The sequence below is a fragment of the Aminobacter aganoensis genome, assembly GCF_014206975.1.
Lineage (GTDB): Bacteria > Pseudomonadota > Alphaproteobacteria > Rhizobiales > Rhizobiaceae > Aminobacter > Aminobacter aganoensis.
Map to the genome: position 1 here is coordinate 502013 of NZ_JACHOU010000002.1, position 56369 is coordinate 558381.

At 64.8% G+C, this 56369-nt stretch carries 51 protein-coding genes and 1 tRNA gene (2 of these 52 running past the window's edge); 21 read left to right on the top strand and 31 right to left on the bottom strand.

The window, feature by feature from the left end:
* The 4 genes from GGR00_RS06530 to GGR00_RS06545 form a co-directional block, all read right to left on the bottom strand.
* A protein-coding gene (locus tag GGR00_RS06530; protein WP_184698673.1) for a glycogen/starch/alpha-glucan phosphorylase crosses the window boundary here: on the bottom strand, positions 1 to 1482 show its 5' portion. The gene continues 987 nt to the left of window position 1, outside the view; only the first 1482 of its 2469 coding nucleotides appear in the window; it begins with the start codon at positions 1480 to 1482; its stop codon lies off the left edge, out of view.
* Between the two features lie 158 nt (positions 1483 to 1640).
* Entirely contained in the window at positions 1641 to 2423 is a 783-nt protein-coding gene (locus GGR00_RS06535; protein ID WP_055978347.1) for an ATP-binding cassette domain-containing protein, read from the bottom strand.
* On the bottom strand, positions 2423 to 3505 hold the full coding sequence (locus GGR00_RS06540) for an ABC transporter permease (protein ID WP_055978346.1): 1083 nt from the start codon (positions 3503 to 3505) through the stop codon (positions 2423 to 2425). The genes GGR00_RS06535 and GGR00_RS06540 overlap by 1 nt, the downstream gene beginning before the upstream one ends.
* A 102-nt stretch (positions 3506 to 3607) precedes the next feature.
* Positions 3608 to 4639 carry a sugar ABC transporter substrate-binding protein gene (locus tag GGR00_RS06545; protein ID WP_184117345.1) on the bottom strand — a complete coding sequence of 344 codons (1032 nt, stop codon included), beginning with the start codon at positions 4637 to 4639 and terminating at the stop codon, positions 3608 to 3610.
* Positions 4640 to 4852: 213 nt separating this feature from the next.
* On the opposite strand from GGR00_RS06545, the gene GGR00_RS06550 reads away from it, so the two are divergent.
* The 4 genes from GGR00_RS06550 to GGR00_RS06565 all read left to right on the top strand — a co-directional run bounded on the left by GGR00_RS06550 (position 4853) and on the right by GGR00_RS06565 (position 8825).
* Positions 4853 to 6079 (top strand): ROK family protein, encoded by a 1227-nt coding sequence (locus GGR00_RS06550; RefSeq protein ID WP_184698675.1) that lies wholly within the window; start codon positions 4853 to 4855, stop codon positions 6077 to 6079.
* A 2-nt stretch (positions 6080 to 6081) separates the two neighbouring features.
* On the top strand, positions 6082 to 6528 hold the full coding sequence (locus GGR00_RS06555; RefSeq protein WP_184698677.1) for an RbsD/FucU domain-containing protein: 447 nt from the start codon (positions 6082 to 6084) through the stop codon (positions 6526 to 6528).
* Positions 6525 to 7448 carry a carbohydrate kinase family protein gene (locus tag GGR00_RS06560; protein ID WP_184698679.1) on the top strand — a complete coding sequence of 308 codons (924 nt, stop codon included), beginning with the start codon at positions 6525 to 6527 and terminating at the stop codon, positions 7446 to 7448. Before GGR00_RS06555 ends, GGR00_RS06560 begins: the two co-directional genes overlap by 4 nt.
* A 234-nt stretch (positions 7449 to 7682) precedes the next feature.
* Entirely contained in the window at positions 7683 to 8825 is a 1143-nt protein-coding gene (locus tag GGR00_RS06565) for a DegT/DnrJ/EryC1/StrS family aminotransferase (RefSeq protein WP_184698681.1), read from the top strand.
* 15 nt (positions 8826 to 8840) lie between these two features.
* On the opposite strand, the gene cysQ is transcribed toward GGR00_RS06565, so the two are convergent.
* The 3 genes from cysQ to cysD are packed head-to-tail and all read right to left on the bottom strand — an operon-like array spanning position 8841 to position 12491.
* Positions 8841 to 9695: a 3'(2'),5'-bisphosphate nucleotidase CysQ gene (cysQ, locus tag GGR00_RS06570; RefSeq protein ID WP_156381309.1), complete on the bottom strand. Its 855-nt coding sequence runs from the start codon at positions 9693 to 9695 to the stop codon at positions 8841 to 8843.
* The gene (gene cysN / locus GGR00_RS06575) at positions 9646 to 11583 is read right to left on the bottom strand and encodes a sulfate adenylyltransferase subunit CysN (protein ID WP_184698683.1); all 1938 of its coding nucleotides are present in this window, start codon (positions 11581 to 11583) and stop codon (positions 9646 to 9648) included. The genes cysQ and cysN overlap by 50 nt, the downstream gene beginning before the upstream one ends.
* A 2-nt stretch (positions 11584 to 11585) precedes the next feature.
* A complete protein-coding gene (gene cysD, locus GGR00_RS06580) occupies positions 11586 to 12491 on the bottom strand; it encodes a sulfate adenylyltransferase subunit CysD (protein WP_055978340.1) in 906 nt (301 codons plus the stop codon).
* A gap of 273 nt (positions 12492 to 12764) precedes the next feature.
* Between cysD and GGR00_RS06585 the strand changes: the two genes are divergently transcribed.
* A complete protein-coding gene (locus GGR00_RS06585; protein ID WP_184698685.1) occupies positions 12765 to 14216 on the top strand; it encodes a DUF2793 domain-containing protein in 1452 nt (483 codons plus the stop codon).
* 9 nt (positions 14217 to 14225) lie between these two features.
* Here the strand turns inward: GGR00_RS06585 and GGR00_RS06590 are convergent, their stop codons facing one another.
* The gene (locus tag GGR00_RS06590; RefSeq protein WP_184698687.1) at positions 14226 to 15233 is read right to left on the bottom strand and encodes an NAD-dependent epimerase; all 1008 of its coding nucleotides are present in this window, start codon (positions 15231 to 15233) and stop codon (positions 14226 to 14228) included.
* Positions 15234 to 15317: 84 nt separating this feature from the next.
* A complete protein-coding gene (locus GGR00_RS06595; protein WP_184698688.1) occupies positions 15318 to 15914 on the bottom strand; it encodes a biotin transporter BioY in 597 nt (198 codons plus the stop codon).
* Between the two features lie 123 nt (positions 15915 to 16037).
* On the opposite strand from GGR00_RS06595, the gene GGR00_RS06600 reads away from it, so the two are divergent.
* The gene (locus tag GGR00_RS06600; RefSeq protein WP_055978336.1) at positions 16038 to 16946 is read left to right on the top strand and encodes an MBL fold metallo-hydrolase; all 909 of its coding nucleotides are present in this window, start codon (positions 16038 to 16040) and stop codon (positions 16944 to 16946) included.
* A 2-nt stretch (positions 16947 to 16948) separates the two neighbouring features.
* Here GGR00_RS06600 and GGR00_RS06605 read toward each other — a convergent pair whose 3' ends face one another.
* Both GGR00_RS06605 and GGR00_RS06610 read right to left on the bottom strand, forming a co-directional pair.
* The gene (locus GGR00_RS06605) at positions 16949 to 17767 is read right to left on the bottom strand and encodes a DUF1499 domain-containing protein (RefSeq protein WP_055978335.1); all 819 of its coding nucleotides are present in this window, start codon (positions 17765 to 17767) and stop codon (positions 16949 to 16951) included.
* Between the two features lie 136 nt (positions 17768 to 17903).
* Complete coding sequence (locus GGR00_RS06610) at positions 17904 to 19541, bottom strand: fatty-acid--CoA ligase (protein WP_184698690.1); 1638 nt, start codon at positions 19539 to 19541, stop codon at positions 17904 to 17906.
* 169 nt (positions 19542 to 19710) lie between these two features.
* Here GGR00_RS06610 and GGR00_RS06615 point away from each other — a divergent pair, with 169 nt between their 5' ends.
* Together GGR00_RS06615 and GGR00_RS06620 are read left to right on the top strand one after the other, a co-directional pair.
* Positions 19711 to 20421, top strand: a complete 711-nt coding sequence (locus GGR00_RS06615; RefSeq protein ID WP_184698692.1) for a prolipoprotein diacylglyceryl transferase — start codon at positions 19711 to 19713, stop codon at positions 20419 to 20421.
* Between the two features lie 131 nt (positions 20422 to 20552).
* A complete protein-coding gene (locus GGR00_RS06620) occupies positions 20553 to 21506 on the top strand; it encodes a nucleotidyltransferase family protein (RefSeq protein WP_184698694.1) in 954 nt (317 codons plus the stop codon).
* Between the two features lie 58 nt (positions 21507 to 21564).
* On the opposite strand, the gene ppdK is transcribed toward GGR00_RS06620, so the two are convergent.
* Positions 21565 to 24231 (bottom strand): pyruvate, phosphate dikinase, encoded by a 2667-nt coding sequence (gene ppdK / locus GGR00_RS06625; RefSeq protein WP_055978332.1) that lies wholly within the window; start codon positions 24229 to 24231, stop codon positions 21565 to 21567.
* Positions 24232 to 24436: 205 nt separating this feature from the next.
* Between ppdK and GGR00_RS06630 the strand changes: the two genes are divergently transcribed.
* From GGR00_RS06630 to GGR00_RS06640, 3 genes are all read left to right on the top strand, one after another.
* Entirely contained in the window at positions 24437 to 24772 is a 336-nt protein-coding gene (locus tag GGR00_RS06630; RefSeq protein WP_055978331.1) for a VOC family protein, read from the top strand.
* Between the two features lie 119 nt (positions 24773 to 24891).
* Positions 24892 to 24966, top strand: a tRNA-Gln gene (locus tag GGR00_RS06635).
* A gap of 98 nt (positions 24967 to 25064) precedes the next feature.
* Complete coding sequence (locus GGR00_RS06640; RefSeq protein WP_184698696.1) at positions 25065 to 25463, top strand: VOC family protein; 399 nt, start codon at positions 25065 to 25067, stop codon at positions 25461 to 25463.
* Positions 25464 to 25558: 95 nt separating this feature from the next.
* Here GGR00_RS06640 and GGR00_RS06645 read toward each other — a convergent pair whose 3' ends face one another.
* Together GGR00_RS06645 and GGR00_RS06650 are read right to left on the bottom strand one after the other, a co-directional pair.
* The gene (locus GGR00_RS06645) at positions 25559 to 28642 is read right to left on the bottom strand and encodes an efflux RND transporter permease subunit (protein ID WP_184698698.1); all 3084 of its coding nucleotides are present in this window, start codon (positions 28640 to 28642) and stop codon (positions 25559 to 25561) included.
* Positions 28639 to 29823 carry an efflux RND transporter periplasmic adaptor subunit gene (locus GGR00_RS06650; protein WP_184698700.1) on the bottom strand — a complete coding sequence of 395 codons (1185 nt, stop codon included), beginning with the start codon at positions 29821 to 29823 and terminating at the stop codon, positions 28639 to 28641. Before GGR00_RS06650 ends, GGR00_RS06645 begins: the two co-directional genes overlap by 4 nt.
* A 153-nt stretch (positions 29824 to 29976) precedes the next feature.
* Here GGR00_RS06650 and GGR00_RS06655 point away from each other — a divergent pair, with 153 nt between their 5' ends.
* Positions 29977 to 30516, top strand: coding sequence for a TetR/AcrR family transcriptional regulator (locus tag GGR00_RS06655; protein WP_055978327.1), 540 nt, complete (start codon positions 29977 to 29979; stop codon positions 30514 to 30516).
* An 82-nt stretch (positions 30517 to 30598) separates the two neighbouring features.
* On the opposite strand, the gene smc is transcribed toward GGR00_RS06655, so the two are convergent.
* The 3 genes from smc to GGR00_RS06670 all read right to left on the bottom strand — a co-directional run bounded on the left by smc (position 30599) and on the right by GGR00_RS06670 (position 35502).
* Positions 30599 to 34057, bottom strand: a complete 3459-nt coding sequence (smc, locus tag GGR00_RS06660) for a chromosome segregation protein SMC (protein ID WP_184698702.1) — start codon at positions 34055 to 34057, stop codon at positions 30599 to 30601.
* A 60-nt stretch (positions 34058 to 34117) separates the two neighbouring features.
* Positions 34118 to 34861, bottom strand: coding sequence for a DsbA family protein (locus tag GGR00_RS06665; RefSeq protein WP_184698704.1), 744 nt, complete (start codon positions 34859 to 34861; stop codon positions 34118 to 34120).
* A 143-nt stretch (positions 34862 to 35004) separates the two neighbouring features.
* Positions 35005 to 35502, bottom strand: coding sequence for a DUF721 domain-containing protein (locus tag GGR00_RS06670; protein ID WP_184698706.1), 498 nt, complete (start codon positions 35500 to 35502; stop codon positions 35005 to 35007).
* Positions 35503 to 35559: 57 nt separating this feature from the next.
* Between GGR00_RS06670 and mutY the strand changes: the two genes are divergently transcribed.
* Together mutY and GGR00_RS06680 are read left to right on the top strand one after the other, a co-directional pair.
* Positions 35560 to 36672: an A/G-specific adenine glycosylase gene (gene mutY / locus GGR00_RS06675; protein WP_184698708.1), complete on the top strand. Its 1113-nt coding sequence runs from the start codon at positions 35560 to 35562 to the stop codon at positions 36670 to 36672.
* A gap of 7 nt (positions 36673 to 36679) precedes the next feature.
* A complete protein-coding gene (locus tag GGR00_RS06680) occupies positions 36680 to 37291 on the top strand; it encodes an HAD family hydrolase (RefSeq protein ID WP_184698710.1) in 612 nt (203 codons plus the stop codon).
* A gap of 147 nt (positions 37292 to 37438) precedes the next feature.
* On the opposite strand, the gene GGR00_RS06685 is transcribed toward GGR00_RS06680, so the two are convergent.
* Positions 37439 to 38572, bottom strand: a complete 1134-nt coding sequence (locus GGR00_RS06685) for a site-specific DNA-methyltransferase (protein WP_055978321.1) — start codon at positions 38570 to 38572, stop codon at positions 37439 to 37441.
* Positions 38573 to 38744: 172 nt separating this feature from the next.
* On the opposite strand from GGR00_RS06685, the gene GGR00_RS06690 reads away from it, so the two are divergent.
* The gene (locus GGR00_RS06690) at positions 38745 to 39434 is read left to right on the top strand and encodes an HAD family hydrolase (protein WP_184698712.1); all 690 of its coding nucleotides are present in this window, start codon (positions 38745 to 38747) and stop codon (positions 39432 to 39434) included.
* A gap of 64 nt (positions 39435 to 39498) precedes the next feature.
* Here GGR00_RS06690 and GGR00_RS06695 read toward each other — a convergent pair whose 3' ends face one another.
* Positions 39499 to 40092, bottom strand: coding sequence for a hypothetical protein (locus GGR00_RS06695; RefSeq protein WP_184698714.1), 594 nt, complete (start codon positions 40090 to 40092; stop codon positions 39499 to 39501).
* Between the two features lie 128 nt (positions 40093 to 40220).
* On the opposite strand from GGR00_RS06695, the gene thrC reads away from it, so the two are divergent.
* From thrC to GGR00_RS06715, 4 genes are read left to right on the top strand one after another with little or no spacing between them, the layout of a single operon-like run.
* Complete coding sequence (thrC, locus tag GGR00_RS06700; protein ID WP_055978319.1) at positions 40221 to 41618, top strand: threonine synthase; 1398 nt, start codon at positions 40221 to 40223, stop codon at positions 41616 to 41618.
* 14 nt (positions 41619 to 41632) lie between these two features.
* Positions 41633 to 42925 carry a M16 family metallopeptidase gene (locus tag GGR00_RS06705; RefSeq protein WP_055978318.1) on the top strand — a complete coding sequence of 431 codons (1293 nt, stop codon included), beginning with the start codon at positions 41633 to 41635 and terminating at the stop codon, positions 42923 to 42925.
* 15 nt (positions 42926 to 42940) lie between these two features.
* On the top strand, positions 42941 to 43537 hold the full coding sequence (locus GGR00_RS06710; RefSeq protein WP_055978317.1) for a GNAT family N-acetyltransferase: 597 nt from the start codon (positions 42941 to 42943) through the stop codon (positions 43535 to 43537).
* Between the two features lie 50 nt (positions 43538 to 43587).
* The gene (locus GGR00_RS06715; RefSeq protein WP_184698962.1) at positions 43588 to 46428 is read left to right on the top strand and encodes an EAL domain-containing protein; all 2841 of its coding nucleotides are present in this window, start codon (positions 43588 to 43590) and stop codon (positions 46426 to 46428) included.
* On the opposite strand, the gene GGR00_RS06720 is transcribed toward GGR00_RS06715, so the two are convergent.
* Positions 46419 to 47027: a YqgE/AlgH family protein gene (locus GGR00_RS06720; protein WP_055978316.1), complete on the bottom strand. Its 609-nt coding sequence runs from the start codon at positions 47025 to 47027 to the stop codon at positions 46419 to 46421. The genes GGR00_RS06715 and GGR00_RS06720 overlap by 10 nt on opposite strands.
* A gap of 139 nt (positions 47028 to 47166) precedes the next feature.
* Between GGR00_RS06720 and GGR00_RS06725 the strand changes: the two genes are divergently transcribed.
* Positions 47167 to 47982: a protein-disulfide reductase DsbD domain-containing protein gene (locus GGR00_RS06725; RefSeq protein ID WP_377863271.1), complete on the top strand. Its 816-nt coding sequence runs from the start codon at positions 47167 to 47169 to the stop codon at positions 47980 to 47982.
* Positions 47983 to 48081: 99 nt separating this feature from the next.
* Positions 48082 to 48567, top strand: coding sequence for a peroxiredoxin (locus tag GGR00_RS06730; RefSeq protein WP_184698718.1), 486 nt, complete (start codon positions 48082 to 48084; stop codon positions 48565 to 48567).
* A gap of 62 nt (positions 48568 to 48629) precedes the next feature.
* On the opposite strand, the gene rnhA is transcribed toward GGR00_RS06730, so the two are convergent.
* The 11 genes from rnhA to ctaD all read right to left on the bottom strand — a co-directional run.
* Positions 48630 to 49082 (bottom strand): ribonuclease HI, encoded by a 453-nt coding sequence (gene rnhA, locus GGR00_RS06735; protein ID WP_184698720.1) that lies wholly within the window; start codon positions 49080 to 49082, stop codon positions 48630 to 48632.
* Positions 49079 to 50041: a homoserine kinase gene (locus GGR00_RS06740; RefSeq protein ID WP_184698722.1), complete on the bottom strand. Its 963-nt coding sequence runs from the start codon at positions 50039 to 50041 to the stop codon at positions 49079 to 49081. The genes rnhA and GGR00_RS06740 overlap by 4 nt, the downstream gene beginning before the upstream one ends.
* Positions 50041 to 51051: a 4-hydroxy-3-methylbut-2-enyl diphosphate reductase gene (ispH, locus tag GGR00_RS06745; protein WP_055978312.1), complete on the bottom strand. Its 1011-nt coding sequence runs from the start codon at positions 51049 to 51051 to the stop codon at positions 50041 to 50043. The genes GGR00_RS06740 and ispH overlap by 1 nt, the downstream gene beginning before the upstream one ends.
* A gap of 70 nt (positions 51052 to 51121) precedes the next feature.
* Positions 51122 to 51877: an SURF1 family protein gene (locus GGR00_RS06750; protein ID WP_184698724.1), complete on the bottom strand. Its 756-nt coding sequence runs from the start codon at positions 51875 to 51877 to the stop codon at positions 51122 to 51124.
* Positions 51874 to 52260 (bottom strand): DUF983 domain-containing protein, encoded by a 387-nt coding sequence (locus GGR00_RS06755; protein WP_184698726.1) that lies wholly within the window; start codon positions 52258 to 52260, stop codon positions 51874 to 51876. The genes GGR00_RS06750 and GGR00_RS06755 overlap by 4 nt, the downstream gene beginning before the upstream one ends.
* Entirely contained in the window at positions 52257 to 52748 is a 492-nt protein-coding gene (locus GGR00_RS06760) for a L,D-transpeptidase family protein (RefSeq protein ID WP_184698964.1), read from the bottom strand. Before GGR00_RS06760 ends, GGR00_RS06755 begins: the two co-directional genes overlap by 4 nt.
* Before the next feature lie 82 nt (positions 52749 to 52830).
* A complete protein-coding gene (locus GGR00_RS06765) occupies positions 52831 to 53715 on the bottom strand; it encodes a cytochrome c oxidase subunit 3 (protein ID WP_055978308.1) in 885 nt (294 codons plus the stop codon).
* 1 nt (position 53716) lies between these two features.
* A complete protein-coding gene (locus GGR00_RS06770; protein ID WP_246441290.1) occupies positions 53717 to 54349 on the bottom strand; it encodes a cytochrome c oxidase assembly protein in 633 nt (210 codons plus the stop codon).
* 8 nt (positions 54350 to 54357) lie between these two features.
* Positions 54358 to 54516, bottom strand: coding sequence for a hypothetical protein (locus GGR00_RS06775; RefSeq protein WP_055978450.1), 159 nt, complete (start codon positions 54514 to 54516; stop codon positions 54358 to 54360).
* Entirely contained in the window at positions 54516 to 55457 is a 942-nt protein-coding gene (locus tag GGR00_RS06780) for a heme o synthase (RefSeq protein WP_055978307.1), read from the bottom strand. Before GGR00_RS06780 ends, GGR00_RS06775 begins: the two co-directional genes overlap by 1 nt.
* Before the next feature lie 75 nt (positions 55458 to 55532).
* Positions 55533 to 56369, bottom strand: the 3' portion of a protein-coding gene (ctaD, locus tag GGR00_RS06785) for a cytochrome c oxidase subunit I (RefSeq protein WP_055978306.1). It continues 813 nt past the right edge of the window; 837 of the gene's 1650 nt are visible here — the last part of the coding sequence; its start codon lies beyond the right edge, outside the window — the gene reads right to left on this strand; the stop codon is at positions 55533 to 55535.

Below are 56369 nucleotides of genomic sequence, written 5' to 3' on the forward strand. Positions count from 1 at the left end.
CCCGGTCAGCCCGGGATTGCACTGGATCAGCCAGCGGCGCGGCGTGATGCCGTTGGTCTTGTTGTTGATGCGCTTGGGATAGAGGCCGTGCAGGTCGGCGAACACCGTTTCCTTCATCAGCTCGGTGTGCAGCGCCGACACGCCGTTGACGCTGTGCGAGCCGGCAAAGGCGAGGTTGCCCATGCGGACGCGACGCTCGCCGTTCTCCTGGATCAGCGAGATACGGCTGATCTGCTCACCGCTGAAGCGGCCGGTCGCCCTGGCTTCCAGCAGGACCTCGGCGTTGATCGCATAGACGATCTGCATGTGACGCGGGAGGAGCCGCTCGAACAGCGGCACCGGCCAGCTTTCGAGCGCTTCCGGCAAAAGCGTGTGGTTGGTGTAGGCGAAGGTCCGCTTGGTGATGTCCCAGGACGTGTCGAAGTCCATGCCATGCACGTCCATCAAGAGACGCATCAGTTCGGGCACGGCGACGGCGGGATGGGTGTCGTTGAGGTGGATCGCCGCCTTGTCGGGCAATGACTTCAGATCGCCATACTTGCTGATGTGGCGCTGCAGGATGTCCTGCAGCGAGGCGGTCGAGAAGAAATACTCCTGCCGCAGCCGCAGTTCCTGGCCGGCCTTGTGCGAATCCGCGGGATAGAGCACGCGCGACAGCGCATCGGCCTTGTTGCTTTCGGCCAGCGCGCCGATGTGGTCGCCGGCATTGAACTTGTCGAGCAGGATCGGGTCGAGCGGCATGCCCGACCACAGCCGCAGCGTGTTGACACGCGCGCCGCGCCAGCCGACGACAGGCGTGTCGTAGGCAACGGCCAGGACGCGATCGGTGGGTTTCCAGACGTGGCGCTCGAGCCTGCCGTCCGGTGCGGTGACCTGCTCGACCGAACCGCCGAAACCGACCTCGAAGGCGCGTTCGCGACGCTCGAACTCCCAAGAATTGCCGTGTTCGAGCCAGGTTTCAGGCAGTTCGACCTGCCAGCCATCGTGGATTTCCTGGCGGAACATGCCGTTGGCGTAACGAATGCCGTAACCATGGGCCGGAATGTCGACGGTCGCCATGCTTTCCATGAAGCAGGCGGCGAGCCGGCCAAGGCCGCCATTGCCGAGTGCCGCATCAGGCTCGAGCTTGGCGATGACGTCGAACTCGACGCCGAGCGAGGCAAGCGCCTGGCGCATTGCGTCCATCAGGCCAAGATTGGAAAATGCATCGCGCATCAGGCGGCCGATCAGGAACTCCAGCGAGAGGTAATAGACCCGTTTGGCGCTCTGGTCGTAGGCCTCCTTGGTGGAAGAGATCCACTCGTCGACGATGCGGTCGCGCACGACCTTGATCGAAGCGGTCAGCCAGTCATAGTCGGTCGCGACCGTGGCATCCTTACCGAGCCGGTACTTCAGCGCGCTCAGGATTTCGGCAGCCAATGCCTCGGGGCTCGTGTCGCCAAGCGGCGGCTGAGGAATCTTCGTGGTCACTGCGCGGGTCATCTCGCCTCTCGCATATTGTTCGGCCACCCTTGACTTGCCTCGCCTGCCGACACCTGACCTCCCGCATTCATTTTAGCCATCCCGAATGCGATCTCAATCGATTTAAATCTCCGCGTCAATATCTCGCGGCGCGGAGATCTGAGGTTGTACCCGGCCGGTCAGGCGGCGATTGCTGCCTCCGGCGGTGCCTTGGCTCCGGTCATGAAGGCCACGGCATCCGACATGGTGTATTCCTTCGGATCGATGACCGTCAGCCGGCGCCCGAGGCGATGGATGTGGATGCGGTCGGCAACCTCAAAGACATGCGGCATGTTGTGCGAAATCAGCACGATCGGCAGGCCGCGCCGCTTCACGTCGAGGATCAGTTCGAGCACGCGGCGACTTTCCTTGACGCCGAGCGCCGCCGTCGGCTCGTCCATGATGACGACCTTGGAGCCGAACGCCGCGGCTCGTGCCACCGCCACGCCCTGGCGCTGGCCGCCGGAGAGCGTCTCGACCGCCTGGCTGATGTTCTGGATGGTCATCAGGCCAAGCTCGGTCAGCTTTTCGCGCGCCCGCTTTTCCATCGCGCCCCGGTCGAGCATGCGGAACCAGTTGCCGAGAATGCCTGGCTTTCGGATTTCGCGACCGAGGAACATGTTGTCGGCGATCGACAGCGCCGGCGACAAAGCGAGATTCTGGTAGACCGTCTCGATGCCGGCGTCTCGCGCCTCCATCGGCGACTTGAAGTTCACCGGCTTGCCTTCCAGCAGTATCTCGCCCTCGTCGGGCGTGACGGCGCCGGAGATCGCCTTGATGAGCGACGACTTGCCGGCGCCATTGTCGCCGATGACGGCGAGAACTTCGCCGGGATAGAGGTCGAAGTCGGCATTGTTGAGGGCGGTGACGCGGCCGTAGCGCTTGACCAGCCCGCGGGCGGTGAGAAGAGGTTCGGTAGCCATCAGCCTGCAACCTTTCTGATCCACTGGTCGATCGCGACCGCGATGATGATGAGGGTGCCGATCAGCAGATAGGTCCACTGCGGGTCGGTGCCGATGAGGCGAAGGCCGAGCTGGAAGACGCCGACGATCAGCGCGCCGAACAGCATGCCGAGGATCGATCCGCGCCCGCCGAACAGCGAGATGCCGCCGATCACCACCGCGGTGATGGATTCGATGTTGGCGAACTGGCCTGCCGTCGGCGACACGGAGCCGATGCGGCCGATCAGCATCCAGCCGCCGAGGGCACAGATCAGACCGGAGATGACGTAGACCGAGATGAGGACCCTGTTGACCCGCACGCCGGAAAGCTGGGCGGCTTCGGGATCATCGCCGATGGCGTAGACATGCCGCCCCCAGGCGGTGTGGTTCAGGATGTACCAGAGGACAGCCACCAGCAGCACCATGGCGACAACGCCATAGGTGAACACGGCATTGCCGAGGCGGAAATTCGCACCGAAGAACTGGAGGATCGGCGCCTGGGTCTCGATATCCTGGGCGCGGATCGTCTCGTTGGCCGAGTAGAGGAAGTTCGTCGCCAGAACGATTTGCCAGGTGCCGAGCGTGACGATGAACGGCGGCAGCTTCATGTAGGAGACGAGCGCGCCGTTGATCCAGCCGCACAGCGCGCCGACGGCGAAGCCGCACAGGATCGCCAGCGACGGCGGCAGGCCGTAGCGGAAGGTGAACTGGCCCATCACCACCGACGACAGCACCATGATGGCGCCGACGGACAGGTCGATGCCGGCGGTCAGGATAACCAGCGTCTGGGCGGCGCCGATGATGCCGGTGATCGCCACCTGCTGCAGGATCAGCGTCATCGAGAAGGCCGAGAAGAACTTGCCGCCGATGATCAGGCCGAAAAGCACGATCGAGGCCACGAGCACGATGAGCGGCACCGCGGCCGGATTGGAATGCAGGAAATGCTGGATCTTCTCGATCGGCGAACGCGTATGCGTGTCGAAGCTGGCCACTGACGTGTCGCTGCCCGAGAGAACCTTCTCGAACTCTTGCGGCCGCCTGGCATCTGCCGAAGCGTCAGTCATGTCGATTTCCTCCGATGAGGGATTTCATATCCCCCTTGTAGGAAGGGCGACCAAGGGGCCGCCCTTCGTCTGCAAGGAGTGTCACGCCGTCAGGCGGTCAGATCAACCCCAGCACTTCTCCAGGCCGGTCTTGACGTCGATGGATTCCACGCCGGCGGCCGGCTTGTCGGTTACCAGCGAAACGCCGGTGTCGAAGAAGTCCTTGCCTTCGGTCGGCTTGGGCTTCTCGCCGCTGTCGGCGAACTTCTTGATCGCCTCGATGCCGAGTGCGGCCATCATCAGCGGATATTGCTGCGAGGTCGCGCCGATGACGCCGTCCTGGACGTTCTTGACACCCGGGCAGCCGCCGTCGACCGAGACGATCAGCACGTTCTTCTCCATGCCGACGGCCTTGAGCGCCTCGTAGGCACCGGCAGCGGCAGGCTCGTTGATGGTGTGCACGACATTGATGCCGGGATCCTTCTGGAGAAGGTTTTCCATGGCCTTGCGGCCACCTTCTTCGTTGCCGTTGGTGACGTCGTGACCGACGATGCGCGCGTCGTCTTCGTCGCCGATCTTGTTGGCGTCCTTCACGTCGATGCCGAAGCCCATCATGAAGCCCTGGTCGCGCAGGACGTCGACGGTCGGCTGCGAGGGGGTCAGGTCGAGGAAGGCAACCTTGGCGTCCTTGGCCTTGTCGCCGAGCGTGGCGGCGGCCCACTGGCCGATCAACTTGCCGGCGAGCAGGTTGTCGGTGGCGAAGGTGGCGTCGGCAGCATCTGCCGGCTCGAGCGGGGTGTCGAGCGCGATGACCAGGATGCCGGCGTCGCGCGCCTTCTTGATCGTCGGCACGATGCCCTTGGTGTCGGACGCGGTGATCAGGATGCCCTTGGCGCCGTCGGCGATGCAGGTCTCGATCGCCGCGACCTGGCTTTCGCTGTCACCGTCGATCTTGCCGGCGTAGCTCTTCAGTGTCACGCCGAGCTCGGTTGCCTTGGCGGTGGCACCTTCCTTCATCTTGACGAAGAAGGGATTGGTGTCGGTCTTGGTGATCAGGCAGGCGCCAACCTCGGCGGCCGAAGCCGGCGCGGCTATGCTTGCGAGCGCGGCAACGGCCGCACCAAAGACAGTCGTCTTCAGAACTGAAAATTTCATCTGGTACTCCTCCAAACCAAACCATGCGAGCCCGATCAGCGGGCTTCGCCCCGGATGCTCGTTCACTCTTCCCAGTCGAGTATCCGGCACCGACGAAACACCAATCGAGATCGGCTGTCAATAATTAAATCACTCTTATTTATTATTGACAGGATTGCAGTCGGCCCGCATTCTGTCCCAAAAGAAAAGTCTGAAATTGACGGGAGGAAGCCGGTGGAGGCCGGAAGTTCGAGGCACGGTTCGCCGGACGCTGCTGAAAGCCAGCAACTGCGCGGCACCAACCAGAGCGGCATGCGCGATCACAATGAACGGCTGGTGCTGTCGCTGGTCAGGCAGAGCGGCGCGCTGGCCAAATCCGACATTGCGCGCATGACCGGCCTGTCGGCGCAGACAGTCTCGGTGATCATGCGCGAATTGGAGGTCGAAGGGCTGCTGCTACGCCAGGAGCCCATCCGCGGCAAGATCGGCCAGCCATCGATCCCGATGGCGCTCAATCCCGAGGGAGCCTTCTTCATCGGCCTCAAGATCGGCCGTCGCAGCGCCGAACTCGTGCTCATCGACTTCCTCGGCAAGACGCGCGCCATGCTGCAGAATTCGTATGGCTACCCCACTCCGCGCGACACGATCGACTTCGTCAGATCGGGCATCGCCCAGATGCGCGCCAGCCTGACGCGGGAACAGGACCAGCGCATCGCCGGGCTCGGCGTCGCCATGCCGTTCGAGCTGTGGAGCTGGGTCGACACGGCGGGTGCGCCGCGCGAGGTCATGGACGAATGGCGCAACCGCGACATCCGCGCCGATCTGCAGACGCTGTTTTCCTTCCCCGTCTACGTGCAGAACGACGCCACCTCCGCCTGCGGCGCCGAACTGGTGTTCGGCGATATCGGCGCCTTGCGCGACTTCGTCTATTTCTACATCGGCGCCTTTGCCGGCGGCGGTGTCGTGCTGAACGGCAGGCTCTACAGCGGCCCGACCGGCAATGCCGGCGCGCTCGGCTCGATGCCGGTGCCAGGCCCGGGCGGGAGGCCGACGCAGCTCATCGACGTCGCCTCGATCGCGGTGCTCGAAAAAGCGCTGAACGCGAAGGGCATCGAGGCGTCCTATCTCTGGACCTCGCCCGAGGAGTGGCGCGACCTCGGCCCTGAACTCGACGGCTGGATAGCGACCGCATCGGACGCGCTGGCCTACGCGATCGTCGCGTCGGCCTCGGTCATCGATTTCGAAAGTGCGGTCATCGACGGCTGGATGCCGCCGGCGATCCGCACCCGCCTGGTGCAGGCGGTGCAGGCGGCAATCGGCAAGATCGACGTCGAAGGCCTGCGCATTCCGTCGGTGCGTGAAGGCACGGTGGGCATCCACGCGCGCGCGCTGGGCGGCGCCAGCCTGCCGCTGTCGGAACGCTTCCTCATCGGCTCGACGGCGCCGTCGCGGGGGGTCTGATCGTGCTCATCGGCATTCCCCCCCTGCTCGGCCCGGACCTGCTGTTCACGCTCCGCGCCATGGGCCATGGCGACGAAATCGCCATCGTCGACGGCAATTATCCCGCGCTTGAGCATGGCCGCCGCGTCATCCGCGCCGACGGCCTCGACCTGATCCCCGTGCTCGACGCCGTGCTTCAGGTGCTGCCCGTCGACGATTTCGTGCCGCAGGCGATCTTCCGCTCCTCGGTCAAGGGCGACCCTGCCCTGCACGACCCCGTGCACGGTGAGATCGAGGCGGTGTGCGCCCATCGCGCGCCCGGCTTTTCGGTCGTGCCGCTCGCCGGCGACGCCTTCTACAGCCGCGTCAAGACGGCCCACACCATCATCGCCACAAGCGAACCAAGGCTTTACGCCAACATCATCGTCCGCAAGGGCGTCATCTACCCGAAGGGAACCGGCAAGCCATGATCCTGTGCTGCGGCGAAGCGCTCATCGACATGCTGCCCCGGCACAGTGCGGCCGGCGAACCGTCCTTCGCACCTTATGCCGGCGGCGCCATCTTCAACTCGGCGATCGCGCTCGGCCGCCTCGGCGTGCCCACCGAATTCTTCTCCGGCCTGTCGTCCGACCTGTTCGGCCAGCAGATTCGCGAGGTGCTTGCGGCAAGCGATGTCGGCTCGCGCTATGCCAACCTGTCGGGCCGCCCGACGACGCTGGCCTTCGTCCGGCTCGACAACGGCCATGCCACCTACACCTTTTACGACGAAAACACCGCCGGGCGGATGCTGACCGAGGCCAACCTGCCCACGCTCGGCGACGACATCGACGCCCTGCTGTTCGGGGCGATCAGCCTGATCCCGGAACCCTGCGGCTCAGCCTACGAAGCGCTGATGAAGCGCGAGCACAAGAACCGGGTGACGATGCTGGACCCGAACATCCGGCCGGGCTTCATCCAGGACAAGCAGGCGCATCTCGAACGGATGCGGCGGATGCTCGGCATGGCCGACATCGTCAAGCTTTCGGACGAGGACCTGGCCTGGTTCGGCGAAACCGGCAGCCATGACGAGATCGCCGCCAACTGGCTGCTCAAGGGTCCAAAGCTGGTGATCGTCACCAAGGGCAGCAAGGGCGCCACCGCCTACAGCGCCCGGCACACGGTCTCGGTGACGCCCGAAAAGGTGACCGTGGTCGACACGGTCGGCGCCGGCGACACGTTCAACGCGGGTGTCCTTGCCGCCCTGCATGAACAGGGCGCCCTGACTAAAGGTGCCGTCGCCGCCCTTTCGGAATCAGCCATCGAAGCAGCACTTTCGCTCGGGGCACGGGCAGCGGCGGTGACCGTGTCGCGGGCCGGCGCAAACCCGCCATGGCGGCGCGAACTGGCCTGAAACGGACGTTTTCCGGCGATTTAGCCGATCACTTTATGTTTCGCATCGCCAAGCCGGCTCAACGGCCGGCGCGCAAAACCCCATGTTTTCCGCCGATTTGGGCGCGAAATCGCTGCAACCGAAAGTAACAAGAACCGGAGCCGCGCCAAGGATGCCGCAGGGGGCTCGGCTGTTTCGGACTCAGCAACTCTGCTATCAGCGGCCCGAAGAAACGATTGGGTTTTTGGGGCCATCATGCAGTTCATCGATCTCGGCGCGCAGCGCGAACGAATCCGCGACCGTCTGAAGGCGGCTATCGACAAGGTTGTCGATGACGGCCGCTACATTCTCGGCCCTGAAGTCACCGAATTCGAGAACCAGCTGGCAAAGTATGTCGGCGTCAAGCATGTCATCGCCTGCGCCAACGGCACCGATGCGTTGCTTCTGCCGCTGCTCGCCTCCGGCATCGGCCCGGGCGATGCCGTCTTCGTGCCGAGCTTCACCTTTGCCGCGACCGCCGAGGTGGTGGCCCTTGCCAAGGCCGAGCCGGTCTTCGTCGACATCGAACCCGACACCTACAACATCTCGATCGAGAGCCTGGAAGCCGCGATCGCCATGATCAAGGCGGAAGGCCGCCTCAAGCCGAAGGCGATCATCCCGGTCGACCTGTTCGGCATCGCCGCCGACTATGCGGCGATCGACGCCATCGCCAAGCGCGAGAACCTCCTCGTCATCGAGGACGCCGCCCAGTCGATCGGCGGCTCGCAGGACGGCAAGATGTGCGGCGCCTACGGCCATGTCGCTTCCACCAGCTTCTATCCGGCCAAGCCGCTCGGCTGCTACGGCGACGGCGGTGCGATGTTCACCAACGACGACGAATTCGCCGCGCGCCTGCGTTCCTTCGCCTTCCACGGCAAGGGCGAGACCCAGTACGACAACATCCATGTCGGCCTGAACTCACGTCTCGACACGCTGCAGGCGGCGATCCTGATCGAGAAGCTCGCCATCCTCGAGGACGAGATGCAGGCACGCGCCCGTATCGCCCAGCGCTACGCCGACGGCCTCGGCGACGTGGTGAAGGCCTCGCGCGCGCCGGCCGGCGGTCGTTCCGCCTGGGCACAATATGCCATCGAGACCGCCGACCGCGATGGCCTCAAGGCCCACCTGCAGGCCGAGGGCATCCCTTCGGTCATCTACTACGTGAAGCCGCTGCATGTGCAGGTGGCCTACAGCCACTATCCGCGCACGCCGGGTGGCCTGCCGGTGTCCGATGCAGTCCCGGGCACTATCCTGTGCCTGCCGATGCATCCCTATCTCAGCGAGGCCGACCAGGACCGGATCATCACCACGATCCGCAACTACGTCGGCTCCAACTCGGCCAAGATCGCGGCCGAGTAAGACGCCGCTTCCCGATCAGAACTTGAAGGCCGGATCGACGATCCGGCCCGTCGAGACGAAGTGCGGGTTGGCGAAGTCGTCCTCGCCGGCCTGGTTGCGCTTGCCATAGACGAGCGGTTCGCCGTCGAGCGTGTGGGTGATCCCGCCGGCCGCGCGCAGCACGGCATCGCCTGCGGCGGTGTCCCATTCCATCGTCCGGCCGAAGCGCGGGTAGATGTCGGCCTCTCCGGCCGCCACCAGGCAGAACTTCAAGGACGAACCGACAGACACGATCTCGGCCGCCGCGACCTTCTTGATGAAGGCATCGGTTTCCGGCGTCCGGTGCGAGCGGCTGGCGACGATGGTCAGCGGCTGGCGGCCCTCGCGCACGTGAACGCGACGGCGCTCCGAGACGGCCTCGCCGTCACGGGCCTCGAAGGCTTCCGCCCTGCCCGGCCGGCCGGAGAAGAAGCGCCCCGTGCAAGGCGCGTAGACGACGCCGATCTCCGGCGCTCCGCCCCGGATCAGCGCGATGTTGACGGTGAAATCGGTATGGCGCCTGACGAATTCCTTGGTGCCGTCGAGCGGGTCGACAAGAAAGAAAACCTGACCGAGCTCTGGCGGGACGATGCCCTCGGCCGTCTCTTCTTCGGCAACGCAAGGGATGTCCGGAAACGCCGAGCGCAGGCCCGCCAGGATCACGCGTTCCGCCGCGCGATCGGCTTGTGTCACCGGCGAGGCGTCGGCCTTTTCCTTCACCGAGATGTCGGAATGGAAGACGTCCATGACCGCCCGCCCGGCATCCAGTGCCAGGCGTTCGATCACTTGCAGGATGGCTTCGTCAGATGCCGCCGCCGTCGTCGTATTGGTGTTCTGCAATGTCTCGCTCATTCAGCCAGGCCTCGACCGCCTCGACCATCTCTTCAGGGGTCTTGCCGAGGGTCTGGAGATGAATCTCAGGATTCTTCGGCGTTTCATAGGGCGAATCGACACCGGTGAAATTCTTGATCGCACCGGCCAGCGCGCGCGCATAGAGACCCTTCGGGTCGCGCTTGGCGCATTCCTCGAACGGCGTATCGACGAACACCTCGACGAACTCGCCCTGTCCCATCAGTTCGCGCGCCATGCGGCGCTCGGCTCGGAAGGGCGAGATGAACGAGACGATGACGATCAGGCCGGCATCGGCCATCAGCTTGGCGACTTCGGCGACGCGGCGGATGTTCTCGACCCGATCCTCGTCGGTGAAGCCGAGATCGCGGTTGAGGCCGTGGCGGACATTGTCGCCATCGAGCACGTAGGTGTGGCGCCCGGTGGCGTGCAGCTTCTTTTCCAGCAGGTTGGCGACCGTCGACTTGCCGGAGCCCGACAGGCCGGTGAACCACAGCACCGCCGGGCGCTGGTTCTTGAGGTCGGCACGCGCCTTGCTCGTCACGTCGAGCGACTGCCAGTGGATGTTCTCCGACCGGCGCAGCGGATGCAGGATCATGCCGGCGCCGACGGTGGCGTTGCTGATCCGGTCGATCAGGATGAAGGCGCCAGTGGTGCGGTTGTCGGCGAAGCTGTCGAAGGCGACAGGCGACTGGGCCGAAATGTTGCAGACGCCGACCTCGTTCATCTCCAGCGACTTCGCCGCCTCATGGGCGAAATCGTTGACGTTGATACGGTACTTGAGATCGGTGACGGTGGCGCTGGCCTGGTCGGTCTCGGTGCGCAGGATGTAGGAGCGCCCGGGAAGCAGTGCCTGCTCGTCGAACCAGACGACATTGGCGGCGAACTGGTCGGCGACATGCGGCCGTGCCGCAGGCGCCACCAGCAGATTGCCGCGGGAAACCTCGACCTCGTCTTCGAGCACGATGGTGACGGCCTGGCCGGCAACCGCCGTGCGCAGGTCGCCGCCCTGGGCGACGATGCGCTTGACCGTGGAGGGTTTTCCCGACTTGGCGACGACGATCTCGTCGCCCTGTGAGACCGAGCCTGAAGCGATGGTGCCGGCGAAGCCACGAAAATCGAGGTTGGGCCGGTTGACATATTGCACCGGGAAGCGGAACGGGCGCTCGGCAGCTTCTTCCTCGACGACCACCGACTCGAGATGCTCGATCAGCGTCGGGCCCGAATACCAGCCCATCTTGTCCGAGCGCCGGGTGACGTTGTCGCCAAAGCGCGCCGACATCGGGATCGGCACTACCGACTTGAAGCCCAGGCTCTCGGCAAAGGCGGCGTATTCGGCCGTGATGCGGTCGAATACCTTCTGGTCGAAGCCGACGAGGTCGATCTTGTTGACCGCGACGACGATGTTCCTGATGCCGAGCAGCGAGGCGATGATCGAGTGGCGCCGCGTCTGGCGCAAGACGCCCTGTCGCGCGTCGACCAGCACGATGGCAAGATCTGCCGTCGAGGCGCCGGTCGCCATGTTGCGCGTGTACTGCTCGTGGCCGGGCGTGTCGGCGACGATGAACTTGCGCTTCGGCGTGGCAAAGAAGCGGTAGGCGACGTCGATGGTGATCCCCTGCTCGCGTTCGGCTTCCAGCCCGTCGACCAGCAGCGCGAAATCGACATCCTCGCCCGTGGTGCCATGCTTGCGGGAATCGCGTTCCAGGGCCGCGAGCTGGTCCTCGAAGATCTGCTTGGTGTCGGACAAAAGCCGGCCGATCAGCGTCGACTTGCCGTCATCGACCGAACCGCAGGTCAGGAAGCGCAGGAGCGACTTCTGCTCCTGGCCGGCGAGATATTCGCGGACGCTTTCTGCAGCCTCGACCTTGTTTGCCAGTGCGTGCCGCATGCTCAGAAATACCCTTCGCGCTTCTTCTTTTCCATCGAGCCGGCTTCGTCGCGGTCGATGAGGCGTCCCTGCCGTTCGGAGGTGCGAGCCGTCAGCATTTCGCTGACGATGCCTTCGAGGCTGTCGGCGTCGGATTCGATCGCACCGGTCAGCGGGTAGCAGCCCAGCGTGCGGAAGCGCACCAGCTTGTTCTCCACCACCTCGCCCGGATGCAGCTTCATGCGGTCGTCGTCGCGCAGGATCAGCATGCCGTCGCGCTCGACCACCGGGCGATGCTTGGCGAAATAGAGCGGTACGATCGGTATGTTTTCCTGCAGGATGTACTGCCAGATATCGAGCTCGGTCCAATTGGACAGCGGGAAGACACGGATCGATTCCCCAGCCGACACGCGGGTGTTGAATATCTTCCACATCTCCGGGCGCTGGTTCTTGGGGTCCCAGGCATGCTGGGCGTTGCGGAACGAGAAGATGCGCTCCTTGGCGCGCGACTTCTCCTCGTCGCGGCGGGCACCGCCGAAGGCCGCGTCGAAGCCGTATTTGTCGAGCGCCTGGCGCAGGCCGACAGTCTTCATCACATGGGTGTGGGTATTCGACCCATGGTCGAACGGATTGATGTTGTCGCGGACACCGTCCGGGTTGACGTGAACCAGGAGATCGAAGCCGAGCTCGCGCGCCATCGTGTCGCGAAACTCGATCATCTCGCGGAACTTCCAGGTCGTGTCGACATGGAGGAACGGAAACGGCGGCTTGGCCGGGTAGAAGGCTTTCATCGCCAGATGCAGCAGGACGGAGGAATCCTTCCCAACGGAATAGAGCATCACGGGCTTGGTAAAAGTGGCTGCGACCTCACGGAAGATGTGGATCGCCTCCGCCTCGAGACGGTCCAGGTGAGTCAGTCTGGCAAGCATTGAAAAGCCTTCGGAAATCGTTCCTTGGCCGCGGCTCTGGAGCCGAAACGACCGATTGGCTGCAGTTTCCCCGCAAACCGGCGGCGTCTCAAGCAGCGCAAGTCCAAATTTCGCGGCCGGCCAAGTCAGTTTTGCCCCCTGCGCCGCAACTTCGGGAATGCCATTCCACCGCATGCCGAAACAGGGCTCGAAGCGTGGATAGACATGTCCGCTTTTCCACCCCCCTTCCGGCCGGCCCTATCATCGCGCAAGAGCCAACGAGAGGAGCCCGCCTTGGAACAAACGACCAACCTGAAAATGCCCTTCATCATGCCGTCCCAGGCACAGAAACATGTCACCCACAACGAGGCGCTGCAGGCGATCGACATCCTCGTGCAACTCTCCGTTCTCGACCGGCATCTGGCAGCGCCGCCTGCCTCGCCTGCCGAGGGCGACCGCTACATCGTCGCGGCTGCGGCAACCGGCGGCTGGGCCGGCAAGGTCGGCCAGATCGCCGGCTGGCAGGACGGCGCCTGGGCCTTCCACAACCCGGTCAGGGGCTGGCTTGCCTGGGTCGCCGACGAACAGCGCATCCTTGCCCATGACGGCACCGGCTGGGTCGACACCGTCGCGCTCGGCATCAACCCGGCGGCCATGGTCGGCATCAACACGACCGCCGACACCACCAATCGGCTCTCGGTGAAGAGCCAGGCGGTGCTGTTCGACAATCTCGGCGCTGGCCAGCAGGTCAAGATCAACAAGGCTGCCGCCGGCGACAATGCCTCGCTGCTGTTTCAGACCGGCTATTCCGGCCGCGCCGAATTCGGCCTCGCCGGCGACGACGACTGGCACCTCAAGGTTTCTCCCGATGGCGGCGCCTGGACGGAGGCGCTGCAGGTCAGCCGTTCGGACGGGCGCGTGCTGTTGCCGGCAGCGTTGCCATTGACCGACCAGAACCAGGCAGTGGCAAGGCGCCATGTCCGCGAACTGCTCGCTGCCAACCGGACCTATTTCGTCCGCACCGACGGCTCGGATGCCAACAACGGGCTGACCAACACCAGCGGCGGCGCCTTCCTGACGATCCAGAAGGGGCTCGACGCCGCGGCGAGCCTCGACATGGCCGGTTTCACGGTCACCATCCAGGTCGCCGACGGCACCTATGCCGGCGCCATCGTCGTTCCGGCGATGACCGGCCAGGCTGGGCCATCGGCGCTCGTCATTGCCGGCAACAACGGGACGCCGGCCAACGTGATCGTCTCGACCACCAGTGCGAATGCCATCAGCGCGCCGTCCGGCACGGCTTGCCTGGTCAAGGACATGGAGATGAGGACGTCGGCCAGCGGCTTCGGCCTCGACGCGGACGGCGGCACGCTCCGGTTCCAGAACGTCCGTTTCGGGGCCTGCGCCCAGGCGCATATCCTGTGCAGGAACAACGGCGCGGCGATCGCTGCCGGCAACTACAGCATTTCAGGCGCATCGCCGATGCATTGGTCGGCGCAGAGCGGCGGGATCATCAACACCGACGGCCGGACCGTGACGCTCTCGGGGACGCCCGCCTTCGCCACCGCCTTTGCCGGCTGCCGGCATGGCACGATCGCTTGCGCGGGCATGGCATTCAGCGGCAGCGCGACCGGCCAGCGCTACAGTGCGGCACTCAACGGCGTCATCGATACCGCCGGCGGCGGAGCGACCTACCTTCCCGGAAGCGTGGCCGGCGCTGCGGCGACCGGAGGCCAATATGCCTGAATGCCCCGGCTATTGGACGCGGTAGTACCGGCCGTACCAATCGACGAAGCGCAGCAGGCCCTCCTCGATCGGCGTGTGCGGAAGCTCGCCGATCAATGCCTCGAGGTCGCTGACGTCGGCCCATGTGCTGAGCACGTCGCCCGGCTGCAGCGGCATGAAGTTCTTCACCGCCTCTCGGCCTGTCGCGCGCTCGAGAATGCGGATCATCTCCATCAGATGTTCCTTGCGGCGGTTGCCGATGTTCATGACGCGATGCGGCGCCCAGCTGCCCGTGGCGCCGCCAGCGGCGATGTCATAGTCGGGATCGGCCTTTGGCGGCAGGTCGATGAGGCGGACGATGCCCTCGACGATGTCGTCGACATAGGTGAAGTCGCGGTACATGTCGCCGTTGTTGTAGATGTCGATGGGTTCGCCCGCGAAGATGGCACGGGTGAACTTGTAATAGGCCATGTCAGGCCGCCCCAAGGGCCCGTAGACGGTGAAGAAGCGCAAGCCGGTGGCGGGCACGCCGAACAGGTGGCTGTAGGTATGCGCCATCAGTTCATTGGCCTTCTTCGTCGCCGCATAGAGGCTGACGGGGTGATCGACGCCGTCGCGCGGCGAATAGGGCTGCTTCTTGTTGCCGCCATACACCGAACTCGACGAGGCGTAGATCAGGTGCTTCGGCTGCGTTGCGCGGCAATTCTCGAGGATGTTGAGAAAGCCGGTGACGTTGGCGTCGACATAGGCTTGCGGATTTTCGAGCGAATAGCGCACCCCGGCCTGTGCGGCGAGGTTGATGACGATCTCCGGACGGCATTCGAAGGCCGATTTCACCGCCGCCGCGTCGGCGAGGTCGGCCCGGATGAAGCGGAAATCGTCGTTCTCGGCCAGGATTTCCAGCCGCGACCGCTTGAGCGAGGTGTCGTAATAGTCGGTGACACTGTCGAAGCCGACAACTTCGTATCCCTCCGCCAGAAGCCGCCTGGCGACGTGGAAGCCGATGAACCCGGCAGTGCCGGTGACAAGAACAGTCATGATCCCAATGCTCTTCAAATGCAAAACGCCCCGGCCTTTCTAGAGCCGGGGCGTTGCTAAGACCAGTATGCAGTCCTTGGCCGGTCAGCCCTTCTTGGGAAGCAGCGCCCAGATCGCCGGAACGGCTGCGGCAGCGAGCGCCACCTTGATCAGGTCGGGCACGATGAACGGCACGACGCCGAACTGCCACGACTTCTCGGCGCCGATCAGCAGCGACAGCCAGGAGAAGCCCATCGCCATCATCACGACTTCGGCGACGAGCATGGCGCCGAGCATCTTGACGATGCTGCGGCCCCAGCCGCGGTCGACGGCCCAGCCGACGATCGCCACCATGGCGACGAAGCCGGCGAGGTAGCCGCCGGTCGAACCGAGCATGTAGGCAAGGCCGAGGCCCTTCTCGGGCGTGCTCTGGAACACCGGGTACCCCATGGCGCCCTGGGCCATGTAGAGCAGGATCGTCGCAAGGCCGAGACGCATTCCGTAGGCTGCGGCGATGCCGAGGACGGCGAGCGTCTGCAGCGACATGTCGACCGGTCCGAGCATGACCTTGGTCTTGGCCGAGGCGATGAGCAGCAGCGAACCGGCAACGGCCAGAAGAAGCTGGGTCGCCAGGCGCATCGCGCCCTTTTCGGGCAATGCCGCGGAGATGAGTGCGGTGGAACTGCTGGATGCAACGGCCATGTAAACCCCTTTGTGCTGTGCGTACCAAAGCACGCTAGACGTGATTTTCCCTATATTGTCTTCCGTGCTACGCGGCAAACGAATTTGCCTCTGGCTCCTCGAACTCACAGATATTGGCCGGCCATGTCCCTCGACCTCGATACACGCTTCGATCCCGCCTACGGCCAGCCGGTCCCGGTCGCCGAGGGCGTCATGCGGATCACCGCCAACAATCCCGGCCCTTTCACCTTCCACGGCACCAACAGCTACATCATCGGCCGCGACACCTTGGCCGTCCTCGATCCCGGGCCGGCCGACGAGGCTCATCTCGAAGCCCTGATCCGCGCCATTGCCGGGCGGCCGGTCAGTCATGTCTTCGTCAGCCACACCCATCGCGACCACTCGCCGCTGGCAGCGCGCCTCAAGGCGCTGACCGGCGCGGTAACTGTTGCCGAAGGCCCACACCGCCCCGCACGGCCGTTGCGGATTGGCGAGATCGCCCCGCTCGACGCCAGCAGCGATACCGACTTCGTGCCCGACCTCGTCATGGCAGACGGCCAGATCGTCGACGGCGACGGCTGGCGCATGCGCACGGTGCTGACGCCCGGCCATGCCGCGAACCACGCCGCCTTCGCGCTCGAGGGCACCGGCGTTCTGTTTTCAGCCGACCACGTCATGGCCTGGTCGACCTCGATCGTCGCCCCGCCCGATGGCGCAATGTCGGACTACATGGCATCGCTCGACAAGCTCATCGCACGCGATGACCGCCTCTATCTGCCCGGCCATGGCGGCCCGGTGGTGGCGCCACAAACCTTCGTGCCCGGGCTGAAGGCGCACCGCAGGATGCGCGAACAGGCCATCCTCGAGCGGCTTGGCGCCGGGGACCGCCTGATCCCCGACATCGTGCGCGCGATCTATCGCGATACCGATCCCCGGCTCTACGGTGCAGCCGGCCTCTCGGTCCTCGCCCATCTCGAAGACCTGGTCGGGCGCGGCCAGGCTACCAGCAGCGAAGCGCCAGCGATCGACAGCGTCTATTCGCCGGTCAGGTGAGGCTATTGCTCGGGTGTTGCGGTGGTTGCCGTGCCGGCCTGGGCGGCGATCTCCTGATCGAGCGCCGTCAGGAATGCGGTGATCCGCTCGGCATTGTCGCCAAGGTCGTGACGGCCGTAGCGTGAGGCGGAACGCATGTCGACGAAGGTCGAATCGCCGTCATCCACCAGCCGAATCGCCACGTCCGACGGCAGGGCCAGAATGAAGGTCCGCGCTACGGCCTCGATGTCGACCTCGCCGATGGCCTGCTCGGCGGCCGGCGGCGGCACCACGACCTCCCAGCCCTGCCGTCCCAGGACCGCCGACACGCTCTCCAGAACCCGGTCGAGCGACAGGTCGTATCGCCGCCCGGCAACCAGCGGATAGGCCTGGGCCTGCAAGGCGCGCTCGCCGGCCGAGGGCAATTCCAGGCTGTTCATCGCAGGCGTCCGCAACGACACCGCCGCCGTCAACGCCGGCGGAACCTCGGTGTCGGTCGAGATGTCGCGCAGCATCGGCAAGGTGGCGATCTGGTAGGCGACGAAGCCGAACGGCGCGAGAACGACGAGCCCGAGCAAGGCACCGGCTGTCAGGTCGTGACCGCCGCGATCGCCAAACTTCCACAGCCGCGAAAAGGCAAAGCCTGACAGCAGCAACGCGAAGGCGGCGAGCAGGGCAACGATGCCGAGCACCCAGAAGAACGCGGTCGTCTCGATCAGGCCACGGCGGTGGCCGAGCACGGCGGTGATCAGCAGCACCGTTGAAAAGGACGCCATGCCGCGCGACAGTCCGGCCGAGCGCGTGGTGCGCTGCTCATGATATCTCGACTGGAACTCGACCATGGAACCCCGTACCCGTCTGCAATGTCACAGCGCCGCCGTCCCCACGGCGAAAATGCTGCTGCTGCAAACTAGAGGGTTTCATGCGGCGGTTGAAGCGGAAAGGCGACGCCTGCCGCCGTCCCGCACATGAACCTGCTCAACCGGCGGCGTCGGATGGCAGCCGATAGTCCCTGAACCTCTCGCGCAACGCCATCTTCTGGATCTTGCCGGTAGCCGTGTGCGGGATCTCGTCGACGAAGGCGACATCGTCGGGCATCCACCACTTGGCGACCTTGCCATCGAGGAAGGCCAAGATGTCGGCCTTCTCGGGCTCCCTGCCCGGCTTGCGCACGACAACCATCAAAGGGCGCTCGTCCCAGCGCGAATGCCTGACTCCGATCACCGCCGCTTCCTGGACATCGGGATGCGCGACGGCGAGATTTTCCAGCTCGATCGAGGAAATCCACTCGCCGCCCGACTTGATCACGTCCTTGGAGCGATCGGTGATCTGCATGTAGCCGTTGACGTCGATATGCGCGACGTCGCCGGTGTCGAACCAGTCGTCGGCATCGAATTGCTCGGCGCTGGCGCCACCGAAATACGCCCCCGAGACGGCCGGTCCGCGCACCTTCAGCCTGCCAAACGTCTTGCCGTCCCAGGGCAGTTCGTTGTCGTCGTCGTCAGTGATCTTCATCTCGACGCCGAAAGGCGTGTAACCCTGCTTCTGCTGGAGGTTCAGCCTGTCATTGCCTTCGAGATCGTCATATTCCGGCTTGATCGTGCACAAGGTGCCGAGCGGCGACATCTCGGTCATGCCCCAGGCATGGATCACCTCGACGCCGTAGTTGCGCTCGAACTTTTCGGTGACCATGCGTGGGCAGGCCGAACCGCCGATCACCACCTTGTTGAGATGCGGCAATTTCTTGCCGGTCTCCTCGAGATGCTGCAGCAGCATCAGCCAGACGGTCGGCACGGCAGCGGTGAATGTCACGCGTTCGGTGTCGAGCATCTCGTAGATCGAGGCGCCGTCCATCTTGCCGCCCGGCATGACGAATTTCGCGCCGACCATCGGCGTGCTCTGGGCGAGGCCCCAGGCATTGGCATGAAACATCGGCACGACCGGCATGACCACGTCGCGGACCGAGATGCCCATGGCATCCGGCATCACCGCGATCATGGCGTGGAGCACGTTGGAGCGATGGCTGTAGACGACGCCCTTGGGATCGCCTGTCGTGCCCGAGGTGTAGCACATGCCGGCTGCGGCATGCTCGTCGAGCGCCTTCCAGGCATAGTCGCCGTCGGCCTCGGCCAGCCACTCCTCATAGGCCGTGACATTCGGCAACGCCGTCTGCGGCAGGTGGGCGGCGTCGGTCAGGACGATGATGCGCTTGAGCGAGGGCACCTGCGGCGCGACCTTCTCCACCAGCGGCAGGAAAGTCAGGTCGACGAACAGCGCCTGGTCCTGAGCATGGTTCATGATCCAGACCAGTTGCTCGGGAAACAGGCGCGGGTTGAGCGTGTGGTAGACCCCGCCCATGCCCATGATGCCGTACCACGCTTCCATGTGCCGCGCCGAGTTCCAGGCCAGCGTGGCGATACGCTCGCCCGTCTTGTAGCCGTCGCGCTCCAGCCGTTGCGCAACCTTCAGCGACCGCGTGCGCAACTCGGCATAGTTGGTGCGGACGATGGGCCCCTCGATCGACCGCGACACGATCTCCCGGTGCGGGTGCTGCCGGGCGGCATGGTCGATGATCTTGTGGCACAGCAGCGGCCATTCCTGCATCAGTCCAAGCATGCGGATCCTCCCAGATCGTCTGCTGCCATTCTGGTCGCAATGGCGCGATTGTCCAGCCTGCCCTCCGGCATGCCAAGCCGGCAAAACGCCGGCGGCCATATTGCGGCCACGGTCCCGGTTAACCTTTGTTACCGGCTGGTGTGGTGGGTAGAGTAATGTGAGGGATCACATGGATACGCAGCCGCGCGCGGAGGATGAAGTCCTGCCGCAGACCGATACCCAATCTGGAGAAATCGGCACGGTCGAGCAGGCCGATACGGATGCCAGCGAGCAACTGGCCGGCGACGAGACGGCGGCAGCCGTCGAAGGCGGCGAAGTTGACGCTGATTCCGCGATCGAAACCAGCGAACCGGTCATGGAAGCAACAGGACCGCTCGAGCTGTCGGCGGAAGAGACCCCCGGCATGATCGAACCCGAGACGTTCGACGACGAGCAATCGTCCGAGCTGGCGACGGCCGAGGCTGAGGAGCCGGTGGCAGAGAGTTCCGCCGCACCGGAAACCGTCATGCTGTCGCCGGAAGACCTCGCGCTCGAACCCGTCGGCGCTGCCGACGCGGCGAGTGAACAAGCAGTTGCCGAAGAGGTGGTGGTTGCCGCCACCGGTGTGACGGAGGAAGAATTCACGCAACTCGTCGACGACGCGCTCGAAGCTGTCGGCGGCATCCTGCTGTTCAAGATGCACATCGACGACGACGGCGAAGACAAGCATGTCGCGGCCGCCTCGATCGGCGACGGCGCGCGCCGCCAGTTCCTGCTGCTTTCGCTGCCCGTCAGCGGCGGCAAGCTGAAGGTCGAATCGGCATCGCGCAGCAACAGCCCGCTGGCAAAGCTGGCCGAAGCCTATGTCGGCGTGGTCGAGGCCTTCCGCGCCGCAGCTTGAAGAGACCGGCTTGGCAGCGCCGAGCGGATTGCCGATCCAATATACCCTACACAAATTGCTGAAGTAGGGTATTAGCTATACCCTACGCAAGGTATCGCTGCACATACCAGGATCTCCTCGAAGCGCATCGAATGCGCGACGTGAGGGCTATCGCTGGCTCTCCCTTCCTCAAGGAGCTTCCGCAAGGCAAATACTGGTACGCGCGGCAAAGAATTGGTGACAAGCCCGTCGATCGCTACATTGGCCCGGACAGTGACGACATGCGCCAGCTCATCGCACGCCTGCGGGAAGATATCCAAGACGACAAGAGCCTTGAACGGCACTCCGCCTTGCTGGTGGCGCAACTGCGCGCAGCCGGGCTTGCGGCGGTCGACCGCCAAACTGGAAGCATCCTGAGCGCGATGGCGAGAGTTGGCGTGTTCCGGTTGGGGGGAACACTGGTTGGAACACACGCGTTCCGACTTTACGGCGCCGAACTGGGATTTGCCTTTTCAGGCACACTCGCAGTTACACAGGACGTCGATATTGCCGCATTCGAAAACCTCAAGCTGGCAATTGACGATCAGGTCGATCCATCGCTGGCTGAAACGTTCAAAACCCTGTCTTTGGAACCCGCACCCGGGCTCGACCCTAAAGGAAGGTCTACGAGATGGCGGTTGAAAGGCGGCGGAGCGATGGTCGACTTTCTTGCTCCTCGCATGCAGAGCAAAAGCGAAGTCGTCAAGCTCGAACCTCTGAACGTCTACGCTCAGACGCTTCCGTTCCTGAGCTACCTGATCGCAGAGCCGATACCAGCTGTCGCGCTATACCGAAGTGGCGTGTTGGTTCAGGTCCCGAAACCTGAACGCTATGCAGTGCACAAGCTGATCGTGGCCCAACGCCGAACCGGGCTAGGCGTGGCCAAGATTGCGAAAGACCTAGCTCAAGCCGAGACGCTGATCCGGGTCTTGGTCGAAGATCGTCCTCAGGAACTGGCGATCGCATACGAGATCGCCCTGAACAACGGAGCGAAGTGGCGCGAAGCTATCGCGTCATCGCTCAAGCAACGGCCAGAAATCAACCGCCTGCTTGACGAAATCTCCTGACGCAGCCGGTCATACCCAATTTGCGAATTGGGTATGACTCGCTCACGCGATCGCGCTGCTACCTTTGCGCCTTCACCGCGGCCTGCGCTGCGGCCAGCCGTGCGATCGGCACGCGGAAGGGCGAGCACGAGACATAGTCCAGCCCGACGCTTTCGCAGAACCTGATCGAGGCCGGGTCGCCGCCATGCTCGCCGCAGATGCCGAGCTTGATCTCGGGCCGCGTCGCCCTGCCCTTCTCGGCAGCGATCTTGACCAGTTCGCCGACGCCATCGATGTCGAGCGAGACGAACGGGTCCTGCTCGATGATGCCCTTCTGGCGGTAGGTCTCGAGGAACGAGGCCGCGTCGTCGCGCGAAATGCCGAAGGTCGTCTGCGTCAGGTCGTTGGTGCCGAAGGAGAAGAACTCGGCGGCTTCCGCGATCACATGGGCGCGGATGGCCGCACGCGGCAGCTCGATCATCGTGCCGACGAGATAGTCGATGTTGACGCCCGATTCCTGCATGACGCTCTTGGCGACCGCATCGATGCGCGCCTTGACGTAGTCGAGTTCCTTCATCAGTCCGACCAGCGGCACCATGATCTCCGGCACGACGGGGCTGCCCGTCTTCTTGCCTGCCTCGACTGCCGCCTCGAAGATGGCGCGGGCCTGCATCTCGGCAATCTCGGGATAGGAGACGGCAAGACGGCAGCCGCGGTGGCCCAGCATCGGGTTGAACTCGTGCAGCGCCTCGGTGCGCTGGCGCAGCTTGTCCGCCGACACGTTCATCGCTTCGGCGACTTCGGCGATTTCGTCCTCCGTCTTGGGCAGGAACTCGTGCAGCGGCGGATCGAGCAGGCGGATCGTCACCGGCAGGCCGGCCATGATCTCGAACAGCTCGATGAAGTCCGAGCGCTGCATCGGCAGCAGCTTGGCAAGCGCGGTGCGCCTGTCCTTCTCGCTGTCGGCAAGGATCATCTCGCGCATCGCGACGATGCGGTCGCCGTCGAAGAACATGTGCTCGGTGCGGCACAGGCCGATGCCCTCGGCGCCGAAGGAGCGCGCCATGCGCGCGTCGGCCGGCGTCTCGGCGTTGGTGCGCACCTTCATTCGCCGCGCCGCATCGGCCCATTCCATGATCGCGGCGAAGTCGCCCGACAGCTCCGGCTGCAGCATCGGCACCGAGCCCTTCAGCACCTGGCCGTTGGAGCCGTCGATGGTGATGATGTCGCCCTTGCGGAAGGTACGCCCCATCGCGATCAGCGTGCCGGCGCGATAGTCGACCCGCAGCGAGCCGGCGCCCGACACGCAAGGCTTGCCCATGCCGCGGGCAACCACCGCCGCGTGGCTGGTCATGCCGCCACGCGTCGTCAGGATGCCTTCGGAGGCATGCATGCCGTGGATGTCCTCTGGGCTCGTCTCGATGCGCACGAGGATGACCTTGCGCCCGGCAGACTTCAGCTCCTCGGCCTCGTCTGACGAGAACACGATCTCGCCGGTGGCCGCACCTGGCGACGCCGGCAACCCGACGGCGATGACCTCGCGCTGCGCCTTGGGGTCGATCGTCGGGTGCAGCAACTGGTCCAGCGACGACGGATCGATCCGGCCGATCGCCTCCTCCCTGGTGATCAGGCCTTCGCCGGCCATCTCGGCGGCGATCTTCAGCGCCGCCTTGGCGGTGCGCTTGCCCGAACGGGTCTGCAGCATCCACAGCTTGCCGCGCTCGATGGTGAACTCGAGGTCCTGCATGTCGCGATAGTGCTGTTCGAGGCGATTGGAGATCGCCACGAACGAGTTGAACGCTTCCGGCATCAGCTTCTGCAGCGACGGCTTGTCGGAGCCGGCGGCGATGCGCGCCGCCTCGGTGATGTTCTGCGGCGTGCGGATGCCGGCCACCACGTCCTCGCCCTGCGCGTTCACCAGGAACTCGCCATAGAGCATCTTCTCGCCGGTCGAGGGGTTGCGGGTGAAGGCAACGCCGGTGGCCGAGGTGTCGCCCATGTTGCCGAACACCATGGCCTGGACGTTGACCGCCGTGCCCCAGCTCTCGGGAATGTCGTGCAGGCGGCGATAGGTGATGGCGCGATGGTTCATCCAGCTCTGGAACACCGCGCCGATGGCACCCCACAGCTGCTCGTGCGGGTCCTGCGGGAAGGAGCGGCCGAGCTCTTCCTCGACCTTGGCCTTGTAGAGCACGATGACGTCCTGCCACTGCGCCGCCGTGAACTCGGTGTCGAGCTCGTAGCCGAGGCGCCCCTTTTCATCCTCGAGCAGTTCCTCGAAGACCTCGTGGTCGAGGCCGAGCACCACGTCGGAATACATGGTGATGAAGCGGCGGTAGCTGTCATAGGCAAAGCGCGCATCGCCGGCGTCCGCTGCCAGAGCCTCGACGGTGACGTCGTTGAGGCCGAGGTTGAGCACGGTGTCCATCATGCCCGGCATCGAGGCGCGGGCGCCGGAGCGCACCGAGACGAGCAGCAGGCTTTCGGGATCGCCGAAGCGCCGGCCGGTGATCGCACCGATATGGTCGAGCGCCGTGCGGACATCCGCCTCCAGCGTCTCTGGATAGCTGCGGCCATTGGCATAAAACCAGTTGCAGGCGGCCGTGGTGATGGTGAAGCCGGGCGGTACCGGCAGGCCGAGACTGCACATCTCGGCGAGATTCGCCCCCTTGCCGCCGAGCAGGTCGCGATCGCTCGAACGCCCCTCCGCCGCACCGTCGCCAAACCTGTAAACCCACTTGGTCATGCCTTCTCCTCGCCGACTGAGTGTGGAACAGGGCGGTGGCCGCCGCCCGCTTCTGGGCGAGCGATATGATGCTGCGCTGCGAAAGGCAAGGCGGAGTTCCGCCACCGGATGTCCTACAATCGATTAATGGAGCGACGGATGGGAAAGCTTGCGGCAGCCATCTACCTCATATAGAACATATAGAGAACAATTCCTGGAGACGACAATGCGAAAGACCGGCAAACTCGACTACATCGAAATGGCGGCGGTCGGCGGCACGCTCGACCATGTGAAATCCTTCTACAGCGCGGCCTTCGGCTGGACCTTCACCGACTACGGCCCGGACTATGCTGCCTTCGCCGAGGGCCTCGACGGCGGGTTCCAGGCCGAAGTGCCGGCCAAGCCGCTGCCGATTCTCTATTCCGAGGCGCTGGAAGAGACGCTTGCGGCGGTCGAAGACGCCGGCGGCACGATCGTCAAGCCGATCTTCTCGTTCCCCGGAGGACGGCGGTTCCACTTCACCGATCCCGCGGGCAACGAGCTCGCCGTGTGGGGCGAATAACCCGCACATCCGCAGAGGAAAAGCGGCGAAGGCGCGATTGTGCTTTTGCCGCGCACTGAATATAAGGCGGCGGTCGATTGACTCGCCTGCGGCTCGAGAATTGTCAGCCTGCGGCCTGTTGGGGCGTCGCCAAGCGGTAAGGCATCGGTTTTTGGTACCGACATTCCCAGGTTCGAATCCTGGCGCCCCAGCCATCTGTCCTGAAGTCTGATTCCCGGCCAGCGGCATGAATCTTGTGCCAATCCGTGCGCGGCGTTACATCCCTGGATGTGTTCAGGACAAGGAGGCAACGATGACAGAGATTGCCGTCAACATCCGCTACATGGTCGACGACGTCGACGCTGCCGTGGCATGGTACACCAAGCATCTGAACTTCTCGCCCCTCTCCAACTTTGCTCCAGCCTTCGCCGACGTCAGGCGGGGCCCGCTGCGACTACTGCTCAGCGGCCCGACCAGCTCGGCAGGAAGGCCCATGCCCGATGGCGAGCAACCGGTCTCTGGCGGCTGGAATCGCATCCAGCTGGTTTTCGACGACCTGCCCGGCGAGGTCGAGCGGCTGCGGGCAGCAGGCATCACCTTCCGCAATGACATTGTCTCCGGCCCCGGTGGGCTGCAGATCCTGCTCGTGGACCCCTCGGGCAACCTGGTCGAGCTGTTCCAGCCGGCGCAACGCGGACCAGCAGCGAAGTAGCTCTGACAGCACCTCGAGCACGGCGCGCGCCAATCCGGGCACCAAACGAAAAAGGCCCCGGATCGCTCCAGGGCCTTTTTTCATCTTCATCGGTCTCAGTGATGGGCCGGTTCGGCCATCTGCTTGGCATCGGGCAGCTCGGCGTGTGCTGCCAGGTCCTTGCGCGAGATGAAGGTGTAGAACATCGGCACCACGAACAGCGTGAACACGGTACCGACGAGCACGCCCGAGAAGATCACCAGGCCCATCGAATAGCGCGCTGCAGCGCCCGCACCCGAGGCAACGATCAGCGGCACGACGCCCAGCGCCATCGCAGCGGTGGTCATCAGGATCGGCCGCAGGCGAACCTTGGCCGAGGCGATGATGGCTTCGCTGCGCGACAGGCCGTGCTCCTCACGTTGCTGGTTGGCGAATTCGACCAGCAGGATGCCGTGCTTGGTGATCAGGCCTATCAGCGTGATCAGGCCGACCTGGGTGTAGATGTTCAGCGTACCCAAGCCGAGATTGAGCGGCACGATGGCGCCGAAGATCGACAGCGGCACCGACATCATGATGATGAACGGATCGCGGAAGCTTTCGAACTGTGCCGCCAGCACCAGATAGATCACGACGATGGCAAGCGCAAAAGCGATCAGGATGGTGCTGCCCTGCTCGCTTTCCAGGCGCGACTGGCCGGAATAGTCGACGAAGAAACCGCCCGGCAGCAACGGCCGTGCGATGTCCTCGATCGTCTTCAGGCCGTCGCCGGTGGTCACGCCGGGCACCGGCAGTGCCGAGATCGTCGCCGAGTTGAGCTGGTTGAACTGCTCGATCGAGGCCGGCGACGAGTTGGTCTTGATCGTCACGACCGCCGACAGCGGCACCATCTGGCCGTTGACGCTGCGGACGAAGAACTCGCCGAGCTTCTCCGGGTTGTTCCGGTATTCCTCCGGCACCTGCATGATGATGTCGTAGCTGTTGGAATCGCGGTCGAACTCGGCGATCGCGCCGCCGCCGACAAGCAGACTCAGCGTCGAGCCGACATCGCTGACGGACAGGTTGAGCGCTGCCGCACGGTCGCGGTCGATGGTCACGGTGACCTGCGGCGCGTCGAAGGACAGCGAGTTCTGCACGACGATGAAGCGTCCCGAAGCCTGCGCCTTTTCCTTGATCTGCTCGGCCACCTCATAGACCTGGCTCGGATCGCCGGTCGACTGGATGACCATCGAGATCGGCAGGCCGCCACCGGCGCCCGGCAGCGACGGCGGGGCGAAGACCAGCGCCTGCACGCCGCTCACCTTGGCCAGCCGGCCCTGGATATCGGCTTGCAGTTCGGCCTGCGAACGGTCGCGATCGGCCCAGTCCTTGAATGCCCAGACCGAGAAGCCCGAATTGGTCTCGCCACCCATGCCGACGATGGAGAAGTTGGCCTTGAGCTCCGGCAGGTCCTTGGTCAGGTCGCGGATCTGGTCGGCGTAGAGGCTGGTGTACTCGGTCGTCGCGTAGCGAGGTGCAGTGATCAGCGAAAACAGCGCGCCCGAATCTTCCTCGGGCGCCAGTTCGCTCGACGTCTTGAAGAACATGAAGCCCGTCACCGAAACCAGCGCAATGACGATCAAAAGCGTCACGGGCCGGTATTTGAGCGAGCCGGAGACCAGCCGCTCATAGCGGTTGGCGACGCGCTCGAAGGTACGGTCGACGAACTGCGCGAAGCGGCTGTGGTTGCCGGCCTTCAGCAGGCGCGCCGACATCATCGGGGTGATGGTCACCGCGACGAAGCCGGAAATGACGACGGCGCCTGCCAGCGTCAGCGCGAATTCACGGAACAGCGAACCGGTGAGGCCGCCGGTGAAGGCGAGCGGGGCGAAGACGGCGGCGAGCGTGATGGTCATGGCGACCACCGGCGCGAAGATCTCGCGCATGCCCTTGAACGCCGCCTGCATCGGCGTCATGCCCTCTTCCATGTGACGGTGGATGTTCTCGACCACCACGATGGCGTCGTCGACCACAAGTCCGATCGCCAGCACCATGGCCAGCAGCGACAAGAGGTTGATCGAATAGCCCATCATCAGAAGGATGAAGCAGACACCGATCAGCGACAGCGGAATGGTCACCACCGGCATCAGCACCGAGCGGAACGAGCCGAGGAACAGCAGGATGACGACGACGACGATGGCGACGGCTTCGGCGATGGTCTTGAACACCTCCTCGATCGAAGCACTGATGGTCTCGGTCGAGTCATAGACCATGGTGATGGTCATGCCCTCGGGCAGGCTGGCGCTGATGGCCGGCAGTTCGTCGATGACGGCTGCCGCCGTATTCAGCGGATTGGCCGAAGGTGTCGGGAAGATGCCGATGAAGGTGCCCGGCTCGCCGTTGAAGTTGACGACGGTGTCGGTGCTTTCGGCGGCGAGTTCGACACGCGCGACATCGCGCAGCCGGACGACGTTGCCGTTCGCGGACTTGAGCGGCAGTTCGCCGAACGATTCCGGCGTCTGCAACGTCGACTTCATGGTGATCGAGTAGGCGACGTATTCGTTCTTGGTCTTGCCCGGCGCCGACAGGAAGTTGGAGGCGTTGATGGCCTGCAGCACTTCGGCGGCGGTGAGGCCGCGTGCAGCGAGCTTCACCGGGTCGACCCAGACGCGCATCGAATAGTTGGCCGCGCCCAGGACCTGGACCTCGGCAACGCCCTCGATGGTCGACATGCGCGGACGGATGACGCGTTCGATGTATTCGGTCAGCTCTTCCGAGCTCATGTTCGGGTTCTGCATCGCCAGGTACATGATGGCGAACTGCATGCCCGTACCCTTGACGATGGTCGGGTCCTTGGCGTCGCTCGGCAGTTGCCCACGCACCTGCTGGACCTTGGACATGACCTCGGTCAGCGCCGTGTCCGGATTGGAGCCGAGCTCCATCTGGACCGTCACGATGCTGGTCGACGGACGACTCTGCGATGTCACGTAGTCGATGTTTTCGGTCGTCGCCACCGCGGCCGAGATCGGCGCGGTGATGAAGCCCTGGATCAGGTCGGCACTGGCGCCTGGATAGACGGTGGTGATGGTGATCACCGTCTCCTCGACTTCCGGATACTGCCGGACCGAAAGGTTGAACAGCCCCTGGAAACCCAGGAGCAGTATCATGAAGGCGACCACCGTCGACAGGACGGGGCGGCGAATGAAGATGTCGGAAAAACTCATTTCGGGGCTGCCTTCGCGTTGGCCGAAGCCGTGGGCGAAACGGTGTTGTCGACCTTTACCGGCGTGCCGTTGGTCAGCCTGTTCTGCCCGGCAATGACGAGTTCGTCGCCCAGCGCCACGCCTTCGGTGATCTCGACGCGGCCTTCGGAGCGCCGGCCGACCTTGACGAACACCTGCTTGACGACAAGCGCCGGCTCAGCCGCTGCCGGCTGCGCCGGGGCGGCAGAAGCGGCGGCGGGAGCCGCTGCACCAGCGGCGGCCGGTTTGGCCTCGGCCGGACGCACGACATAGACATAGTCGCCATAGAGGCTGGTGGTCAGCGCCGTCTGCGGCACGGCCAGCACGCCGTCTTCCTCGGGAAGCTCGACGCGGACGCGCACGAACTGGCCGGGGCTCAGATTGCCTTCCGGATTGGTGATTTCGGCGCGGACCGAGACAAGGCGGCTCTGCGGATCGACCTTGGGGTCGATGCCGACCACCGAGCCCTTGAAGGGCATGTCGTCGGCGGCAACGCCGAAGCCGACCGGCTGGCCGATCTTCAGCAAGCCGAGCTGCTGCTCGGGCACGGAAAAGTCGGCCCGCATCGTCTCGAGATCCTGAAGCGTGGCGACGATCGTGCCGGGCGCCAGATACTGGCCGTCATCGACCTTCGGAATGCCGATGGTGCCGGAGAACGGCGCGCGCAGCTGCTTCTGGTCGACCACGGCCTGCAGCTTCTGCACCTGCGACGCCGATGTCGTGGCCGCTGCCCGTGCGGCATCAAGCGCGACTTCGGAGCCGACGCCACGACGCTGCAGCTCGATGGCGCGGTCGAGCGACTGCTGGTCGAGCGCGGCCTGGGCCTTGGATGCCGCCAGGTCCGCCTGCTGCACGGTGTCGTCGAGCTGGATCAGCACGTCGCCCTGGTTGACGTGCTGATTGGCCGCGAACTTGATATCCTTGATGATACCGGCCTGCTCGACGGTCAGGTCGACGCCCTGGGAGGCGTTGACAGTGCCGATAGTTTCGATGCCGGGGGTCCAGGGAGCGGGCTCGACCTTGGCGGTTGCCACGGTTACGGAGGCGACCGGCATGTTGGCGAAGAATTGCTGGATCGCGTTGTCGCGGAAAACGTTGAATCCGACGATGCCGCCAACGACAAGAACGAGCAATACGAGAGCGATGATGAGACGCTTTATCAAAGGAGATCCCCAATCCGTAAGGAATCGGCATCCGGGCGGGCCGCGATGCACATTGAACGTGTTTATAGAAAAACCCAAGTGCGGAGCGCTTACTGTACCGTCTGGACGGTATTGTCAATCCAAGATAATGTGAAGTTTCACGGAGACTCCACCATGTCGGGCCACAGACCCAGTTCACGCGAGAAGATCCTCGCTGCCGCCGCCGAACTCGCGGACATCGTCGGCCCGGGCAACCTGTCGCTCGATGCGGTGGCCCAGCGCGCCGGGGTGTCCAAGGGCGGGCTGCTCTACAATTTCCCTTCCAAGGCCAAGCTGATGCAGGCCCTGGTCCAGGACTATCTCAAGACCTTCGAGGAAGCGCTCAGCGCCAGGTCGTCCGATGGCGAAGCCAACAGCAGCCTGGCTGCCTATGTCGAGCTGTCCGCCCAGGAATGCACTCAAAAGCAGCCTTCTGCGGCCGGTGTCCTTGCCGCACTTGCCGAAGACCCCGATTTCCTCAATCCGGTCCGCGACTTCAAACGCCATCTGCTCGACCGCCTCAAGGCCGAAAATCCCGATACGGCCAAGCTGCTCGTGGCCTTCCTCGTCATCGAAGGGCTGCGCAGCATGAAGCTCTTCGACATGGACATACTCCATGAGGATGAACGCAACATGGCGATCGCCTATCTGCTCGAGCAAGCGGCAGTAAAGTAGGCGGACTGCGCCGGGGCGATCTCCGAGCGCCGGGAAAACTTCATTGCCTACGTAGATCAGGCCGGCCGCCAACCGGTGCCGATCAGCTCGCCTCGCGCAGGGCCTCGGCGGCCTGGAGGTCGACCGAGACGAGCTGGCTGACACCCTGCTCGGCCATGGTGACGCCGAACAGGCGGTTCATGCGCGCCATGGTGATCGGATTGTGGGTGATGACGACGAAACGCGTTTCGGTCGATGCCGCCATCTCGTCCATCAGGTTGCAGAAGCGCTCGACATTGTGGTCGTCGAGCGGTGCGTCGACCTCGTCGAGCACGCAGATCGGCGCCGGATTGGTCAGGAACACCGCGAAGATCAGCGCCATGGCCGTCAACGCCTGCTCGCCGCCGGACAACAGTGTCATGGTCTGCGGCTTCTTGCCGGGCGGACGGGCCAGGATTTCGAGGCCGGCTTCGAGCGGGTCTTCCGACTCGATGAGCTGAAGCTCCGCCGTGCCGCCGCCGAACAGGTGGGTGAACAGGCGCTTGAAGTGGCCGTTGACGAGGTCGAAGGCGGCCAGCAGGCGCTCGCGTCCTTCCCGGTTCAGGCCCTGGATGCCCTGGCGCAGCTTGCGGATCGCCTCGATGATGTCCTCGCGCTCGGAGACGATCGCCTCCAGCCGCTCGGACAGTTCCTTCTGCTCTTCCTCGGCCCGCAGATTGACAGCACCAAGCCGCTCGCGCTCGATCTTGAGCCGCTCCAGCGTGCGTTCGACCTCGACCGGGTCCGGCATCGGGCTGTCGGCTTCGAGACCGGTGTGGCGAAGGACAAGATGAGGCGGCGTGGCCAGCACCTCCTGGATGCGCGCCTCGACCTCGCGGCGACGTTCGTCGGCGGCTGTCAGGCGTTCCTCGGCGCGCGCACGGGACTCCCGGGCCTCGGCAAGGCCCTGGATCGCGGCGGTCGCGGCCTTGTCGAGAACTGCCTGTGCGGTCTCGGCTTCCTGCAGGCGATCCGAGACTTCCTTGCGCAGGACCTCGGCGCGGCTGAGTTCCGACATCAGCGCGCGGCGGCGGGCGTCGAGTTCGTCCGGAGCTTCGGCCAGCGTTTCGCGTTCGGCAGCGGCTTCCTCGCGTCGCTCGGCGAGCGCTTCGATCTGCTCGGCAGCACTTTCGGCACGCAGCACCCAGCTCTGGCGCTCGGCGGCGATCGCGGCCAGCCGGCGCGCCCTCGCCTCGGCCTCGCGGCTGAGCCCGTCATGCACGGCGCGCGCATCGGCCACCGCCGAACGTTCACGCGCGACCGCGCCTGAAAGCTGTTCGAGGCGCATCTGCAGGTCGGCGAGATCAGGTGCCGAGCCGAGCAGGTCCTCGGCCTCGACATAGGTCTCCTGCGCCTCCTCATGCGCATCGGCGACACGCGTCCGGGCTTCTTCGAGCGCCGCACGGCGGCTGGTCAATTCGCCCGCAGCCTTTTCGGCCTGGGCCAGTGCATCGCGGGCGGCGCCCACCTGGTGCTGCGCTTCGCGCCATGCTTGGCGCGCCTGCCGCTCGGCCTCGGTGCTTTCGCGCACGGCGGCCTCGGCGCGTGCCAGCGCTTCTTCCGACTTGCGCACGGCCAGCGTCGCGGCGACGGCCTCGGCATCGAGTTCGGCCAGCCGATTCTTCTGCGCCAGACGCTGCGCTGCCGCCGTCGGGGCGTCGGCGCTGGCTGTCAGCCCGTCCCAGCGCCACAGCGCGCCTTCACGGCTGACAAGCCGCTGGCCCGGCGACAACAGCGCCTGGAGCTTCGGGCCGTCAGCGGCATCGACCACGCCGACCTGTGCGAGGCGCCGTGCCAGCTGGCGCGGGGCGCGGACGACTTCGGCGAGGCTGCGCGCGCCGGCGGGCAGCCTGGGATCGCCCGGCGCAGGTTCCGCATCGCCCCAGTGGACGGGGGCTGCGCGGTCGAGCGCGGCTTCCAGGTCGTCGCCCAGGGCAGCGCCCAGCGCCGTCTCGAAGCCACGTTCGACGCCGATCTGTTCGAGAACCGCCGGGAAAAGGTCGCCCGAGGCAGCGTTGATGATCTTGGCCAGCGTGCGCGCTTCGGTCTCGATGCGCGCCAGTTCGGCCTTGGCCTCCTGCAGCGGCGCGCGCGCGGCAGCTTCGGCCTGCCGCGCCTCGGTGACCGCACGTTCGGCTTCGGTCGCTGCAAACTCGGCCTCTTCCAGGGCCTCCTGCGCCGCTTCGGCCAGCATCTGCTTTTCCGCGGGATCGGCCAGCGCCGAGATGCGGGCGCCAATCTCGCCGGCCTCGCGGTCGAGCTCGGCAAGCTGGCGGGCGAAGCGGTCGCGGCGCTCGGCGGCGTCGCGCATGGCACGCTCGGCCTGGGTGCGCCCGGCAGCCGCGTCGGCGCGTTCGGCGGTCACCCGGCCCAATTCGGCCTCGGTCAGCGCCAGCGTCGCCATCGCCTCCTCGAAGGCAGCGCGCGTCGCCGTCTCGCGGTCGGTGGCGCCTGCGTTCTCGTCGTTGAGCGACCTTTCCTCGGCGTCGAGACGCGACAGGATTGCGGCGTTGTCGCCGATCATGCGCTGCTCGCGGGCAATGTCGGCGTCGAGCTGCTGCAGCCGGCGGTCGAGCTCGCTCTGGCGCGAGTTGATGCGCCCGGCTTCTTCCTCGAGCTGGGACCGAGCGATGGAAAGCCGCTGGAAGGTCGCGGCCGCCGCCGCAGCGGCATCGCGCATCTCCGGCAATTTGTGGGCACCGACGGCCTGGTCCCTCGCCGCGGCCATCTGAGCCGCCGCACGGTCGCCGACGAGCGACGTCGCGGTCGCCAGCGCCGACTGCGCCTCGCCCTCCTGGGTCTTGGCCAGCGTCCAGCGCAGGTGCAGCAGCGTGGCTTCGGCCTTGCGGATGTCGGCGGACAGGTTCTTGAAGCGCGAGGCCTGGCGCGCCTGGCGCTTCAGGCTTTCGATCTGGCTTTCGAGCTCGCCGACGACGTCGTCGAGGCGTTCGAGGTTCTGCTCGGCGGCGCGCAGGCGCAATTCCGCCTCATGGCGGCGGGTGTGCAGGCCGGAGATGCCGGCCGCTTCTTCGAGCAAGGCACGACGCGCCTGGGGCTTGGCCTGGATCAGTTCGCCGATGCGCCCCTGCCCCACCATCGACGGCGAGCGTGCGCCCGTCGACTGGTCGGCGAACAGGAGTTGCACGTCCTTGGCGCGCGCTTCCTTGCCGTTGATGCGGTAGACGGAGCCGGCCTCGCGCTCGATACGGCGCGACACCTGCAACTCGTCGGCGTCATTGAAGGAAGCTGGTGCGGTGCGGTCGCTGTTGTCGAGGAACAACGTGACTTCGGCCGTGTTGCGCGCCGGCCGGGTGCCCGAACCGGAGAAGATGACGTCGTCCATGCCGGACGCGCGCATGTTCTTGTATGAGCTTTCGCCCATCACCCAGCGCAACGCTTCGACCAGATTGGATTTGCCGCAGCCATTCGGCCCGACGATGCCGGTGAGGCCGCGTTCGATGACGAACTCGCCCGGTTCTACGAAGGACTTGAAACCGAGAAGGCGGAGGCGCGAAAACTTCATGCGCGCCGTTCCGCACGGAAGGGTACGCCGAAGCCGCGTGGCTCCGGCGCTACCAAACTGTCAGAGCATGCCGTCGATGACCGCCGACATTTCCTCAATGGACAAAGCCCCTTTGTAGACATTCCCGTTGATGAAGAAGGTCGGCGTGGAGTCGACCTTGAAATCCTTCTCGCCGCGGGCACGTACCGCCCTGATATCGTCCAGAAGCTTCTGGTCAGTCAAGCAGGCCTCGAACGACTCCTGTGAAAAGCCGGCGAGCTTGGAAATCTGCAGCAGCGCGTCCTTCGGGTTCTGCGATGCCGCCCAGTTCGACTGCTGCTTGAACAGCACGTCGACCATCGGGAAGTAGTTATCCTTCGAGCAGCGCGCAAGCATGAAGCCTGCTTCGGCCAGCGGGTCGAAGGGGAACTCGCGGTAGATCAGGCGCACCTTGCCGGTGTCGATGTAATTGGTCTTGATCGTCGGCAGCGTCTTCTCGTGGAAGCTAGCGCAGTGCGGGCAGGTCATCGAGGCGTATTCGACGATGGTCACCGGCGCGTCCGCCTTGCCGAGCACCATGTCGGGCAGGCTGCCGGCTTCGAGCAGCTTGGCCATGTCGACCGTGCCCTGCGCCTCGGGCGCCTTCACCGCCTGGACAGGCGTTGCAGGAGCGGCCGGGGTGGCGGCCGGCGTTGCCGGTTCGGCAGGCTTGGGCGTTGCCGCGTTGGCCTGCTCGCCAGAGTCGCTGCAAGCTGAAAGCAGCGCCGCGGCCGAAAGGGCTGCGAGCCCGGTAAGTGCGGTCCTGCGAGAAATCGAACGAAGCATACGAATCACCTGACGATGGTTGGATTTTGCAATGTGCGGTTACGTGAAAGCGAGAGTTGGCGCGAATTAAGGCATGGCTGTCCCCAAACCAATCGCGATTTGCCGCACTTTCGATCACGAATGCGCGAGAAAGACAGCCAGTTCTACTTTCGGCTGCCCAGTATGCTGGCGCCAAGCTTCTCGAGCGATGCCTTCAGGCCCTCGTCCTCGATCAGGCGCACCGCGCCCGACAGCTTGCCCTGCTCGGCGTCGGTCAGCTTGCGAAGGCGCGGCCGCGGCCTGGTTGCCGCTCCCGAAACCGGTTTCTGGACGATGCGGATTCGGCCTATGGCGTTGAAGCCGAGATAGGAATTGACCCGGCCGATGATCTCGCCGGTCTCGTGCTGGAGATGCAGCGCTGCCGGCCCCGAGCAGGCGACGATCAGCACCGCCGGTTCGAACGGATCGTCCTCATGCAGGCGCCGCGGCCACTGGATCTTTTCAGGCCGGGTGTTGTGGGCAAGGCGGGGGCCGACGATCTCTTCCCAAGACTGGACAAGCCCGACCGAGATGCCGGTGCGCTTACGCAGGACGGGATCGAGGATGGCGCTCGCCAGATCGCTGACCGGGACGGGATTGCCCGTCCACCTTTTCCCTGCCATGTCGTTCTCCAGAATACCCCTGTCGACACGCAACGCCGAAGGCAGTCCAGACCATCAATGGCATCCCCGACCGATAGCCGCAAGCACGCCGCCGATGTCGACGGCAGGATCGCTGAACTGCTGCTCGCATGGTACGACGTTCACCATCGCGAGTTGCCCTGGCGCACGCCCCCCGCAGACCTGAAGCGGGGCATCCGCCCGGATCCCTACCGCGTCTGGCTGTCGGAGATCATGCTCCAGCAGACCACCGTCGAGGCGGTGAAGCCCTATTTCCGCGCCTTCCTCGAGAAATGGCCCACCGTCCGGTCTCTGGCGGACGCCGAAGCCGAGGACGTGATGAAGGCCTGGGCCGGGCTCGGCTACTACTCGCGCGCCCGGAACCTCAAGGCCTGCGCCGAACAGGTGGTGCAACTGCTGGGCGGACGCTTCCCCGACAGCGAGAACGGCCTGCGCGAACTGCCCGGCATCGGCCCCTATACGGCGGCGGCGATCGCTTCGATCGCGTTCGGCCGGCCGGCGGCGGTCGTCGACGGCAATGTCGAGCGCGTGGTCACCCGGCTGTTTTCGATCGCAACGCCCCTGCCCCAGGCCAAGGTGGAAATCCGTGCGCATGTCGAGCGCATGCTCGCCGCCGCGAGGCCTGGCGACTTCGCCCAGGCGATGATGGACCTCGGCGCCACCATCTGCACGCCGCGCCGGCCGCGCTGCATGCTGTGCCCGCTACGCGACGACTGCAGCGCCGTTGCCCATGGCGACCCCGAGCTTTACCCGGTCAAGCCGGCCAAGGCGGAAAAGCCGATGCGGCGGGGCGCGGCCTTCGTCGCCGTCACGCCGGACGGTTCGGTGCTGTTGCGCAAACGGCCAGGCAAGGGCCTTCTGGGCGGCATGACCGAGGTGCCGACGACGGGCTGGACCTCGCGGATCGACGGCGCGACAGGCGCCGCCAGTGCCCCCTTCCCCGCCAGTTGGCGGCGTGCCGGCAGCATCGCCCATGTCTTCACCCATTTTTCGCTCGACCTCGAAGTCTATCGCGCCGAGGTGCCGCCAAGCGCGCCACCCCAGGGGCACTTCTGGTCGGCCGCGGCCGCGCTCAATGGCGAAGCCTTGCCAACCGTCATGAAAAAAGTCATCGAAGCTGCCATACCGGGCGCAACGAAACGAACACGCTAGGGAAGCCATGAGCGAGATCCGCCACATCGTCTACGACATCGGCAAGGTGCTGATCCACTACGACCCGGACATCCCCTTCAGCCGCATCATCCCCGACGCCGCCCAGCGCCGCTGGTTCTTCGACAATGTCTGCACCAGCGAATGGAACATCGAGCAGGATCGCGGCCGGACCTGGGAAGAAGCCGAGGCGCTGCTGGTCGCCGATTTCCCCGAGCACGAAAACAACATCCGCGCCTTCCGCCAGAACTGGCACGAAATGGTGCCGCACCACTACGAGGACAGCGTCTCCTTGATGGAAAGCCTCGTCGCCGCCGGCCACGACGTCACCTTGCTGACAAACTGGGCCTCGGACACCTTCCGCGAAGCACGCGGCCGTTTCCCGTTCCTCGAAACGCCGCGCGGCGTGACCGTGTCGGGCGACGTCGGCCTGATCAAGCCCGACCGCCGCATCTACGACCTGCATGTCGCGACCTTCGGCCTCGACCCGAAAGCTTCGCTGTTCATCGACGACAGCCAGAAGAACGTGAACGCCGCCATCGACGCCGGCTGGCAGGCAGTGCTGTTCACAAATGCGAAAACGCTCGAGGCGGACCTCGAGCGTCTCGGGATCGGACGGTGACTGGAAACCGGCCGATCGACGAATCCGGACTGGCTGGATAGGCTGCCGGAATTCAATTTCTATCGCAGGCCCGAACCGGGCTCTGAAGGTCCAGACGGGGTGTCGATGAAGCCTGCGCGCCGGTTTGTCCGGCGCGAGACTGATCGATCAGGCTCCCGCCTTTTCCATGCCGACGCGGACGATGCGGCGCAGCTCGTCGATCTGGGTCAGGCCGCCGGCGCGTTCGTAGTGCCAGAAGGTCCAGCCGTTGCAGGCGTCGAGCCCTTGGACCGACGCACCGACGCGGTGGATCGAGCCAGCGGTGTCACCGATCGCCAGCGTGCCGTCGGCACGAACCTTGGCTGCCCAGCGCTTCTTGGCATCGTACAGCGTGGCGCCGGGCGCCAGCAGGCCCATGTCGAGCAGGCTGCCGAAAGCGACACGCGGCTCGGCGCGCTTGCCGGTGAGCACGGTCAGTGCCGGGCCTTCGAGCGGACGCACCGAAGCGATGCGCTCGTTGGCGGCGTCGATATAGGCCTGCTCGCGTTCGATGCCGACGAAGTGGCGGCCGAGGCGCTTGGCCACGGCACCCGTCGTGCCCGAGCCGAAGAACGGGTCGAGGACCACGTCGCCGGGCTTGGTCGAGGCCATCATGATGCGGGCCAGCAGCGCCTCCGGCTTCTGCGTCGGATGCAGCTTGTTGCCGGCCTCGTCCTTCAGGCGCTCGCCGCCGGTGCAGATCGGGAACAGCCAGTCCGAGCGCATCTGGACGTCGTCGTTCGACGCCTTCATCGCATCGTAGTTGAAAGTGTAGTTCTTGCCCTTCTGGTCGCGCGAGGCCCAGATCATCGTTTCATGCGCGTTCTGGAAACGGCGTCCGCGGAAATTCGGCATCGGGTTGGTCTTGCGCCAGACGACGTCGTTCAGGATCCAGAAGCCGAGGTCCTGCATCGTCGCGCCGACGCGGAAAATGTTGTGATACGAGCCGATGACCCAGATTGTGCCGTTCGGCTTCAGCACGCGGCGGGCGGCAAGCAGCCAGGCGCGGGTGAAGGCGTCATAGGCGGCGAAGCTCTCGAACTGGTCCCAATGGTCGTCGACCGCGTCGACCTTCGACTGGTCGGGGCGATGCAGGTCGCCGTCGAGCTGCAGGTTGTAGGGCGGGTCGGCAAAGATGATGTCGACGGAGTTGGCCGGCAGCTTGTCGAGCGCCGCCACGCAATCGCCCTTGATGATGGTGTCGAGCCATTCCGACTGCTGGGGAGTGCGGGAAAGCTGGTCGAGAGGACGCACTGCTGACATTCTGATACCCGGGATGACGCGTTACTGTTTACTCACCGTTATGGTTACCGATCAGCGTAAACAATTGGTGAAGCGGCTCCGGCAATTTGCGGTTCGGGGCAGAATGGTGTAATCGCCGCGCCTTGAGCTTTTCGGCCTGCGCCCCGGCGCCGCCCCAGTTTCCCGGACCGTCATGACCCAGCCAGAACTAGTGATATTCGATTGCGATGGCGTGCTCGTCGATTCCGAAATCATCGCCGCGCGCATCGAAGCGGAACTGCTGACCGCAGCCGGCTTCGAAATCACCGCCGAGGAGATCGCCGAGAGCTATGCCGGCCTGACCTTCAAGGACATCATGCTGAAGATCGAGGAGAAGGCGGCCATCCCCTTCCAGGCCTCGCTCATCAGCCAGGCCGAGGAACTGGTCGACCGTCGCCTCAAGAGCGACGTGCGCGCCATCGACGGCGTGCACGAGGCGGTCGCCGCGGTGACCGCGCCGCGCTGCATCTGCTCCAACTCGACCGCCGAGCGCATCGAGATGATGCTCGAACGCACGCGCATCCTGCCGCTGTTCAAGGGCCGCATCTTCTCGGCGCTGGAAACAACGAGCAAGAAGCCGAAGCCGGCGCCGGATGTCTTTCTGCACGCCGCAAGCACCTACGGCGCCGATCCGGCCAAGACCTTCGTCATCGAGGATTCGGTGCATGGCATCTCCGGCGCTGCCGCGGCCGGCATGCGCGTCATCGGCTTCACCGGCGGCGCGCACAGCTATCCCGGCCATGCCGACATGCTGACCGAGGCAGGCGCCGAGACGGTGATTCGGCGCTGGGCCGACCTCGGCGGCGTGCTCGCTGCACTGAGCATGTGGTCCGAGCACGCCTGAACGCAAAAGCGCCGGCGAAACGCCGGCGCTTGATGCCTGAAGACGCTGCCCTGAAGGTCTTGCCTTACTGGGCCTTCTTCTTGGCCGGACCCTCGTCGAAGCCCGCATAGATCTGGATGTCGCGCGCGGTCGGAACCGGGATCACGACATTGGCGTCGGTGAAGACGAACTGGGTCGCGGTCGACGGATCGGACACCTGCACCACGTTCTTGTGGAGCTGCGAATAGAGCACCTCCTCGCCGCGGATCACGGCGATGCGGATCGGCATGTTGACCGTGCCGGCACCGCCGGCCGGGCCGACCACGACCTTGCCGGCAACGCCGACCTTGATCGTCATCTGGCCGTCGGCGCGCGTGCAGCTGCGGGTGACGTCGGTGATCGCCGACTGGTGGACCAGCTTGGTCGCGTCATCCTGGCCGCCCTTGGCGTAGCTGTTGAAGAAGGCCGTGCCGTCGCGAAGCGTGACATTCGGGCAGTAAGCAAGCAGCTCGCTGGCCAGGATCTTGCCTTCCTCGGCGGCAATCTCCTTGGGGTCCTTCGGGGCGGGAGGGCTGAAAAAGCCGCCGCTGCCGCCCGATTGGCAGCCCGTGACGGCGAGCATAAAGCCTGCGGTCGCCAAAGCCGTCAGAAAACGGCCGTCGATCAAACGAAACACCATGAACTGCACTTCCCTCTCGCAAAGCAGTCGTTCTATATCAACCGCGCGGCAAAAATGCGACTGATGGAGCGCAGTTTTCCCCGTCCCGCCGATCACCGGCAGGTCGCTGCGCGTTGGAACGGATAGATATGCACTATGTGAGTACCCGTGGGGAAGCGCCCACGCTTGGATTTTCCGATGCAGTTCTGGCTGGCCTGGCCCGCGACGGCGGCCTCTATCTCCCGGCGACATGGCCCACCTTCAGCGCTGCCGAAATCCGCGCCATGCGCGGTCTCGGCTATGCCGACCTGGCAATCCGCATCCTGACGCCATTCCTCGGCGGCGAGATCAAGCAGGACGTCTTCGAGCGCCTGGTGCGCGAGGCCTATTCCACCTTCCGGCACGACGCCGTCTGCCCGCTGGTCCAGACCGGCGCCAACAGCTTCGTGCTAGAGCTGTTCCACGGCCCGACGCTCGCCTTCAAGGACGTCGCCATGCAACTGCTGGCACGCCTGATGGACCATGTGCTCGCCGAACGCGGCCAGCACGCGACCATCGTCGGCGCCACCTCCGGCGACACCGGCGGCGCCGCCATCGAGGCCTTTGCCGGGCGCGAGCGGACCGACATCTTCATCCTGTTCCCGCATGGCCGCGTCTCGCCGGTGCAGCAGCGCCAGATGACGACCTCCACGGCCGCCAACGTGCACGCCCTGTCGATCGAAGGAAACTTCGACGACTGCCAGGGCCTGGTGAAGGACATGTTCAACGACCACGGCTTCCGCGACCGGGTGCAGCTGTCGGGCGTGAACTCGATCAACTGGGCCCGCATCATGGCCCAGATTGTCTACTACTTCTCCTCGGCCATCTCGCTCGGCGCGCCCGACCGTCCGGTGTCCTTCACCGTGCCGACAGGCAATTTCGGCGACATCTTCGCCGGCTACGCCGCCAAGCGCATGGGCCTGCCGATCGACCAGCTGGTGATCGCGACCAACGACAACGACATCCTCGCCCGCACGCTGCAGAGCGGCGAGTACCGCCAGACCGGCGTGGTCGCCACGACCTCGCCGTCGATGGACATCCAGGTGTCGTCGAACTTCGAACGGCTGCTGTTCGAGGCCTCCGACCGCGACCCGGCAGTCGTCCGGCGCTACATGGCAAGCCTCAAGCAATCCGGCGCCTTCACCATCGAGGCAAAGGCTCTGGCCGGCATCCGCGGCGAATTCGGCGCCGGCCGCGCCAGCATGGACGAGACGGCCGCGACCATCCGCACGACGCTCGAAGCCAGCGGCTACCTGCTCGATCCGCACACCGCAACCGCTTTCCACGTCGCCTCGGGGCTTCCCGGGAGCGACGTTCCAATGGTGGTGCTGGCCACCGCCCACCCGGCAAAATTCCCGGCCGCGGTGAATGCCGCCTGCGGCATCGAGCCCGCCCTGCCAAAATGGCTGTCGGGGCTGATGGAACGTAAGGAAAAGTTCACGGTACTTCCATCAGAGATAAAAATGGTGGAAGATTACATTAGCCGCCGCACACGAGCGGCGGGTTAGGGAGTACGCTTAATATGAGTGTTGAGGTAAGCCGTCTGTCGAACGGCCTGACAGTGGCCACTGAAACACTTCCAAGCGTAGAGACTGTAGCTCTCGGTACCTGGGTCAAGTCGGGCGCGCGCAACGAGCGCGACGACGAGCACGGCATGGCTCACCTGCTCGAGCACATGGCGTTCAAGGGCACCAAGAACCGCACCGCCTTCCAGATCGCCTCGCAGATCGAAAATGTCGGCGGCGAAATCAACGCCGCCACCTCGGTCGAGACGACGTCCTTCTATGCCCGCGTGCTGGCCGACGACGTGCCGCTGGCGGTCGACATCCTGTCCGACATCCTCCAGGATTCCGAATTCGATCCCGACGAACTCGAGCGCGAACAGCATGTCATCCTGCAGGAGATCGGCGCCGCGCACGACACGCCGGACGACATCGTCTTCGACCGCTTCACCGAAACCGCGTTTCGCCACCAGACGATCGGCCGCTCGATCCTCGGCACGCCCGAGACGGTGCAGTCCTTCACCTCGGCCCAGCTTCACGACTTCATGCAGCGCCAATATGGCGCCGAACGCATGGTCGTGGTGGCTGCCGGCGACGTCAAGCATGACGAATTCGTCCGCCACGTCGAAAAGCGGCTCGGCAATTTCCGCTCCAAGGCCGAAAGCGCCATTCCGCAATACGCGCAGTATGTCGGCGGCGACTTCCGCGAAGACCGCGACCTGATGGACGCGCAGATCGTGCTCGGCTTCGAGGGCCGCGCCTATCATGTCCGCGACTTCTACGCCTCGCAGGTGCTGTCGATGATCCTCGGCGGCGGCATGTCGTCACGCCTGTTCCAGGAAGTGCGCGAAAAGCGCGGCCTTTGCTACTCGGTCTATGCCTTCCACTGGGGCTTCTCCGACACCGGCATCTTCGGCGTCCACGCCGCGACCGGTCAGAGCGACATCGCCGAACTGCTGCCCGTCATCATCGGCGAGTTGCAGAAGGCCGGCGACAGCATCCTGCTGGAAGAACTCGACCGCGCCCGCGCCCAGTACCGCGCCGGCCTGATCATGTCGGCCGAGAGTTGCTCCAGCCGCGCGTCGCAGATCGCCCGCCAGCTTCTGCTGTTCGGTCGCCCGATCGCCAAGGAAGAGCTGATGGAGCGGTTGTCGGCCCTCACCGTCGAGCGCCTGACCGACCTTTCGGCACGGCTGTTCTCCACCCGACCGACGATCACGGCGGTTGGACCGGTCGGAACGCTCGCGCCCTACGAATCGATCCTCGACGCGCTGCCGGGTGCACAGGCGACCGCGCGCAAGCTCGCCGTCTAACCAGCCTAAACTCGCATGTTGTCGTTCTCGCTCTTTCGCCGCGACACCCCGGCTCTGAAGGGCGAACGCGTCAGCCTGCGGCTGCCGACCTGGCGCGACTACCACGAGTGGGTGGCGCTCAGGGCTGAAAGCCGTTCGTTCCTGGAGCCCTGGGAGCCGCGCTGGGCACCCGACGAGTTGGATCGCTCGGCCTGGCGCGTCCGCCTCTCGCGCTACAAGGACGAATTCATCCAGGGCACGGCGCTCGCCTTCTTCATCTACGAAAATTCGAGCGGCAAGCTCGTCGGCGGCATCACGCTCGGCAACATTCGCTACGGCGTCGCCCAGACCGGGCATATCGGCTACTGGATCGGCGAGCGCTACGCCGGCCAGGGCTTCATGGTCGATGCCGTCAGGCTTGTGGTCCGGCATGCTTTCGATACGCTCCGGTTGCACCGGATCGAGGCTGCCTGTATCCCCGACAATGCGCGCTCTGTCCGCGTGCTTGAAAAAGCCGGATTCCGGCGCGAAGGACTTTTGCGATCCTATCTCAGGATCAACGGCGAATGGCACGACCACTATCTCTACGCACTGATCGCGGACGACCCGCAAGCTGTCACCATGAAGGCCTGAACTTGTCGAAGCATTTCCTGCTGGCGCCCTTGTTTGCGCTCATCGTTTCCATGATCGCCAGTGTCTGCGCGGTGTCGCCGGCACTCGCCGTGGAACCGATCAAGATCTCCCGTGACGACGTCGCGCTCAACCTCTCGGGCGCCGTCGAAATCTACCGGAATCAGGGCGAGAACTTCCAGGTTTCGACAGCACCAGGCCTCGACGGCATCGTGCGCCGCATCGAGGTCGAGGCCAACGACAAGCGTTCGTCCGGCGACTGGGCGGTCTTCGCGCTTGCCAACACCACCGACCAGGTCATCGACCGCCTGATCGTCGCGCCGCATTTCCGTCTTGTCGGCTCGGGCGTGTTCTGGCCCGACCTCGGCTCGAGCCGCATCGCCGCCATCACGCCGAGCGAGGGCTTTGCCCTTGACCGCCAAGCCAGCCCCGACGCCGACGTGTTCCTGGTCACGCTCAACCCGAATTCGGTGGTGACCTTCATCGCCGAACTCGCCTCGCCCAAGCTGCCGCAGGTCTATCTGTGGGAACCGGAGGCCTACAAGGACACGGTCAATTCCTACACGCTGTTCCGCGGCATCGTCATCGGCATTGCAGGCCTGCTCGCGCTGTTCCTGACCATCCTGTTCGTCGTCAAGGGAACCTCGATGTTCCCGGCGACCGCCGCACTCGCCTGGGCGGTGCTCGCCTACATCTGCGTCGACTTCGGCTTCCTCAACAAGGTCATCGAGGTCTCGCCCGGCAACGAGCAGATATGGCGGGCGGGAACCGAGGTGGCGCTGGCTGGAACCTTCGTCGTCTTCCTGTTCGCCTATCTTAACCTCAACCGCTGGCATGGCCATTTCAGCTACGGCGCCTTCGTCTGGATCATCGGCCTGCTGCTGATCGCCGGCGTCGCCATCATCGATCCCGCCGTCGCCGCCGGCATCGCGCGCATTTCCTTCGCCGCGACCGCGCTGACCGGCCTCGGGCTGATCGTCTATCTCAGCATCCGCGGCTACGACCGTGCCATCATGCTGGTTCCCAGTTGGGCGATGGTCCTGATCTGGCTGAGCGGCTCGTGGATGGCGATCACCGGCGTGCTCGACAACGACATCGTCCAGCCCGCCCTCGGCGGCGGCCTGATCCTCATCATCCTGCTCATCGGCTTCACCGTCATGCAGCATGCCTTCGCCGGCGGCGGGGCGCATCAGGGCCTGTTCAGCGACATGGAGCGGCAGGCCCTGGCGATTTCGGGCTCCGGCGACATCGTCTGGGACTGGGACGTGCTGCGCGACCGCGTCGTCACCCGCCCCGACGTGTCGATCCAGCTGGGCCTGGCACCCAACAGCCTTGGCGGGGCCGCGCGCAACTGGCTGCCCGTGCTGCATTCCGACGATCGCGACACGTTCCGGACGACGCTCGACGTCGTGCTGGAGCACCGCCGTGGCCGGGTGTCGCAAAGTTTCCGCCTGCGTGGCGCCGACGGCCACTATCACTGGTTCTCGCTCAGGGCGCGGCCGGTGATCGGCTCCGATGGCGAAGTGATCCGCTGCGTCGGCACGATGGTCGACGTCACCGAGCAGAAAAAATCGGAAGAGCGGCTCCTGCACGACGCCGTGCACGACAACCTGACCGGCCTACCCAATCGCGAACTGTACATGAACCGGCTCGAGGCGATCATCTCGATCGCCCGCACCGAGGAAAAGGTGCGGCCGTCGGTCTTCGTCATCGACATCGACCGCTTCAAGCTGGTCAATGACGGCCTCGGCATCTCCGCCGGCGACACGATCCTGCTGACCATCGCGCGACGCCTGCACCGCCTGCTCAAGCCGAAGGACTCGCTGTCGCGCTTCGCCGGCGACCAGTTCGCCCTGATGCTGCTGTCGGAGCAGGACCCCACCCGCATCGCCGCCGTCGCCGACGCCATCAAGCAGGCGATCAAGGCGCCGATCACCTTCGCCAAGCGCGAGATCGTGCTCACCGCCTCCGTCGGCCTGATCACCTGGACCACCGCCCAGGCCTCGGCCGAGGACATGGTCAAGGACGCCGAGCTTGCCATGCATCAGGCCAAGCGTTTCGGCGGCGACCGCATCGAACCGTTCCGCCCGGCTTTCCGCACCGTCGGCACCGACCGCCTGCAGCTCGAATCGGATCTCCGGCGCGCCATCGAGCGCAAGGAGTTCACGCTAGCCTACCAGCCGATCGTGCGGCTCGAGGACGGCACCGTCGCCGGCTTCGAGGCGTTGCTCAGGTGGGACCACCCGCGCCGCGGCATGATCCCGCCGGGCGACTTCATTCCGGTTGCCGAGAGCTGCGGCCTGATCGTCCAGCTTGGCCTGTTTGCCATGCAGCGCGCGGCCGACGACCTCGCCGACTGGCAGAAGCAGATCAACGACGCCCCGCTCTCCGTTTCGGTCAACCTGTCGAGCCGTCAGCTGATCCGCCGCGACCTCGTCAGCGACGTCCGGTCGGTCATCGCGCGGGCCAACCTCAAGCCGCGCTGCTTCCGCCTCGAACTCACCGAATCGCTGGTCATGGACAATCCCGAGCAGACCAACCACGTGCTGACCAAGCTGAAGCAGCTTGGCATCGGCCTGTCGCTCGACGATTTCGGCACCGGCTACTCATCCCTCGCCTACCTGACCCGCTTCCCCTTCGACACCATCAAGATCGACAAGAGCTTCGTCGACGACACCTCGCCCAAGCGCGCGGTGCTGATCAAGTCGATGGTCAACATGGCTCACGAACTGGGGCTGTCGGTCGTCGCCGAAGGCATCTCCGACGAAAGCGACGCGCTGGAGCTGCGCCAGATGGGCTGCGAATATGTGCAGAGCTTCATGTTCGGCGCGCCGATACCGGGCGACCAGGCGCTCAAGATGCTGAAGGAACAGTACCCGCTCGCTCAGGCGTGACCGGCTGCCGTGCTCAATCGCGCCAGGTCGATGCCGAGCGTCGCCAGGATGCGGTCATATTTGCGGTCGATGTCGGCGTCGAACAAAAGCTCCGACGTCGCCGGGCAGGTCAGCCAGCCATTCTCGGCGATCTCGCTTTCGAGCTGGCCCGCACCCCAGCCTGAATAGCCAAGCGCCATCAGCGCATGGCGCGGCCCGCGGCCGGCGGAAATCGCGCGCAGGATGTCAACGGTCGCCGTCAGGCAGATCTCGTCCGAGACCGGCAGCGAGGACTCGACCTTGTAGTCGTCGCTGTGCAGCACGAAGCCACGGCTGCGGTCGACCGGCCCGCCATTGCGGACGATGAAGTCCTTGGCCTTCATCGGCAGCCGGATCGCCTCCTGCTCGTCGAGAATGCCAAGCTGGACCAGGAGATCGGGAAAGAGCAGCGGCTGGACCTGGTTGATGATCAGGCCCATGGCGCCCTCGTCGCTATGGGCGCAGATGTAGATGACGGCGCGCGAGAACCTGTCGTCCTTCATGCCGGGCATGGCAATGAGGAACTGGTCATCGAGAAAACCGCGCTGCGATGCGCCTTTTTTCTGGCGTAAGAGGTCCATAGCCAAGGGTAACGCGTTTCCCGCTGTCTTGAAAGATGGCTCAAGGGGACTACGCGCTCACCTTTGGCCCACGGCGTCACGCAAATATGATGGCGACGTGACCCAAAGGCATGTTGCGCGGACCGACGGAGGCTATCAAATCACCGCCATGAAATTCACGCTCCCGCTCGCCCTCTGCCTCGGCACCGTTTCTCTGGCCGCTGGCCCCGCCCATGCATCGTCGTCCGCCTGGTTCGAGACCGACGGCGGCCGGTTCCGGCTGGTGACGTCCGGTCAGCCCGACGCCTCGGGCAAGCTCCAGGGCGTGCTCGACATCGAGCTCAAGCCCGGCTGGAAAACCTATTGGCGCGACCCCGGCAATTCCGGCGTGCCGCCGCAGATCGACCTGTCGGCCAGCAGCAACGTCTCGGGGGCCGAAATCTCGTACCCTGCCCCCCAGCGCCACGATGACGGCTATGCCAAATGGGCCGGCTACGACTTCCCGGTCCGTCTGCCGGTCAGCTTCACCGTCCCGGCACCGGGCGAGCCGACAGCAATCAAGGCCGACGTGTTTCTCGGCATCTGCGAGACCATCTGCGTGCCGGTACAGGCGCGACTGGAGATCGACCCTGCCGCAGATCCCGCCAATGCCGGCGATGCCGCGCTGGTGACGGCAGCACTTGCCGCGCTCCCGTCGGGCGCCCAGCCCGATTTCGGCGCCACCCTGTCGCCCGCTCGGCGCGAAACAATCTCGATCGAGGCAATCGCGCCCGGCGACCCCGAAGGCATCGATCTCTTCCTTGCCGGCGTCGACGGCTACCAGTTCGGCACGCCCGAGCGGCACGAGCAAGCCGGCAAGCTCACCTTCTCGCTGAAGGTGATCGACCGGCCTGCGACAAAGCCCGCCGGGAAGGGCATCCCCTATACCCTGACCAGTTCCGGCGGTGCGGTGGAAGGATACCTCGCCTACCCCTGAACCCCTCGGCGAACCGCCGGCCATTGGATATCCGAAGCATCTGCGCTAGTGGATCGCTGGGGTCTACCCGACTTCAATCACATTGCCACGAGGACCGACATGACCATTTCGATCGGCGACAAGCTGCCCAGCGCCACCTTCAAGACGATGACCGCCGACGGCGCCAGGAATCTCACCACCGAAGAAATCTTCGCCGGCAAGAAGGTCGTGCTGTTTGCGGTGCCAGGTGCCTTCACGCCCACCTGCAGCAACAATCACCTGCCCGGCTACGTCGAGAACCATGACGCCATCGTCGCGCGCGGCGTCGACACCATCGCGGTGGTCTCGGTCAACGACGTGCATGTCATGGGCGCCTGGGCGCGGTTCAGCGGCGGCGAAGGCAAGGTGCAGTTCCTCGCCGACGGCAGCGGCGATTTCGCCCGCGCGATCGGCCTCGACATGGATCTGTCGGCAGCCGGCATGGGCCTGCGCTCGAAGCGCTATTCGATGATCGTCGAAGACGGCAAGGTCGCCCAGCTCAACCTCGAAGGCACGCCCGGCCAGGCGGTCGATTCGGGCGCGGCCCGCATTCTCGAACAGCTCTGACATGAAAATGGCGCGCTGCCTTCAGGCGGCGCGCCCCACTCAGGCCTGGCAGAAGTCCGAGCCTACGTTCTGCTGCGGCCGTTCTTGAACGGCGCCATGCCCTCGCGCGCCAGTTCGTCGGCGCGTTCGTTCTCGGGATGGCCGGCATGGCCCTTGACCCAGTGCCAGGTCACCTTGTGGCGCCTATTGGCCTCGTCCAGCGCCTGCCACAGCTCGCCGTTCTTGACCGGCTTCTTGTCGGCGGTCTTCCAGCCGTTCTTCTTCCAGCCGTGGATCCACTTCGAGATCCCGTCCATGACGTATTTGCTGTCGGTGTGCAGGTCGATCTCGCACGGCTCCTTGAGGGAGTTCAGCGCGGAGATGGCAGCCAGCAGTTCCATGCGGTTGTTGGTGGTCTCGGCCTCGCCGCCCGACAGCTCCTTGACCTTGGCCTTGTAGCGCATGATCGCGCCCCAACCGCCCGGACCCGGATTGCCCGAGCAGGCGCCATCGGTGAAAATTTCAACTTGCTTCATTTCAGTCCGTATTCCTGGGCGGACTTGATCGTCCTGTGGAAGCGCATACGGCGTATGTATTCCGAAGGATCGCGCTTCATCACCAGCCCGCCATCCGGCACCGTCAGCCAGTCATACAGCCTGGTCAGCATGAAGCGCAGGGCCGAGCCGCGCGCCAGGATGGGCAGCGCCGCCTTCTCGTCCTCGCTCAGCGGCCGGACGCTCTGGTAGCCGTCCAGCAGCGCCGTGCCCTTGGTCAGGTTGAAGGAAAAATCCTTCTCGAAGCACCAGGCGTTGAGGCAGGTGGCGAGATCGTAGGCGTAGAGGTCGTTGCAGGCGAAATAGAAGTCGATCAGGCCCGACAGCCTGTCACCGAGGAAAAAAACGTTGTCGGGAAACAGGTCGGCGTGGATGACGCCGGAGGGCAGATCCTTCGGCCAGTTCTTCTCGAACTCGGCAAAGTCGGCATCGACCTCTTTGGCAAGGCCCGGCTCGACCTCGTCGGCGCGCGGGTGCGCGGCGTCCCAGAGCTTGCGCCAGCCGTCGATGGCGAGCGCGTTCGGCCGCGTCATCGCAAAATCCTTGCCGGCGACATGCAGTTCGGCCAGCGCCCGGCCGACCTCGCGGCAATGCACGACCTGGGGCCGGCGCAGCCACATGCCTTCCAGGAAGGTGATGATGACGGCGGGACGGCCGGCCAGCATGCCGATGACGTTGCCGTCCTTGCCGTCCACCGGCAGCGGGCAGGAAATGCCCTTGTGGGCGAGGTGCTGCATCAGGCCGAGGAAGAACGGCAGGTCGGACTTCTCGACGCGCTTTTCGTAGAGCGTCAGGATGTAGGAGCCTGTCGTCGTGTGCAGCAGGAAGTTGGTGTTCTCGGTCCCCTCGGCGATGCCCTTGTAGGACAGCAGGTCGCCGACCGGATAGTTGCGCAGGAACGCCTCGAGTTCGCCCTCGCCGACATCGGTATAGACAGCCATCAGCCGTTACCGTTGACAAAGGCCATGTCGGCCGGCGTCAGCTCGACGTCGCGCAATACCCGCATCACAGGGAAGTCCTCCGTCTCGGTCGCCGTGATGGCGAGTTCCACGTTCACCTCGAAGCGCTCGCGGAAGGCGTTGATGATCTCGTCGACGATGATCTCCGGTGCCGAAGCGCCCGCCGACAGGCCCAGCGTAGCGATGCCGCCGATGTCGTTCCACGGGATCTCCGACGCGCGCTGGACCAGCAGCGACATCCTGGCCCCTGCCCGCTCGGCGACTTCGACGAGGCGGCGCGAATTGGACGAATTGGGCGCACCGACGACGAGATAGAGATCGGCGCCCGGCGCCGTTTCCTTGACCGCATCCTGGCGGTTGGTCGTGGCGTAGCAGATCGATTCGGCGGCGGGCGCCTGCAAGGCCGGGAACTTCTCCTGCAGCGCCTTCAGGATGCCCGCGGTGTCTTCCACCGACAGAGTCGTCTGGGTGACGAAGCCGAGCGCCTCAGGATCGGCAGGCGTGAAGTTGCGGACGTCGGCCTCGGTTTCGATCAGCGTGACCGCGCCATCGTCCAGCTGGCCCATGGTGCCGATCACCTCCGGGTGCCCGGCATGGCCGATCAGCAGCACGTGGCGTCCCTTGCGCTGGTGGCGCATCGCCTGCTTGTGCACCTTGGAGACCAGCGGACAGGTCGCATCGAGATAGAACAGGTTGCGCGCCACGGCATCCGCCGGCACCGACTTCGGCACGCCATGGGCGGAGAACACGACAGGCGCATCGTGGTGCTCGTCGGGGATTTCGCTCAGTTCCTCGATGAAGACGGCACCCAGGTTCTGCAACCCCTCGACGACGTAGCGGTTGTGCACGATCTCGTGGCGCACATAGACCGGCGCGCCGTATTTCTTGAGCGCCAGCACGACGATCTGGATGGCGCGGTCGACGCCGGCGCAAAAGCCGCGCGGCTGGCAGAGCCTGATGGTCAGGGGCGGTTTTGCAGAGGTCTGGAGCATGTGATCCGGTTCTTCGTTCCGTGCCGAAATGATGTCTGCGGCCCTGTGCTGTCAAGGCCGGCAGGTGCTGTCATTTGCTTTCCGGCCGCCGCAGCAACCAGAAGCCCATGACGCCCAGCAGTGCCGCCGCCAAGCCGTACCAGGTGACCGCATATTGCAGGTGGTTGTTCGGCATATCGACCATGGTGACGCCGCCCACCGGAAGGCCGCCCGGGTTCGGCGTCTTGTCGGCATCGACGAAGAACGGCACCACGGCCGCATCCGCCGGCAGGCCCGCAGTCGCCGCCATGACGCCGAGGTCCTTCCAGTAGAAGACGTTCTTTGCCAGGTCGTTGTCCGGCACCAGCGAGCCTGGCTTGCCCGCCAGCGGATTGCGCGCCAGGCCGGTGATGCTGACGGGGCCGGTGACCTGGCCCACCGGCCGCTTGGCCGCATCCTTGAAATCATAGGGAACGAAGCCGCGGTTCACCATGACGAAGCGGCCGTCGTCCAGCTTGAGCGGGGTATAGACGTAGAAGCCGGACTGGCCTTCCCAGGTGGCGAGGAAATGCCGTTCGCCGGCGTGCTCGAAGGTTCCCGAAAGCGTCACCGGCCAATAGTCGACATCACCGGTGGCGCGGTACTTCACTTCCATTTCAGCCAGCCGCAGCGGCTGCATCTGCGTGCGCTCGTTGATCTGGGCGATCAGCCCCTCTTTCCAGTTCAGGCGCTCGACCTGCCAGCTGCCGAGCCCGATCAGCAGCGCAAAGGCGATCGTGCCGAGCACGAGCATCAGAACGCGGCCGGAGCGGCGCGCCGGCGCAGGCAAGGTATTCTGTTCGATCATTGGCCCTTGTCCAAACGCCCTTCGGCAGCCTTGTTGCGGTATTGCAGGGTGATCAGCACGCCCTTGATCAAGCGAAGGGAGCCGAGGCTGAGCACGAGCGTCAGCGGTATCCACAAGAGCAGATGGAGCCACAGCGGCGGCGACAGCGTCACCTCCATCCAGAGCGCCAGACCGACGACGACGAAACCGATGATCAGGATGACGAAGACGGCGGGACCGTCCCCGGCATCGGCAAAGGAATAGTCGAGGCGGCATACGCCGCATTGCTTGGCGACGGTCAGGAAGCCCGAAAACAGCCTGCCTACGCCGCAACGCGGGCAGCGCCCCTTGAGACCCGCCGCCACCGGCTCGACCGGCGGCCAGATCGCCTTGTCTTCACTCATGGATTTATCTCGATGGGAGTGCCGTTTTCGACCATCTTCCAGATCTCCGCCATGTCCTCGTCGGTAACGGCGATACAGCCATTCGTCCAGTCGAACATCTGCATCAGCCAGGACCACCAGCCGAAACCTTTTGACTGGCCGTGGATCATAATCATTCCGCCGGGATCGACACCTGCCCTCTTTGCCGCAGCCTTGTCGTCAGCGTCGGGATAGGAGATGTGGATCGACTTTGTGAAGGCGCTACCGGGGTTGCGCCAGTCGAGGACGTAGCGCCCCTCCGGCGTACGCTCGTCGCCCTCCTGGCGCTTGTGTCCGACAGGGTTTGCGCCCAGCGCCACCGCATAGCTGCGCACGACCTTATCGCCGGAGAGCAGTTCCAGCAGCCGCTCCGACTTGTCGACCCGCACCAGGTCGACGGCCTCGGCGCGGGCCATCGGCGCGGACGCGAACAGGGCAAGCAAAGGAAGAGCGAAGCGGCTGGTCAGCATCCCGGATGCTTGGCGCAAGAAAGCGCCCAAAAAGAGAAGGCGGCCGCGTTGCCGCGACCGCCTTGCTCGAAACGTCCCGGACTTAGTGGACAGCGATGGTGCCGCCGACCGAACCCCAGATGTAGATCGCGGTGAACAGGAACAGCCACACCACGTCGACGAAGTGCCAGTACCAGGCAGCCGCCTCGAAGCCGAAATGCTGCTTCGACGTGAAGCCGCCGGCCATCGCACGGAACAGGCACACCAGCAGGAAGATCGTGCCGATGATGACGTGGAAGCCGTGGAAGCCTGTCGCCATGAAGAAGGTCGCGCCGTAGATCGAATCCTTGAACGCGAACGGAGCGTGGATGTACTCGTAGGCCTGAACGAACGAGAACAGGACGCCAAGGCCGACTGTGAGCGCGAGGCCGTTGACGAGGCCCTTGCGGTCATCGTGCAGCAGGGCATGGTGCGCCCAGGTCACCGCCGTACCCGACAGAAGCAGGATGATGGTGTTGTAGAGCGGCAGATGGAAAGGATCGAGGATCTCGATGCCCTTGGGCGGCCACACGCCACCGGTGAACTCCGTGCGCATGACCTGCGTGGCCTCGCCCGGGAACAGGCTGGCGTCGAAGAAGGCCCAGAACCAGGCGACGAAGAACATCACCTCGGAGGCGATGAACATGATCATGCCGTAGCGCAGGTGCAGCGACACGACACGCGTGTGGTGACCTTCGTTGCCTTCCTTGATGGTATCCGACCACCAGCCGAACATCGTGTAGAGCACGACCAGCAGGCCGATCGCGAAGATCCAGTAATTGGCGTTCGCGACGTTGTAGCCGAAGATCGGGAACTCGGCGCCCTTCAAGTGCTGCATCCAGGCTACGCCGCCGAACGCCATGATGAGCGCGCCCAGCGAGCCGAGGAACGGCCACGGGCTTGGATCGATGATGTGGTAATCGTGATGTTTGGCGTGTGCGTCTGCCATATCAGCCCCCCGCTTTTCCGTCGAAATTGATAGTTTTGGTTTCGCCGTCGGCCTTGGGCGCGGCAGCTACGGGCTTTTCCCCCTCAATCGGGAAAAAGGTATAAGACAAGGTGATCGTCTTGATGTCCTTGAGTTCAGGGACATTGACGATTTCCGGATCGACGAAGAAGACGACCGGCATGTCGAGCGTCTCGCCCGGCTTCAGCGTGGTGTCGGTGAAGCAGAAGCATTCGACCTTGTTGAAGTAGGCGCCGGCGAGATCGGGCGTGACGTTGAACGTCGCGCGGCCCTGCGTCGGCACGTCGAAGATGTTCTTGGCCACGTACTGGATCTGCGTCGTCTCGCCGATCTTGATCTGGACGTCGCGCGCCACCGGCTTGAAATCCCAGGGCAGCCCGCCGGACGTATTGGCGTCGAAGCGGACAGTGATCGTGCGATCCAGGATCTTGTCAGAATACTGCTCGACGCGCTGCGTCGTGCCGCCATAGCCGGTGATCTGGCAGAACATCGCGTAGAGCGGAACCGCCGCATAGGCCATGCCGACCATGCCGCCGACAAAGGCGATGCACATGCCGGCAACCATGCGATTGGAGCGCTGCTTCTTGGCGTCGGCGGCCTGCGTTTCGTTGGGCATGCTGTCACTCATAGCGGCCGGTCCAGGATGGCCGGGCCGAACTTCGCGATGGTGGCGAGATAGAAGATGATGACGAGTGCCGCCAGCGCCAGACCGATGGCGATGTTGCGGCTGCGGCGTGCCTTCTTCTGCTTGTCGGTGAGCGTCACCAGGTGATCGTCAGACATCATGCACCTCCAAGCGCGAAGACACGCTCGACAACGCTGTCGGCCAGATAGGCCGCAAAGATCACGAACAGGTAAAGCAGCGAATAGCCGAACAGCGCCTTGGCCGGCTTCATCACCCGGTCGCTGTCGGGCATGCGCAGCACCTTCCAGGCATACCAGACGAAGCCGATGCCGAGGGCGAGCGAAACGACGCCGTAGCCGATGGTGGTGTAGCCGAGCAGCCATGGCGCCACGCCGACAGGCGCGAGCAGAAGCGAATAGGCGAAAATCTGGCGGCGGGTCGAAGCCTCGCCGGCGACGTTGGGCATCATCGGGATGCCGGCACGCTCATAGTCCTGCGACTTGAACAGGGCCAGCGCCCAGAAGTGCGGCGGCGTCCACAAGAAGGTGATGAGGAAGAGCACGACGCTCTCGAAGCTCACCGAGCCGGTCACGGCAGCCCAGCCGATCATCGGCGGCAGCGCACCGGCTGCGCCACCGATGACGATATTCTGCGGCGTCCAGCGCTTGAGCCACATCGTGTAGACGACGGCGTAGAAGAAGATGGTGAAGGCGAGCAGTGCTGCCGACAGCCAGTTGACGAGGACGCCCAGCGTCATCACCGACAGGACCGACAGCACCAGGCCGAAGGTCAGCGCCTCGTGCGGCGTCACCTTGCCGGCCGGGACCGGCCGGTTGACGGTGCGCGTCATGACGGCGTCGATATCGGCGTCGTACCACATGTTGAGCGCACCCGAGGCGCCGGCGCCGATGGCGATCGCGAGGATCGCCACCACCGCCAGGAACGGGTTGATGGTGACGGGCGCGGCAACCATGCCGACAAATGCCGTGAAGACGACCAGCGACATGACGCGTGGCTTCAGCAGGGCGAAGAAATCGCCTGCAGTCGCCTCCGACATGCGGATGGTCTGGTCTTCAAACCGGTTGTGGACAAGGGCCATGCGTACTTACGTCCAGTCGTTCCGTTTGGCCGAAACCGCCGGTCTTGCCGGCGGCTTCGTAGTTCAGTCAGTGCCTTACTTGATCTTCGGCAGCTGTTCCCACTGGTGGAAGGGCGGCGGCGAAGGCAGCTGCCATTCGAGGGTGGTCGCACCCTCGCCCCACGGGCTGGCACCGGCGACGCGCTTCTTGGAGAAGGCTTCGAAGACGCCGAACAGGAAGATCAGCACGCCCACGGCGGAGATATAGGAGCCGTAGGACGAAACCGCGTTCCAGCCGGCATACGCATCGGGATAGTCGATGTAGCGGCGCGGCATGCCTGCGAGGCCCAGGAAGTGCTGCGGGAAGAACACCAGGTTCACGCCAATGAACGTCACCCAGAAGTGCGTGTTGGCGATGGCCGACGAGTACATGTAGCCGGTCATCTTCGGGAACCAGTAGTACCAGGCCGCGAAGATCGCGAACACGGCACCCAGCGACAGCACGTAGTGGAAGTGCGCGACGACGTAGTAGGTGTCGTGGAGCGAACGGTCCAGGCCGGCGTTGGCCAGCTGCACGCCGGTGACGCCACCGACGGTGAACAGGAAGATGAAGCCGATCGCCCACAGCATCGGCGTCTTCATCGAGATGGAACCGCCCCACATGGTGGCGATCCACGAGAAGATCTTCACGCCCGTCGGCACCGCGATGACCATCGTCGCGAAGACGAAGTAGCGCTGCGTGTCGAGCGAGATGCCGGTGGTGTACATGTGGTGAGCCCACACGACGAAGCCGACGGCACCGATGGCGACCATGGCATAGGCCATGCCGAGGTAACCGAAGATCGGCTTGCGCGAGAAGGTCGAGACGATGTGGCTGACGATGCCGAAGCCCGGCAGGATCAGGATGTACACCTCGGGGTGACCGAAGAACCA

Excerpts from the sequence above, each read along its gene's own strand:
- GGR00_RS06540 (WP_055978346.1), bottom strand. The coding sequence starts at position 3,505 with ATGACTGACGCTTCGGCAGATGCCAGGCGGCCGCAAGAGTTCGAGAAG.
- GGR00_RS06760 (WP_184698964.1), bottom strand. The coding sequence starts at position 52,748 with ATGCTGACCAGCCGCTTCGCTCTTCCTTTGCTTGCCCTGTTCGCGTCC.
- GGR00_RS06695 (WP_184698714.1), bottom strand. The coding sequence starts at position 40,092 with ATGGTGTTTCGTTTGATCGACGGCCGTTTTCTGACGGCTTTGGCGACC.
- GGR00_RS06600 (WP_055978336.1), top strand. The coding sequence starts at position 16,038 with ATGTCCCTCGACCTCGATACACGCTTCGATCCCGCCTACGGCCAGCCG.
- GGR00_RS06620 (WP_184698694.1), top strand. The coding sequence starts at position 20,553 with ATGCGCGACGTGAGGGCTATCGCTGGCTCTCCCTTCCTCAAGGAGCTT.
- GGR00_RS06565 (WP_184698681.1), top strand. The coding sequence starts at position 7,683 with ATGCAGTTCATCGATCTCGGCGCGCAGCGCGAACGAATCCGCGACCGT.
- GGR00_RS06630 (WP_055978331.1), top strand. The coding sequence starts at position 24,437 with ATGCGAAAGACCGGCAAACTCGACTACATCGAAATGGCGGCGGTCGGC.
- GGR00_RS06755 (WP_184698726.1), bottom strand. The coding sequence starts at position 52,260 with ATGAGTGAAGACAAGGCGATCTGGCCGCCGGTCGAGCCGGTGGCGGCG.
- GGR00_RS06740 (WP_184698722.1), bottom strand. The coding sequence starts at position 50,041 with ATGGCTGTCTATACCGATGTCGGCGAGGGCGAACTCGAGGCGTTCCTG.
- GGR00_RS06720 (WP_055978316.1), bottom strand. The coding sequence starts at position 47,027 with ATGGACCTCTTACGCCAGAAAAAAGGCGCATCGCAGCGCGGTTTTCTC.
- cysQ (WP_156381309.1), bottom strand. The coding sequence starts at position 9,695 with ATGAGCGAGACATTGCAGAACACCAATACGACGACGGCGGCGGCATCT.
- cysN (WP_184698683.1), bottom strand. The coding sequence starts at position 11,583 with ATGCGGCACGCACTGGCAAACAAGGTCGAGGCTGCAGAAAGCGTCCGC.
- GGR00_RS06605 (WP_055978335.1), bottom strand. The coding sequence starts at position 17,767 with ATGGTCGAGTTCCAGTCGAGATATCATGAGCAGCGCACCACGCGCTCG.
- GGR00_RS06545 (WP_184117345.1), bottom strand. The coding sequence starts at position 4,639 with ATGAAATTTTCAGTTCTGAAGACGACTGTCTTTGGTGCGGCCGTTGCC.
- GGR00_RS06615 (WP_184698692.1), top strand. The coding sequence starts at position 19,711 with ATGGATACGCAGCCGCGCGCGGAGGATGAAGTCCTGCCGCAGACCGAT.
- GGR00_RS06595 (WP_184698688.1), bottom strand. The coding sequence starts at position 15,914 with ATGGCCGTTGCATCCAGCAGTTCCACCGCACTCATCTCCGCGGCATTG.
- GGR00_RS06685 (WP_055978321.1), bottom strand. The coding sequence starts at position 38,572 with ATGTCAGCAGTGCGTCCTCTCGACCAGCTTTCCCGCACTCCCCAGCAG.
- thrC (WP_055978319.1), top strand. The coding sequence starts at position 40,221 with ATGCACTATGTGAGTACCCGTGGGGAAGCGCCCACGCTTGGATTTTCC.
- GGR00_RS06780 (WP_055978307.1), bottom strand. The coding sequence starts at position 55,457 with ATGGCCCTTGTCCACAACCGGTTTGAAGACCAGACCATCCGCATGTCG.
- GGR00_RS06750 (WP_184698724.1), bottom strand. The coding sequence starts at position 51,877 with ATGATCGAACAGAATACCTTGCCTGCGCCGGCGCGCCGCTCCGGCCGC.
- mutY (WP_184698708.1), top strand. The coding sequence starts at position 35,560 with ATGGCATCCCCGACCGATAGCCGCAAGCACGCCGCCGATGTCGACGGC.
- GGR00_RS06730 (WP_184698718.1), top strand. The coding sequence starts at position 48,082 with ATGACCATTTCGATCGGCGACAAGCTGCCCAGCGCCACCTTCAAGACG.
- GGR00_RS06560 (WP_184698679.1), top strand. The coding sequence starts at position 6,525 with ATGATCCTGTGCTGCGGCGAAGCGCTCATCGACATGCTGCCCCGGCAC.
- GGR00_RS06715 (WP_184698962.1), top strand. The coding sequence starts at position 43,588 with ATGATCGCCAGTGTCTGCGCGGTGTCGCCGGCACTCGCCGTGGAACCG.
- GGR00_RS06590 (WP_184698687.1), bottom strand. The coding sequence starts at position 15,233 with ATGACTGTTCTTGTCACCGGCACTGCCGGGTTCATCGGCTTCCACGTC.
- GGR00_RS06765 (WP_055978308.1), bottom strand. The coding sequence starts at position 53,715 with ATGGCAGACGCACACGCCAAACATCACGATTACCACATCATCGATCCA.
- GGR00_RS06705 (WP_055978318.1), top strand. The coding sequence starts at position 41,633 with ATGAGTGTTGAGGTAAGCCGTCTGTCGAACGGCCTGACAGTGGCCACT.
- ppdK (WP_055978332.1), bottom strand. The coding sequence starts at position 24,231 with ATGACCAAGTGGGTTTACAGGTTTGGCGACGGTGCGGCGGAGGGGCGT.
- GGR00_RS06775 (WP_055978450.1), bottom strand. The coding sequence starts at position 54,516 with ATGTCTGACGATCACCTGGTGACGCTCACCGACAAGCAGAAGAAGGCA.
- rnhA (WP_184698720.1), bottom strand. The coding sequence starts at position 49,082 with ATGAAGCAAGTTGAAATTTTCACCGATGGCGCCTGCTCGGGCAATCCG.
- ispH (WP_055978312.1), bottom strand. The coding sequence starts at position 51,051 with ATGCTCCAGACCTCTGCAAAACCGCCCCTGACCATCAGGCTCTGCCAG.
- GGR00_RS06610 (WP_184698690.1), bottom strand. The coding sequence starts at position 19,541 with ATGCTTGGACTGATGCAGGAATGGCCGCTGCTGTGCCACAAGATCATC.
- GGR00_RS06680 (WP_184698710.1), top strand. The coding sequence starts at position 36,680 with ATGAGCGAGATCCGCCACATCGTCTACGACATCGGCAAGGTGCTGATC.
- cysD (WP_055978340.1), bottom strand. The coding sequence starts at position 12,491 with ATGCTTGCCAGACTGACTCACCTGGACCGTCTCGAGGCGGAGGCGATC.
- GGR00_RS06710 (WP_055978317.1), top strand. The coding sequence starts at position 42,941 with ATGTTGTCGTTCTCGCTCTTTCGCCGCGACACCCCGGCTCTGAAGGGC.
- GGR00_RS06770 (WP_246441290.1), bottom strand. The coding sequence starts at position 54,349 with ATGCCCAACGAAACGCAGGCCGCCGACGCCAAGAAGCAGCGCTCCAAT.
- GGR00_RS06640 (WP_184698696.1), top strand. The coding sequence starts at position 25,065 with ATGACAGAGATTGCCGTCAACATCCGCTACATGGTCGACGACGTCGAC.
- smc (WP_184698702.1), bottom strand. The coding sequence starts at position 34,057 with ATGAAGTTTTCGCGCCTCCGCCTTCTCGGTTTCAAGTCCTTCGTAGAA.
- GGR00_RS06670 (WP_184698706.1), bottom strand. The coding sequence starts at position 35,502 with ATGGCAGGGAAAAGGTGGACGGGCAATCCCGTCCCGGTCAGCGATCTG.
- GGR00_RS06655 (WP_055978327.1), top strand. The coding sequence starts at position 29,977 with ATGTCGGGCCACAGACCCAGTTCACGCGAGAAGATCCTCGCTGCCGCC.
- GGR00_RS06690 (WP_184698712.1), top strand. The coding sequence starts at position 38,745 with ATGACCCAGCCAGAACTAGTGATATTCGATTGCGATGGCGTGCTCGTC.
- GGR00_RS06535 (WP_055978347.1), bottom strand. The coding sequence starts at position 2,423 with ATGGCTACCGAACCTCTTCTCACCGCCCGCGGGCTGGTCAAGCGCTAC.
- GGR00_RS06665 (WP_184698704.1), bottom strand. The coding sequence starts at position 34,861 with ATGCTTCGTTCGATTTCTCGCAGGACCGCACTTACCGGGCTCGCAGCC.
- GGR00_RS06645 (WP_184698698.1), bottom strand. The coding sequence starts at position 28,642 with ATGAGTTTTTCCGACATCTTCATTCGCCGCCCCGTCCTGTCGACGGTG.